Annotated in this window: 59 protein-coding genes (1 of these 59 only partly in view); 39 read left to right on the top strand and 20 right to left on the bottom strand. The window is 45.2% G+C overall.

Annotated elements, in window-relative coordinates:
- Positions 1-20: 20 nt before the first annotated feature.
- The 5 genes from BLQ32_RS19885 to BLQ32_RS15730 form a co-directional block, all read right to left on the bottom strand.
- The gene (locus BLQ32_RS19885; RefSeq protein ID WP_157833109.1) at positions 21-194 is read right to left on the bottom strand and encodes a hypothetical protein; all 174 of its coding nucleotides are present in this window, start codon (positions 192-194) and stop codon (positions 21-23) included.
- A gap of 146 nt (positions 195-340) precedes the next feature.
- Positions 341-1225, bottom strand: coding sequence for a hypothetical protein (locus BLQ32_RS15715; RefSeq protein WP_074511050.1), 885 nt, complete (start codon positions 1223-1225; stop codon positions 341-343).
- Between the two features lie 220 nt (positions 1226-1445).
- Positions 1446-2168: an amino acid ABC transporter ATP-binding protein gene (locus tag BLQ32_RS15720; protein ID WP_074511051.1), complete on the bottom strand. Its 723-nt coding sequence runs from the start codon at positions 2166-2168 to the stop codon at positions 1446-1448.
- A complete protein-coding gene (locus BLQ32_RS15725) occupies positions 2161-2820 on the bottom strand; it encodes an amino acid ABC transporter permease (protein ID WP_074511052.1) in 660 nt (219 codons plus the stop codon). The genes BLQ32_RS15720 and BLQ32_RS15725 overlap by 8 nt, the downstream gene beginning before the upstream one ends.
- A gap of 89 nt (positions 2821-2909) precedes the next feature.
- On the bottom strand, positions 2910-3692 hold the full coding sequence (locus BLQ32_RS15730; RefSeq protein ID WP_036810572.1) for an ABC transporter substrate-binding protein: 783 nt from the start codon (positions 3690-3692) through the stop codon (positions 2910-2912).
- A gap of 167 nt (positions 3693-3859) precedes the next feature.
- Here BLQ32_RS15730 and pcp point away from each other — a divergent pair, with 167 nt between their 5' ends.
- The gene (gene pcp, locus BLQ32_RS15735) at positions 3860-4468 is read left to right on the top strand and encodes a pyroglutamyl-peptidase I (RefSeq protein ID WP_074511053.1); all 609 of its coding nucleotides are present in this window, start codon (positions 3860-3862) and stop codon (positions 4466-4468) included.
- Positions 4469-4712: 244 nt separating this feature from the next.
- Here the strand turns inward: pcp and BLQ32_RS15740 are convergent, their stop codons facing one another.
- Positions 4713-5372, bottom strand: a complete 660-nt coding sequence (locus BLQ32_RS15740) for an HAD family hydrolase (RefSeq protein ID WP_074511054.1) — start codon at positions 5370-5372, stop codon at positions 4713-4715.
- A 160-nt stretch (positions 5373-5532) separates the two neighbouring features.
- Between BLQ32_RS15740 and BLQ32_RS15745 the strand changes: the two genes are divergently transcribed.
- A complete protein-coding gene (locus tag BLQ32_RS15745) occupies positions 5533-5823 on the top strand; it encodes a hypothetical protein (protein ID WP_074511055.1) in 291 nt (96 codons plus the stop codon).
- 67 nt (positions 5824-5890) lie between these two features.
- Here the strand turns inward: BLQ32_RS15745 and BLQ32_RS15750 are convergent, their stop codons facing one another.
- The 4 genes from BLQ32_RS15750 to aceA form a co-directional block, all read right to left on the bottom strand.
- Complete coding sequence (locus BLQ32_RS15750; RefSeq protein WP_074511056.1) at positions 5891-8572, bottom strand: phosphoenolpyruvate synthase; 2682 nt, start codon at positions 8570-8572, stop codon at positions 5891-5893.
- Between the two features lie 288 nt (positions 8573-8860).
- Positions 8861-8989, bottom strand: a complete 129-nt coding sequence (locus tag BLQ32_RS19960; RefSeq protein ID WP_217629840.1) for a protein YhfH — start codon at positions 8987-8989, stop codon at positions 8861-8863.
- Positions 8990-9008: 19 nt separating this feature from the next.
- Positions 9009-10553, bottom strand: a complete 1545-nt coding sequence (gene aceB / locus BLQ32_RS15755) for a malate synthase A (protein WP_244890379.1) — start codon at positions 10551-10553, stop codon at positions 9009-9011.
- A gap of 61 nt (positions 10554-10614) precedes the next feature.
- Positions 10615-11904, bottom strand: coding sequence for an isocitrate lyase (aceA, locus tag BLQ32_RS15760; protein ID WP_074511058.1), 1290 nt, complete (start codon positions 11902-11904; stop codon positions 10615-10617).
- 173 nt (positions 11905-12077) lie between these two features.
- Between aceA and BLQ32_RS15765 the strand changes: the two genes are divergently transcribed.
- Both BLQ32_RS15765 and BLQ32_RS15770 read left to right on the top strand, forming a co-directional pair.
- The gene (locus BLQ32_RS15765; RefSeq protein ID WP_074511059.1) at positions 12078-12728 is read left to right on the top strand and encodes a LytR/AlgR family response regulator transcription factor; all 651 of its coding nucleotides are present in this window, start codon (positions 12078-12080) and stop codon (positions 12726-12728) included.
- A gap of 79 nt (positions 12729-12807) precedes the next feature.
- Positions 12808-13302 (top strand): cupin domain-containing protein, encoded by a 495-nt coding sequence (locus tag BLQ32_RS15770; protein WP_074511060.1) that lies wholly within the window; start codon positions 12808-12810, stop codon positions 13300-13302.
- Positions 13303-13371: 69 nt separating this feature from the next.
- Here the strand turns inward: BLQ32_RS15770 and BLQ32_RS15775 are convergent, their stop codons facing one another.
- Positions 13372-14736, bottom strand: coding sequence for an aspartate kinase (locus BLQ32_RS15775; protein WP_074511061.1), 1365 nt, complete (start codon positions 14734-14736; stop codon positions 13372-13374).
- A gap of 121 nt (positions 14737-14857) precedes the next feature.
- Here BLQ32_RS15775 and BLQ32_RS15780 point away from each other — a divergent pair, with 121 nt between their 5' ends.
- From BLQ32_RS15780 to thrB, 3 genes are read left to right on the top strand one after another with little or no spacing between them, the layout of a single operon-like run.
- On the top strand, positions 14858-16150 hold the full coding sequence (locus BLQ32_RS15780; RefSeq protein WP_074511062.1) for a homoserine dehydrogenase: 1293 nt from the start codon (positions 14858-14860) through the stop codon (positions 16148-16150).
- Positions 16147-17208, top strand: a complete 1062-nt coding sequence (gene thrC, locus BLQ32_RS15785; RefSeq protein ID WP_074511063.1) for a threonine synthase — start codon at positions 16147-16149, stop codon at positions 17206-17208. Before BLQ32_RS15780 ends, thrC begins: the two co-directional genes overlap by 4 nt.
- Complete coding sequence (gene thrB / locus BLQ32_RS15790) at positions 17205-18110, top strand: homoserine kinase (protein ID WP_074511064.1); 906 nt, start codon at positions 17205-17207, stop codon at positions 18108-18110. Before thrC ends, thrB begins: the two co-directional genes overlap by 4 nt.
- A 45-nt stretch (positions 18111-18155) precedes the next feature.
- Here the strand turns inward: thrB and BLQ32_RS15795 are convergent, their stop codons facing one another.
- Positions 18156-19580, bottom strand: a complete 1425-nt coding sequence (locus BLQ32_RS15795) for an NAD-dependent succinate-semialdehyde dehydrogenase (protein ID WP_074511065.1) — start codon at positions 19578-19580, stop codon at positions 18156-18158.
- 324 nt (positions 19581-19904) lie between these two features.
- On the opposite strand from BLQ32_RS15795, the gene BLQ32_RS15800 reads away from it, so the two are divergent.
- The 11 genes from BLQ32_RS15800 to BLQ32_RS15850 all read left to right on the top strand — a co-directional run bounded on the left by BLQ32_RS15800 (position 19905) and on the right by BLQ32_RS15850 (position 30572).
- The gene (locus BLQ32_RS15800) at positions 19905-21101 is read left to right on the top strand and encodes a hypothetical protein (protein ID WP_074511066.1); all 1197 of its coding nucleotides are present in this window, start codon (positions 19905-19907) and stop codon (positions 21099-21101) included.
- A gap of 45 nt (positions 21102-21146) precedes the next feature.
- Complete coding sequence (locus BLQ32_RS15805) at positions 21147-22322, top strand: amidohydrolase (protein WP_074511067.1); 1176 nt, start codon at positions 21147-21149, stop codon at positions 22320-22322.
- Positions 22323-22429: 107 nt separating this feature from the next.
- A complete protein-coding gene (locus BLQ32_RS15810; protein ID WP_074511068.1) occupies positions 22430-23728 on the top strand; it encodes a Zn-dependent hydrolase in 1299 nt (432 codons plus the stop codon).
- Positions 23729-23893: 165 nt separating this feature from the next.
- Complete coding sequence (locus tag BLQ32_RS15815; RefSeq protein WP_036804442.1) at positions 23894-24190, top strand: MarR family transcriptional regulator; 297 nt, start codon at positions 23894-23896, stop codon at positions 24188-24190.
- A 274-nt stretch (positions 24191-24464) separates the two neighbouring features.
- On the top strand, positions 24465-25130 hold the full coding sequence (locus BLQ32_RS15820; RefSeq protein WP_053165647.1) for a YveK family protein: 666 nt from the start codon (positions 24465-24467) through the stop codon (positions 25128-25130).
- 30 nt (positions 25131-25160) lie between these two features.
- On the top strand, positions 25161-26156 hold the full coding sequence (locus BLQ32_RS15825; protein ID WP_074511069.1) for a GNAT family N-acetyltransferase: 996 nt from the start codon (positions 25161-25163) through the stop codon (positions 26154-26156).
- 54 nt (positions 26157-26210) lie between these two features.
- Positions 26211-26690, top strand: a complete 480-nt coding sequence (locus BLQ32_RS15830) for a hypothetical protein (protein WP_074511070.1) — start codon at positions 26211-26213, stop codon at positions 26688-26690.
- 27 nt (positions 26691-26717) lie between these two features.
- Positions 26718-27035 carry an MGMT family protein gene (locus BLQ32_RS15835; protein WP_074511099.1) on the top strand — a complete coding sequence of 106 codons (318 nt, stop codon included), beginning with the start codon at positions 26718-26720 and terminating at the stop codon, positions 27033-27035.
- 148 nt (positions 27036-27183) lie between these two features.
- Positions 27184-27975, top strand: coding sequence for a gamma-glutamyl-gamma-aminobutyrate hydrolase family protein (locus BLQ32_RS15840; RefSeq protein ID WP_244890376.1), 792 nt, complete (start codon positions 27184-27186; stop codon positions 27973-27975).
- 152 nt (positions 27976-28127) lie between these two features.
- On the top strand, positions 28128-29183 hold the full coding sequence (gene cax / locus BLQ32_RS15845) for a calcium/proton exchanger (RefSeq protein WP_053165643.1): 1056 nt from the start codon (positions 28128-28130) through the stop codon (positions 29181-29183).
- A gap of 84 nt (positions 29184-29267) precedes the next feature.
- The gene (locus BLQ32_RS15850; protein WP_074511100.1) at positions 29268-30572 is read left to right on the top strand and encodes a glucose-6-phosphate isomerase; all 1305 of its coding nucleotides are present in this window, start codon (positions 29268-29270) and stop codon (positions 30570-30572) included.
- A gap of 41 nt (positions 30573-30613) precedes the next feature.
- On the opposite strand, the gene BLQ32_RS15855 is transcribed toward BLQ32_RS15850, so the two are convergent.
- A complete protein-coding gene (locus tag BLQ32_RS15855) occupies positions 30614-30943 on the bottom strand; it encodes a hypothetical protein (RefSeq protein WP_036804404.1) in 330 nt (109 codons plus the stop codon).
- 13 nt (positions 30944-30956) lie between these two features.
- The gene (locus BLQ32_RS15860) at positions 30957-32402 is read right to left on the bottom strand and encodes a tetratricopeptide repeat protein (protein ID WP_244890377.1); all 1446 of its coding nucleotides are present in this window, start codon (positions 32400-32402) and stop codon (positions 30957-30959) included.
- A gap of 284 nt (positions 32403-32686) precedes the next feature.
- Between BLQ32_RS15860 and BLQ32_RS15865 the strand changes: the two genes are divergently transcribed.
- Complete coding sequence (locus BLQ32_RS15865) at positions 32687-33232, top strand: YflT domain-containing protein (RefSeq protein ID WP_074511072.1); 546 nt, start codon at positions 32687-32689, stop codon at positions 33230-33232.
- Between the two features lie 248 nt (positions 33233-33480).
- A complete protein-coding gene (locus tag BLQ32_RS15870; protein WP_074511073.1) occupies positions 33481-34419 on the top strand; it encodes a YflT domain-containing protein in 939 nt (312 codons plus the stop codon).
- 32 nt (positions 34420-34451) lie between these two features.
- On the opposite strand, the gene brnQ is transcribed toward BLQ32_RS15870, so the two are convergent.
- The 3 genes from brnQ to BLQ32_RS15885 all read right to left on the bottom strand — a co-directional run bounded on the left by brnQ (position 34452) and on the right by BLQ32_RS15885 (position 36482).
- On the bottom strand, positions 34452-35777 hold the full coding sequence (gene brnQ, locus BLQ32_RS15875; protein WP_074511074.1) for a branched-chain amino acid transport system II carrier protein: 1326 nt from the start codon (positions 35775-35777) through the stop codon (positions 34452-34454).
- 125 nt (positions 35778-35902) lie between these two features.
- Positions 35903-36085, bottom strand: a complete 183-nt coding sequence (locus BLQ32_RS15880) for a CsbD family protein (protein ID WP_036804396.1) — start codon at positions 36083-36085, stop codon at positions 35903-35905.
- Positions 36086-36200: 115 nt separating this feature from the next.
- Complete coding sequence (locus tag BLQ32_RS15885) at positions 36201-36482, bottom strand: hypothetical protein (protein ID WP_074511075.1); 282 nt, start codon at positions 36480-36482, stop codon at positions 36201-36203.
- A gap of 527 nt (positions 36483-37009) precedes the next feature.
- Between BLQ32_RS15885 and BLQ32_RS15890 the strand changes: the two genes are divergently transcribed.
- Positions 37010-38086 carry a glycosyltransferase family 4 protein gene (locus BLQ32_RS15890; RefSeq protein ID WP_036804390.1) on the top strand — a complete coding sequence of 359 codons (1077 nt, stop codon included), beginning with the start codon at positions 37010-37012 and terminating at the stop codon, positions 38084-38086.
- An 81-nt stretch (positions 38087-38167) separates the two neighbouring features.
- Here the strand turns inward: BLQ32_RS15890 and BLQ32_RS15895 are convergent, their stop codons facing one another.
- Together BLQ32_RS15895 and BLQ32_RS15900 are read right to left on the bottom strand one after the other, a co-directional pair.
- Positions 38168-39211 carry an LCP family protein gene (locus BLQ32_RS15895; protein WP_083335367.1) on the bottom strand — a complete coding sequence of 348 codons (1044 nt, stop codon included), beginning with the start codon at positions 39209-39211 and terminating at the stop codon, positions 38168-38170.
- Between the two features lie 157 nt (positions 39212-39368).
- Positions 39369-40004, bottom strand: a complete 636-nt coding sequence (locus tag BLQ32_RS15900; RefSeq protein WP_074511076.1) for a YigZ family protein — start codon at positions 40002-40004, stop codon at positions 39369-39371.
- A gap of 159 nt (positions 40005-40163) precedes the next feature.
- On the opposite strand from BLQ32_RS15900, the gene BLQ32_RS15905 reads away from it, so the two are divergent.
- The 8 genes from BLQ32_RS15905 (at position 40164) to BLQ32_RS15940 (ending at position 46416) form a co-directional block, all read left to right on the top strand.
- Entirely contained in the window at positions 40164-41309 is a 1146-nt protein-coding gene (locus tag BLQ32_RS15905) for a sensor histidine kinase (protein WP_036804385.1), read from the top strand.
- A 27-nt stretch (positions 41310-41336) separates the two neighbouring features.
- Positions 41337-42011 carry a response regulator gene (locus BLQ32_RS15910; RefSeq protein WP_036804383.1) on the top strand — a complete coding sequence of 225 codons (675 nt, stop codon included), beginning with the start codon at positions 41337-41339 and terminating at the stop codon, positions 42009-42011.
- A gap of 125 nt (positions 42012-42136) precedes the next feature.
- A complete protein-coding gene (locus BLQ32_RS15915) occupies positions 42137-42697 on the top strand; it encodes a YybH family protein (RefSeq protein WP_074511077.1) in 561 nt (186 codons plus the stop codon).
- A gap of 151 nt (positions 42698-42848) precedes the next feature.
- Complete coding sequence (locus tag BLQ32_RS15920) at positions 42849-43685, top strand: DegV family protein (protein ID WP_074511078.1); 837 nt, start codon at positions 42849-42851, stop codon at positions 43683-43685.
- A gap of 38 nt (positions 43686-43723) precedes the next feature.
- A complete protein-coding gene (locus BLQ32_RS15925) occupies positions 43724-45052 on the top strand; it encodes an ATP-dependent helicase ComFA (RefSeq protein ID WP_074511079.1) in 1329 nt (442 codons plus the stop codon).
- A gap of 254 nt (positions 45053-45306) precedes the next feature.
- A complete protein-coding gene (locus tag BLQ32_RS15930; RefSeq protein ID WP_244890378.1) occupies positions 45307-45708 on the top strand; it encodes a ComF family protein in 402 nt (133 codons plus the stop codon).
- Between the two features lie 34 nt (positions 45709-45742).
- On the top strand, positions 45743-46087 hold the full coding sequence (locus tag BLQ32_RS15935) for a PilZ domain-containing protein (protein WP_074511080.1): 345 nt from the start codon (positions 45743-45745) through the stop codon (positions 46085-46087).
- A 134-nt stretch (positions 46088-46221) separates the two neighbouring features.
- Positions 46222-46416: a hypothetical protein gene (locus BLQ32_RS15940; RefSeq protein WP_074511081.1), complete on the top strand. Its 195-nt coding sequence runs from the start codon at positions 46222-46224 to the stop codon at positions 46414-46416.
- 119 nt (positions 46417-46535) lie between these two features.
- Here the strand turns inward: BLQ32_RS15940 and BLQ32_RS15945 are convergent, their stop codons facing one another.
- Positions 46536-47240 carry an SDR family NAD(P)-dependent oxidoreductase gene (locus BLQ32_RS15945; protein ID WP_074511082.1) on the bottom strand — a complete coding sequence of 235 codons (705 nt, stop codon included), beginning with the start codon at positions 47238-47240 and terminating at the stop codon, positions 46536-46538.
- A gap of 127 nt (positions 47241-47367) precedes the next feature.
- On the opposite strand from BLQ32_RS15945, the gene hpf reads away from it, so the two are divergent.
- The 10 genes from hpf to BLQ32_RS15995 form a co-directional block, all read left to right on the top strand.
- Positions 47368-47955, top strand: coding sequence for a ribosome hibernation-promoting factor, HPF/YfiA family (gene hpf / locus BLQ32_RS15950; protein ID WP_036804369.1), 588 nt, complete (start codon positions 47368-47370; stop codon positions 47953-47955).
- Between the two features lie 350 nt (positions 47956-48305).
- Complete coding sequence (gene secA, locus BLQ32_RS15955; protein WP_074511083.1) at positions 48306-50828, top strand: preprotein translocase subunit SecA; 2523 nt, start codon at positions 48306-48308, stop codon at positions 50826-50828.
- Between the two features lie 88 nt (positions 50829-50916).
- Positions 50917-52018 (top strand): peptide chain release factor 2 gene (prfB, locus tag BLQ32_RS15960; RefSeq protein WP_139150568.1). Its coding sequence is split into 2 segments (ribosomal slippage): positions 50917-50988 and positions 50990-52018, totalling 1101 coding nucleotides; the frame shifts between segments, so codons are not numbered across the junction.
- A gap of 198 nt (positions 52019-52216) precedes the next feature.
- Positions 52217-53089, top strand: a complete 873-nt coding sequence (locus BLQ32_RS15965; protein WP_074511106.1) for a YitT family protein — start codon at positions 52217-52219, stop codon at positions 53087-53089.
- 49 nt (positions 53090-53138) lie between these two features.
- On the top strand, positions 53139-53483 hold the full coding sequence (gene cccB, locus BLQ32_RS15970; RefSeq protein ID WP_036804365.1) for a cytochrome c551: 345 nt from the start codon (positions 53139-53141) through the stop codon (positions 53481-53483).
- A 267-nt stretch (positions 53484-53750) separates the two neighbouring features.
- Positions 53751-54437 (top strand): cell division ATP-binding protein FtsE, encoded by a 687-nt coding sequence (gene ftsE, locus BLQ32_RS15975; protein ID WP_036804363.1) that lies wholly within the window; start codon positions 53751-53753, stop codon positions 54435-54437.
- Positions 54427-55311 carry a permease-like cell division protein FtsX gene (gene ftsX / locus BLQ32_RS15980; RefSeq protein WP_036804361.1) on the top strand — a complete coding sequence of 295 codons (885 nt, stop codon included), beginning with the start codon at positions 54427-54429 and terminating at the stop codon, positions 55309-55311. The genes ftsE and ftsX overlap by 11 nt, the downstream gene beginning before the upstream one ends.
- 109 nt (positions 55312-55420) lie before the next feature.
- Complete coding sequence (locus BLQ32_RS15985) at positions 55421-56836, top strand: murein hydrolase activator EnvC family protein (protein ID WP_074511107.1); 1416 nt, start codon at positions 55421-55423, stop codon at positions 56834-56836.
- A 207-nt stretch (positions 56837-57043) separates the two neighbouring features.
- Positions 57044-57622: a TlpA family protein disulfide reductase gene (locus BLQ32_RS15990; protein WP_074511085.1), complete on the top strand. Its 579-nt coding sequence runs from the start codon at positions 57044-57046 to the stop codon at positions 57620-57622.
- A 12-nt stretch (positions 57623-57634) separates the two neighbouring features.
- Positions 57635-57671: the 5' end (the start) of a trans-sulfuration enzyme family protein gene (locus BLQ32_RS15995; protein ID WP_074511086.1), read on the top strand. Its footprint extends 1070 nt past the window's final position; the window shows 37 of its 1107 coding nt (coding positions 1-37); its start codon is at positions 57635-57637; its stop codon lies off the right edge, out of view.

The raw sequence follows: 57671 nt of genomic DNA on the forward strand, positions 1-57671 counted from the left end.
GGGAGTGTCAGCCCTATGGTTTACTGGAGATTTTGCGCTTTTTTCTCTTCGTCTTTCACTTCTTCGGGGATATCATCGTCTTCCAAAAACGAAAATACGGGTGATCCTTCGCCAATCATGTCCAGTGATGCAAAAAAATCGTCGTCAAACTGCCGGCGTTCAACTTCCTGCGGGTCCACACGTCTGCGGTCCATGATTAAAACCTCCTTATTTGATTTGTTGGACATGTGCAATTGAAGAGAGGACACTGCTCTACACCTTCATTATACTGATTATTCTGTTTATATCAAAAGGAATGAATTATAAAAAATGCCCGCTAAAAAATAGCGGGCATTCGTTGTTATTTTGCAGTCGCTTTGGCATTCAATATCATTGATTCAAAGAAAAGGGAAGGGGCCGTTTGATTCCATTCAGCCGAGACGGCATCTTGTGTCCGTTCGTCGATGACATCGTAAGCCATTTCTGTGCGAAGGTCCTCTGTCAATGGGATTTTGACAAGCGGGCCTTTAGGCGTCAGCCAGTTCAGCTGCTCACGGCGGTTTTGCAGTGCATGGGAAATCCACTTGTCCTCATCTGCTTCAGAAGCAAAGAACGGTTCTGGAGACAGCATAAACCAGGTCTGCATCTCATGCTTAGGCGGCAGCCAGAAGCTCTTCGCCAGTTGTCCTTCTTCCAAAGTCAGGCTGGGAATCTCATGGCGCAGTTCATTGACCGCTTCTCCGTTGCCCAGTTTAATCGGCCTGGAGACGTATAAATTGCCCTGCAAAATTTCGTCTTCACCCGTGGTTATAGTTCCATACGGATTGGTCGTAGGATCAGCCCCGTAAGTATCGTCCTGGGCTTGCTGCACCGGCTCGAGGTTCCATGACTTCACTTTCGCCTCTTCCAGATTTTTCGTATTCAGAGAAACGGCAAACGGCATCCAGCCGGTATTCGTTACTTCTTCAAATACGATTTTCACTTCGTTTTCAAGTGTTCTTTCTACCAAAGTATAAGAACCGAGCGATAAACCGAAAAGCGTAATTTCATATGTGTGTGTTACATCCGGGCCTTCTTCAGTTTCTTTGGCATCCGATAACGTGAAGAAAGTGGGCTTTTCAATTGCCAAAGCGATGCCGCCTTGAGAATAAACTTCTGTTTCGTTTTTCAAAAACATCATGCCGGTAAATAAAATAAGCGCCATGAAAAATACTACGCCAATTAAAATAACGATCTTTCTAAACAAATAATTCACCTCATATAGTTTTAGCTCTTTTGATTATATCACGCGCTTTACCGTGGATGAGGGAAGAGATATGAGCATCGGATGAACAAAAGGGGGAGTTGCCCATAAATATGGGGGAGCCGCTCGTAAAAAGAAGAAAGCCGCTCGCAACTCAATCGAAGTTGCTCGAATCGCAAACCAAGCTGCCCGTAAATAAAAAAAGCGCCACAAGGGCGCTCGTTCACAATACTTTTTCTAGAAAATCGCGTGCCCGTTCGGTTTGCGGGCTATTGAAAAACGCTGCTGGCTGGCCTTCTTCGACCAGGACGCCGTGGTCAAGGAAAATCACCCGGTCTGCGACTTCACGCGCAAAGCCCATTTCGTGGGTGACGACGGCCATCGTCATGCCGGATTTCGCCAGGTCTTTCATGACATCGAGCACTTCTTTCACCATTTCAGGATCCAGGGCGGAAGTGGGTTCGTCAAACAGCATCAAGTCAGGTTCCATGGCAAGCGCCCGTGCAATCGCGACCCGCTGCTTCTGGCCGCCGGACAGACTGCTTGGATAAGCTTTTTCTTTTTCAGCGAGGCCGACGCGCTTCAGCAAAAGCCGTGCTTTTTCCTGAGCGGTTTCTTTTTTCTCGCCTTTTACTTTCATCGGGGCATAAGTCAGGTTCTCGAGAACCGTCAAATGCGGAAACAGGTGAAAATGCTGGAACACCATGCCGATATGCTGGCGGATTTTTTGGACGTCCTTTTTGGGGCCGGTCAAATCCTGCCCGTTCACTACGACGGTTCCGTACGTCGGAATTTCAAGCATATTCAAGCAGCGGAGAAACGTTGACTTCCCGGATCCCGAAGGGCCGATAATGGAAACCACTTCGCCTTTTTTTATTTCAGTGGTGATGTCTTTCAATACTTCGTTGGTGCCGAATTTTTTATAAAGATGTTCCACTTTAATCACTTTGTTTCAGCCTCCGTTCAAACATTCTGCCAATGACCGTGAGTCCCATGACAAGGCACCAGTAGATCAATCCGACAAATAGGAGCGGTTCGAAATTGCGGAACAAATCGGAACCGACCACTTGCGCTCGGCGCATCAAATCCAGGTAGCCGATGGTTGAAACGATGGCGGATTCCTTGGTCAGGGTAATAAATTCGTTCATCAAAGCAGGCAGGATGTTTTTCAGCGCCTGCGGCAGGATGATGTCGGTCATCATCGCGCGGTAAGGAACACCAAGTGCCTGAGCGGCTTCCATCTGCCCTTTGTCGACAGCCTGTATGCCGGCACGGATGATTTCAGAAATATATGCTGAGGAATTCAATCCAAACGCAAGAATGGCGGATAAAAATGGCGAGATGTCATATCCGGTCAGCTGTGGGATGGAATAATAGATGATCATCAATTGTAAAATCAGCGGCGTGCCCCGGAAGATTGACGTGTACGCATCCGCAAACCAGCGCAGCGGTTTGATGGAACCGATTTTAAACAATGCCAGGACGGTCCCGAGAATGGAACCTAAGATGATTGCGAAAAATACGAATTTTAAGGTGACCCAAATCCCTTCCAACATGAAAGGAATATAAGGCACGATTTGTGAAAAGTCCAAGTTCATTTTATCCAACTCTTTTCTGATTAAGAAGATGATCCCACTTTTACTGGAGACAGGAGGTCGCGGTCAAAGTGGGATGGATTAGTGTCTCTTTATTCTTCAATTTTCCATTTCTTTTTCAGTTCATCCATTTCTCCGCTTTCTTCCATTTCAGCGATGACGCCGTTTACGTCTTCCACAAGGTCACTGCCTTTCGGGAACGCGACTGCCATGCCGGGTGAAGCTGTTGTTGGATCGTCAAATGCGTCTAAGTCCTGGGCTTCGATATAGCCTTTGGCAACTTGTTTATCCATATAGGCAGCATCAATGCGGTTCGATAGGATTTCCTGGATCAATGCACCGGAATCATCCAAGGCTTTCAATTCGAATTTGATATCGCCTTCTTTCAGAATGGCATTGGCGCCTTCTTCCTGGATGGTGCCAAGCTGGACGCCGACCACTTTGCCTTCCAAATCTTCAAGCGTTTTGATGTCAGAACCTTTAGCTGTCAGGAACATTTCGCCTGAATGGTTATATTCAGTTGAGAAGTCGACGTTCTTTTTGCGTTCTTCCGTAGCGGACATGCCGGCAATGACCATATCCACGCGGTCATTCTGCAAAGCACCGATCAGCCCATCAAATTTCATGTCGGTAATATTCAGTTCATAGCCCAGTTCGTCTGCAATATGGTTGGCTAAATCGATATCAAAACCGACGATTTCGCCTTCGGTATTGCGTGATTCAAATGGAGGGAATTCTGCAGACGTTCCCATATCCAATACTTTTGCTTCTTCGGATGAGCCGGAATTTCCTGACTCGGATGTATCACTGCCACACGCACCAAGCAGCAAAGCTGCGGATGCAAAAACTGCAAACATGGTATGTTGCTTTTTCATTTATAGTTCCTCCTAGTAAATTCTCTATTGGATATTTATTCGACTAAATGAATTTTAACAAATAACGAAATAAAAAGAAAGTTTTTTTATAAAGTAAAATGAATAAATATGTATTTTAATTATTCTGTATTTTCCTGTATAATTGGGAAGATTGGAGGGATGCGGAAATGAAAACATTATTGCTAACCGGATTTGAGCCGTTTCTTGATTTTACGGTCAATCCGACAATGAAGATTGTCGAAGAGTTGAACGGAGCAGAAGTGGGCGGCTACAAAATTATTGGCAAAGTAATGCCAGTGGATTTTCATGCTTCGGGAAATCAATTGCTTGGATTTATAGAAGAAACGGCACCGGACGCGGTGATCTCTTTAGGCCTGGCGGCTGGGCGCTATAAAATGACGCCGGAACGCATTGCCATCAATTTCAAAGACGGACTGGTGGATAACGAGGGCCATCAGCCGGTGGATGAACCCATCAGGGAAGCAGGGGAGCCGGCTTATCTTTCGACACTTCCTGTCCGGAAAATGGTGGACCGGTTGATCGAAAGTGGGCTGCCGGCAGAAATCTCGAATACAGCCGGTGCTTATTTATGCAATAACGTTATGTATGAAGGCCTTCATTATGCGAGCAAGCACAAGCCAGATCTGCCTTCCGGTTTTATACATATCCCGGCCTCCCATGAACTTGCGATTCAGCATGGAAGGATTCCGAGCTGGTCTCACCAGAACTTGGCAGCGGGTATCCGGATTTGCATCGAAGTGTTGGGCGAACAATAAGAAAGGAGTTGTCCCAAAAGTAATTTGGGACAACTCCTTTGCGACGAAGCTAGCGCAGCGATGCAACGCTCTTTCATGTTTCGAAGCTAGCGCAGCGATGCAGAAACAGGAGCAATAGTACTCCCCAACGCTTTATTAGAAGCAGGGGGCTGTCCAATAAGTCTATTATTCGACTTATTCGACTTATTGGACAGCCCCTTTTTTGTCTACACATTTTAAACGCATATCCTTGCGCACACAATTTTTAAAGGATTTCCCAGTTCCGTTCTTTCGCCACATTCCGCAGGCTTGGTTCCGGCTGGACGGCTACAGGATGGCCGACCAGTTCTAGAACCGGCAAATCGGAAAGGCTGTCGCCGTAAGCATAGCTGTTCGGCCAGTCAATGTCCTGGCCGGATAAGGCTTCCTTGATTTTTTCCATTTTAAGCGGCCCTTGGATATGTGAAATTTTCGCTTTCAGGTCAAGGATGTTGCCGGCATAAGGAATTTCGGTGCCGATGATGGTCCCGATGGGCAGTTTTTCTGTCACTGCATGAAGCAGCGGAGTAAATGCACCGGACACGAGCATGACGTAATCGTTGTCGTGGACATGCTGTTTCAAGCGTTCAACAACCGTCGGATTGAAATCTCCATGCATTTTATCGGCAATTTCGCTGAAATACGTTTCCAATTCCGGTTTTGTGAAACTTTCAAGTGCGGCCAAGTAAGCTTGGACCGACTGTTCCCGCATTTTTTTCACGGAGACCAGCTTCAGCTTGGAACCGATATAAGGGGGCATGATGGCCCGGTAAAACTGGCGGTACCGTTTGCTGTGCACAGGATGGGTTTTTAAATGCTCCATCATCAATTGAAAAGTTTCTTTTGAATATAAAGTTCCGTCAAAGTCAAAAATGGCGACGCGCATAGAAATCACTCCGGTTTTAGGATTTTTCTGATAGTCCAATCATAACGGAAAGAGCAGGCAGCTTCTAGTGGCAGTCACTGTTCCTGAACAGAAACCTTATGTTTATGCGTCTTCGGGCGCAGGGTATAGAAAGAAAAACAGATACTGGGAGGTTTTTTGGATGGCAGTACAGCGAATTATGGTCGGCTATGTGGAACTAACAGAAGCAGAATCGGAAGAACTTTTTCAGGAAGTGAAAAAAGACAAGGAAGTGGAGAGCTATGATGCGCTTCAAGCCTTGATGGAAGATTTTGACTCGCGAATCATCGAACCGGAAACAAAGCCTTTAAAAGAACTGTTGGATGAAGAAGCGCCGACAGAAGAAGCAAATGCCGGAACCCGCTATATAGAAATCTTCAATAAGCTGGAGGAAGATTCGCGCTACCGGATCAAATCATCCAAACAAGATTGAAGATTCACCGATAGATAAAACCAGTTGCAGCCAAGCAACTGGTTTTTTGTGTGAGTGGGCTATTAATTTAAAATGGCCGATTTTCATTTTTTTCTAAGATCTGCACAAAGCCCCGTGTGCCGTCAACCCGGATCCGGTCCCCGTCCTGTATCAATTCTGTAGCGCCCGCCACACCGACAACTGCCGGAATTCCGTATTCACGGGCTACTACAGAACCATGCGTCATCATGCCGCCAACTTCTGTCACCAGTCCGGCTGCCGAAGTGAAGAGCGGCGTCCAACCGGGATCGGTATAGGGGGCAATCAAAATATCGCCGGCATTTAACCGCGCATTTTCCGAACGCAGAATCACCCGTGCAATGCCGGTCACCGTACCGGATGAAACCGGAGTTCCCATCAGGGCGTCTTTCGGGCCTGAACCGGTTCGGGGTGTTCCTTCGATGATTTCTCCGTCGCTTGTCATGACGCGCGGCGTTTTTAATTTGGCGTTTGCTTCATGCTGCTGTTTTCTTGATTCGATTGCTTCTCGCATGTCTCCAGAAAGCTGTCCATCCAGCAAGGCAATCAGCTCTTCTGCAGAAAGGAAAAACACATCTTGGACTGTGAGAAGCTTGCCTTTATCAACCAAGGTTTGGGCTTCTTCCAAAATGGCGAGTTTGTATAAATACATCCCTTTCACGAGCGCAAATTTATGGTGTTCGCGCATGCCCAGCAAATTCCGGTACAGCTGAATGAGCCGGCGGATGCAGCGTTTTTCAATTCCGTTGAAATGCCGGAGAATTTCTTGTTCTGCTGCTTCCGCTTCCTGCTTGCCTTGTTTAAATCTTTGGCGGTGCTCTCCGTGCCGCATTGTCCGGAGGTTGCTGGAAATGGAAGGGAGGAGCTGCGCCGGATCTTCGTGCCAGCGCGGCTTGGCAATGTCAATTTCCCCGATGCAACGCGCCCCGTACTGCAGAAGAAAACGGTTTAGTCGCTGTTGAAATTCAAAGCCGCCTGAAACATCCTGGAGTCCATTGTAAAACGTTTCATGGCGGGCCGTTTCTAAATAGGTCGCCAGTTCAGGCTTGTCCCGTGCAAAGTCTGCCAAGTCGCCAAGCTGCAAGCCCATTTCGGTGGTGACATTGCCGGGAAGCGATTTATACAGTTTGCTGAGCAGCACCGCGCTTTGTTTGCCGCCAAACTTCTGGTTCAGCTTCTTGGTGAGTGCGCCTGAAGCAAGCATGCCCGTAATTACATACGGAATGATTTTGGACAATACTTCCGGGAACATTCGCTCCATACCTTGCTGGATGAAACGGATACGCTCGGCACCTGAAATTTGCTGCAACTTCAGTTCAACAGAATGAACGTATTGATTGATAAATTCGGTCGCTTTGCCGTTTGCTTTGGATGGGTCCTTCCACCAGAAGTTGGCCGCCACTTTAAAAGCGACGGGAATTGCCATCGGCGCAATTCGCCGGATTCTTAAGGCCACCGTTTTTTTTGGTATATTGACTTGCTGAAATTCGGGCCGGTTGATGGCTTCTGCCAGAGCCGATGCCAACAGTTCATCCATGCCGCCCATCAATTTTAAAAAACGCTTTCGGAGAGGCGGCAGGGACAACACCCCGGTGAAGTCAGCGAACGCCCGTCCGCCGGCTTCACGCAGCACCCGCTTTTCCGGCGCTGCAGTGCCTTTATTAATAAAACCGGTAACATTGCTCAAAAGAGAGAGGGAGAGAGGCTGCATGGGATCGGTCATCATTTGGATGTAGCCGAAATTGAGAAAGACATGAAACTGTTCATCATCGGTAACGGGCAAGGGATAAAGAGAGGTGATGGGGCGGCTTTGCAAGATCATGAATTCACCGTTGACCAGTCCCCACTCGATGTCTTGTTCAGCTTCGTAATGATTCTCAATCTGCCGGCCGATTTCAGCCAGTTTGAGAATTTTGTGGTTAGGCAGCGCCTGAATTTCCTGAAATGCCTCAGGAATGGTTTTCGTTATGGTGCCGCCATCCGGAAGCGCATATATCGCCAATTCCTTTTTGGCAATTTGTTTGCGGATGATTTGATTGTCACGGACTTGGTATAAGTCGGCTGAAACAAGGCCCGATACTAACGCTTCGCCTAAGCCGAAACTGGCATCAATGGAAATCGTATGGCGATGCCCGGTGATCGGGTCGGCAGTAAACAGGATTCCGGAGACTTCCGGGAACACCATTTCCTGGACAACGACAGCCAAAAAGACCGTGCGGTGGCCAAAACCGTTTTTTAACCGATAGGAAATCGCACGGTCCGTAAAGAGGGAAGCCCAGCAGCGCTGAACGGCAGAAAGTAGCTCTTTTTCCCCGACGATATTTAAAAAGGTCTCCTGCTGGCCGGCAAAAGATGCGCCTGGCAAGTCTTCGGCTGTGGCACTTGAGCGGACCGCGTAGGGACGATTTTTCCCGGCCGTTTGCCAGGCGTCTAGGATAGCCATTTCGATATCTTTCGGCATCGGAAGAGCTGTCAGATGGTCCCGGATTTGGCCGGCTAACAAGCGGAGCTGCTCCAAGTCTTCCGGCGGGAGCTGTTCTAGACGTGTAAACAGCTCTTCCATCTCGGTGCTTGATCCAATCAGCATGCGATAAGCGGAAGTGGTAATGCAAAATCCCTGCGGAACAGGAAATCCTGCTCCTGCCAGTTCCCCGAGATTTGCCCCTTTTCCGCCCACCAGCGGCAAATGGGTCCGATTGGTTTCATTGAAGTGCAATACGTAAGGTTCCATTTTCTTCGCCTCCGAGATTGCTTTGTTGCCTCCATTATAGTCCCGTAGAGCAGGGGGTTAAAGGTGTATTTAAAATTAAAAATGAGATACAGGATGGTTTCCGGTTAGTTGGATAGGTGTTTTTAAGGGAGGCAACCGCGCTATGATCCGTGAATTTTTTCTTTTGGGGCAAATACTGTCTGCGCGAGCCCGAATACTGTCCGCACACAACCAAATACTGTCCTGCGCCGAAAAACGCCATAAAAAAGAAGCCAAGCAGCATGTGCTTGGCTTCTTCCGGTAAACTCCTTATTCCTCTTTTTGTCCGATGCAGCGTTCGCATTCGTAGATGATGGATTCGCGTTGTTCCTTGATTTCGCATCCGCATTCCCGGCATTCTTTCTTTGAGCGTGCCTCAAAAGTTTTCAACGTTTTCATAGTGATCTCCTCCAGTAAGTTAGTTTAGTTTTTCATAGCCTGGCAAGGTCAAGAATTCCGCAAAATCACTTTGCAACGTGAGGTCTGTAAACAGCTCGCGGGCTTCCGCGTAGTGTCCGGAAAGATAAATGGAGTCTCCAACAGTTTCTTTAATCTTCTCGGCTTCTTCTTCAAGAATTTCGTGGAATAAGGCAACGGTGATGTCGCGTCCGTCTTCAAGTTTTCCTTTCGGATGGCGGATCCACTGCCACACTTGCGAGCGGGAGATTTCGGCTGTTGCCGCGTCTTCCATCAAGTTGTTGATCGGTGCTGCTCCGTTTCCGGAGAGCCAGGAAGCGATGTACTGGATGCCGACGGAAATATTGGAGCGCAGCCCTTCCTCGGTGATGGAGCCTTTTGGCACTTCGACCAAATCTTCGGCTGTGACGCTGACGTCTTCGCGTTTCCGGTGGATCTGGTTCGGCGTCGGCATCAATTCGTCGAATTGTTCCATCGCCACTGCCACCATTCCAGGGTGGGCAACCCATGTGCCATCGTGCCCGTCTGTCGCTTCGCGGCGTTTGTCTTCGGCTACTTTCCGGAATGCAGCATCGTTTGCTTCCGGATTTCCTTTGATCGGAATTTGCGCGGCCATGCCGCCGAGCGCCGGAGCGTTCCGTTTGTGGCAAGTCTGGATGCATAACTGGGTGTATGCCCGCATAAACGGAACAGTCATTGTCACTTGCGAGCGGTCCGGGAACAAGTATTCCGGCCGGTTCCGCATCCGTTTGATGACGCTGAAGATGTAATCCCAGCGGCCGCAGTTGAGGCCGGCCGAGTGGTCGCGCAGTTCATAAAGAATTTCATCCATTTCAAATGCTGCAAGAATCGTCTCGATCAGTACGGTGGCGCGGATGGTGCCTTGCGGGATTCCGAGTTCGCTCTGAGCAAAAACGAAGACATCATTCCAGAGCCGCGCTTCCAAATGGCTCTCCATTTTCGGCAAATAGAAGTAAGGTCCGGTACCGCGGTCAATCAATTCCTGTGCATTGTGGAAAAAGTAAAGCCCAAAATCCACCAGGCTGCCGGAAGCCGGCTTGCCGTCAATTTCAATATTCTTCTCAAGCAGATGCCAGCCGCGGGGACGGACCATCAATACGGCGGTTTGCTCATTCAAGGTGTATTTCTTGCCGGTGCCGGGTGCTTCAAATGATATCTCGCGTCTGACAGCATCCCGCAAATTGATCTGTCCGTCAATGACGTTGAACCAGTTCGGAGCAGTTGCATCTTCCAGATCCGCCATAAACATTTTGGCGCCGGAATTCAAAGCGTTGATCAGCATTTTCCGGTTGGTCGGGCCGGTGATTTCCACCCGCCGGTCTTGCATATCCTCCGGCAGGGGGGCAATCGTCCAGTCGCTTTCCCGGATGTGCTCTGTTTCAGGCAGGAAATCCAAAGGATTTCCGCCGTCGATTTCTTTTTGGCGCACTTGGCGCTGTTCCAATAAAGCAATCCGCTGCTTATCAAAATTGACATGAAGCTTTTCGATAAACGCCATTGCCTCCGGCGTCAGAATCGTTTCCATGTGGGATGTGACTTCATTTTTAATTAAGACATTCGACTTTGTGATCAATCAAATCATCCTTTCATTTCACCGGTTGGAATTGGGCCGTTTCCGTCGAGCCTTTCATCGCAGTAGTTGAGCTTGTACCGCCGGAGATGATCTGCGATACTTCGTCGAAATATCCGGTACCGACTTCACGCTGGTGGCGCGTTGCCGTGTAGCCTTTTGACTCGCTTTCAAATTCAGCCTGCTGCAATTTCGAATAAGCCGCCATGCCATGGTCTTTGTAGTCGTGCGCCAGTTCAAACATGCTGTGGTTCAGTGCATGGAATCCGGCAAGCGTGACGAATTGGAATTTGTACCCCATCTTGCCAAGCTCGATTTGGTATTTTGCAATGGTTTCTTCGTCCAATTTTGCTTTCCAGTTGAAAGAAGGTGAACAGTTGTATGCCAAAAGCTTGCCTGGGAATTTCTCATGGATGGCATCCGCAAACTGCTGCGCTTCTTCCAGATTCGGATGGGACGTTTCACACCAGACCAAATCTGCATAAGGAGCGTATGCCAACCCGCGTGCAATCGCTTGGTCAATGCCGGCATTTGTACGGTAGAAACCTTCAGGCGTCCGTTCGCCGGTGATGAACGGATGGTCAACCGGATCGATGTCGCTTGTGATCAAATCGGCTGCGTCTGCATCGGTGCGGGCAATCAGCACTGTCGGAACGCCCAGTACGTCGGATGCAAGCCTTGCGGAAATTAAATTCCGGACTGCGTTTTGAGTAGGCTGCAATACTTTGCCGCCTAAATGGCCGCATTTTTTCTCGGAAGCCAATTGGTCTTCAAAGTGGACGCCGGCAGCACCGGCTTCAATCATGGATTTCATCAATTCAAATACGTTGAGCGGTCCACCGAATCCAGCTTCTGCATCCGCGACAATCGGTGCGAACCAGTCAAAGCCTTCGTTGCCTTCCACGTTATCGATCTGGTCTGCACGCTGCAATGCCTGGTTGATCTTTTTCACTACGTTCGGCACCGAGTCGACGGGGTATAAACTTTGGTCAGGATACATTTGGCCTGCCGAGTTGGCATCGGCTGCTACTTGCCAGCCGCTCAAGTAAATGGCCTGCAAGCCTGCTTTTACTTGTTGTACGGCCTGGTTGCCGGTCAGTGCGCCTAATGCGTTTACGAAATCTCTTTCATGGATGGAGCGGAATAAACGGTCAGCTCCGCGTTTAGCGAGCGTGTATTCAATTTGAACCGAACCACGGAGTTTGACGACATCTTCCGCTGTATACGGACGAACAATTCCGTTCCACCGGCTGTCTTCTGCCCAGCTCTTTCTCAATTCTTCAATTTGTTGTTGTTTGGTAACCATCAAATCCATCCCTTCGAATAAAAAAATTTTTTAAACTGTGTTAATACAGTTCGTCTTGATGTATATTAATATATAACAGAATATTGTGACTGTCCTGAAAGTTGGATGAAATCAGATATTTAGGGATGAAAGAAGAGATTTCACGACAAACACACTTGAAAGGGGAATCGGGTATGGAGAAAGGTGTATTAGAACAGGTAGGGTTCATTATGGGGGACTGGATTCCGAAAGAAGCATCGATCGCTGTGGCAGTTGGACGAAGCTATGTATATTGCAAGGCAGGGATCCAAGAGTCGCACATTCGAGTGGGGGATGAAGTGGCTGACGGAAGCGTGGCGGATTGTACATATAAAGAAGGCAAGCGCTTGGAGATGCTGGTGGAAGATGAAGTTTCCGGAATTGCTTATGTCGGTGTGGGCTATCCGGTGCGAATTTCCGGTCAAGCAGGCGTTTTAGTTGTGATGCTGCCTCCGGATTATCGGCAGCGCCCTAAACAGCCGCTCCGTTTTTTGACAGGGAAGTTTGAAGATACGTGGCGTCCAGTGCCGATTTCCGATGTGTCGCATATTGAAAGCAGCCAAAAGAAAACTTGGTTTTACGCTGATGAAGAAGCCTACTGTTCCATCCACACACTAAAAACTTTGAAAGACCAATTACCCGATACGTTCTTGCCCATTCATCGTTCGTATATTGTCAACATTCCTTTTATCCAGGAAATCTCACGGGATTTTTCATCCAACTTTGTTTTGACATTGAAAGACGGCGCGGTTTTGCCGGTCAGCCAAAACTACACGGCATTGGTGCGTGAACGGCTGGGATTCTAGTATAGAAGATTTCCTTGAAAAACGATTATTTCCACTAAGTGAGGGTAAAGTCCACTATCTGAAAAGGAGCTGATACTATATGTCAAATGAACAATTCTATCATTTCGAAGATGATCGATCGATTCCGAACAACCCGAGGCTGCCATTGATTGTTTATCCCGGTGCATTCAAAGAAAATCCGGAATCCATTGAAGGGGCATTCAACAAGAACGGCTGGACTAACAGCTGGGTTGATGGCGTTTTTGATTATCATCACTACCACAGCAATACACATGAAGTGCTGGGTGTGCGTTCCGGATCTGCGACGATCCAGTTTGGCGGAGAGCAAGGAAAGGCATTGCAAGTTTCTGCCGGGGACGTGGCGGTTCTGCCAGCCGGCACCGGACATAAATTATTGGAAAGCACGGATGATTTTAAAGTGGTGGGTGCGTATCCAAACGGTGCGGAGCCTGATAAGAAGCTGGGCAAGCCGGAGGAGCGGCCAGATGTCCTGGAAGCGATACTGGACGCCCCGCTGCCTGAGAAAGATCCGGTTTACGGAAACGATGGCCCGCTTTTGACAAATTGGACTTAACAATAAAGAAATCCCCCAGCCAATAAACGGCTGGGGGATTTTTTGTTCACTCAGTAATATAAGGACAGGTTAGACAACCAGAGAAGGAACAAAGAATTCATTATATAACTCCTTTAAAATTTTGGTTTCGTCTTCTTTCAAGACTCCAAAGACAAGGCTGACTTCGGAAGATCCTTGGTTGATCATTTCAATATTGGCGCCGGTTCTGGCGATGGCATCTGTTGCCCGGGCAGCAAGTCCAGTCGTATATTTCATCCCTTCACCGACCAGCACAACCATCGAGAAGTTGCTGATGAAATGCACGTCGTCTACTTCGAGTTCAGTTTGTACACGGTCGACGATGCGGCTTTCTTTCTCAGGCGTCAATTGATGGCTCCGAATAATGACGGAGAGGTTGTCGATGCCGGAAGGAATATGTTCGTAGGAAACGTGTTCATCTTCCAAAATCTGCAGCAGTTTCCGGCCAAAGCCGATTTCGCGGTTCATCAAATATTTGCTGACATACAGTGTAGAAAACCCGCTGTCGGCTGATATACCGGTCACTGGCAGACGCGAGTAGTCGCGTTCTGCGACGATCATCGTACCCGTAGACTGCGGATTATTGGTATTTTTGATGCATACCGGAACGGATTCTTTAAATGCGGGCATCAGGGCTTCATCGTGCAAGACGGCAAATCCCGCGTAGGACAGTTCCCGCATTTCCCGGTAGGTCATTTTCTCGATTTCAACCGGATTTTCCACAACTCTCGGATTGGCCGCGAACACACAATCGACGTCCGTAAAATTCTCGTATAGCTCAGCTTTCACGGCGGCAGATAAGATGGATCCGGTGATGTCTGAGCCGCCGCGGTCAAAAGTCCGCAATGTTCCGTCATTTGTGTAGCCAAAAAATCCGGGGAAGATGCTGATGGATTGCTGATTAGCCAAATTGGACAAATTGTTATATGATTCTGGCAATGCCTGCACCCGTTTCGGCGGGTCAGTGACAACCAGACCGGCTTGTTTCGGATTGATGTATTCCGCGGGCATTCCTATAGAAGAAAAATAAGCGGCAATCAGCTTGGCTGAATTGTCTTCGCCGCTGGCTTTGATTTGGTCAAAAAATAAAGATGGGTCATCCTTGCTGAAAGCGAGCCGGTAAGAAAGATCGGCTGCAATGATGGAAACAATTTCACTGTCGAGCCCGAGCTCTTCTGCAATCGAAGCGTAGCGGCCGACTACATGGCTTAACGCGCCGGCAGTATCTTCTCCCGATAAAGCGCTTGTCGCTAACCGGATCAGGAGATCCGTGACTTTGACATCGCCGTCAAACCGTTTACCAGGAGCTGATACAACAATGATTTTCCTTGCCGGATCCGCTTTGACAATATTAGCGACTTTTTGGATTTGTTCAGCACTTGCTACAGATGTTCCGCCGAATTTACACACTTTCATCTTTATCAAGTCCAATCTTTAGAGAATTGAGGGTTGTTTTCCATTTAATATAATACTATAATGTCCATATGGTAAAAACAACTGTATTTTTACAGTGTACACAGCGTAGGAGGAATCGTCAATGAAAAATGAAATTTCAATCGGATTATTAGGCCTCGGAACTGTTGGCAGCGGGGTCGCTAAAATTTTGCAGCAACATCAACAAGATCTGCACCATAAGCTGGGCGTTCAAGTGTCCATCAAAAAAGTTTTAGTCCGCAACAATAATAAAGAACGTTTGTCGATTCTGGATCCAAACGTTTTTACAACCGATATAGACGAAATATTGAACGATTCTTCTCTCGATATCATTGTAGAAGTGATGGGCGGCATGGGTGAAGCGAAGCGTGCGATTGAAGAAGCGCTGAAAGCCGGCAAGCAAGTTGTGACCGCGAACAAAGACGTCATGGCTCAATACGGTCATGACTTATTGAAACTGGCGGATGAACAAAAATGCGACTTGTTCTATGAAGCAAGCGTTGCAGGGGGCATCCCGATTATCCGTACATTAGAAGACGGCTTAGCATCAGACCGCATTTCCAGTTTGATGGGGATTGTCAACGGCACAACCAACTTCATCCTGACAAAAATGAAAAAAGAAAACATGAGCTATGAAAAAGCTCTTGCGGAAGCGACAAGACTCGGCTATGCAGAAGCTGACCCGTCAGCGGACGTGGATGGCCTGGATGCAGCACGCAAAATGGTCATTTTGTCATCGTTGGCATTTTCAACAGAAGTCCATATCGATGATGTGCTTGTTCGGGGAATGAGCGAAATCCAGGACGGCGATTTGGAAATGGCGAATAATTTCGGTTATACAATGAAGATGGTCGGTTCTTCCAAAAAAGACGAAGACGGCATTGAAGTGGCAGTAGAACCGATTTTCCTTGCGAATTCGCATCCACTCGCTTCGGTCAATAATGAATTCAATGCAGTATACATATACGGTGATGCAGTAGGGGAAACAATGCTGTACGGCCCGGGAGCCGGTTCGCTGCCGACTGCAACTTCAGTCGTTTCGGATATTATTGCGGCATGCCGGAACTTGCTGCTTGAAGTCAACGGCAAGCGGGTCCATTCAGCCCAACATGAACGGGTGATCAAACCGGAAAGCAGCCGGTTCGCAAAATATTTCCATCGCCTGCTTGTTAAAGACGAAGTCGGTGTCCTGTCAAAATTGACGGCGATCTACAGTAAACACGGCGCCAGCCTCCAATCAGTCATGCAGCACCCGGCTGCACAGGAGGGGCAGGCGGAACTGGTGTTTTTGACTCATCAAATTTCACGCCAGCAGCATTTGGATGTATTAAACGATTTAGCAGGAACGGCTAGCGTCATCAGCCATTACCGCATCGAAGGGGAGGAAACAGCATGAGATGGCCAGGATTGATCGAACAGTATAAAGAGTGGTTGCCGGTAACCGAGGCAACACCAGCTTTAACGCTTCAAGAAGGCAATACACCGCTTGTCCATTTGGAGAAATTATCCAAGCAATGGGGAATTGAACTCTACGTGAAACTGGAAGGGGCAAACCCGACCGGCTCTTTTAAAGACCGCGGCATGGTCATGGCGGTTGCCAAAGCGAAAGAAGAAGGAAAGTCGGTTCTGGTTTGTGCTTCTACAGGAAATACGTCGGCGTCCGCTGCCGCATACGGTGCAAGAGCAGGCATGCGCACCATCGTCGTCATTCCGGAAGGCCGCATCGCCCTTGGGAAATTGGCGCAGGCCAAAATGTACGGCGCAGAAATCCTGGAGATCAAAGGCAATTTCGACGAAGCGCTCCGCATGGTCCGTGAAGTCGGGCAGGAGGCAGGCATTGCTCTTGTCAACTCGGTAAATCCGTACCGTCTGGAAGGGCAGAAAACGATTGCGTTTGAAGTGATTGATCAGCTCGACCGTGTGCCGGATATTTTTGCATTGCCAGTTGGCAATGCCGGGAATATCTCTGCTTCTTGGAAAGGGTTTAGCGAATATGCCAATAAAACCGGCGCGAAACGCCCTGAACTACTTGGTGTCCAGGCAGCTGGCGCAGCGCCGATTGTCAACAACCAAGTCGTCGAAAATCCGGAAACGGTGGCAACTGCCATCCGCATCGGCAATCCGGCAAGCTGGGACTTGGCGTTGAATGCCTTGGCTGAATCAAACGGCACCATCCTGGCGGCGACAGATGAAGAAATTCTCGAAGCTTATCAATTGCTGGCGTCGACTGAAGGGATATTTGCAGAACCTGCCTCATGCGCTTCCATTGCCGGCATCAAAAAGCAAGTGGAAAGCGGCAGCCTTCAAAAAGGATCGACAGTTGTAGCCGTATTGACGGGCAACGGGTTAAAAGATCCGGAAACCGCAATTTCAGTGAACGAACATAAAGCGCAATTGGTGCCGGAAGATATGGAGCGCTTCTGGGAGGATTTGAAGAAAGGAGTCAAGGCATGAAATGGAAAGACTTTACGGTAACCGTGCCGGCGTCGACAGCCAACTTAGGCCCAGGATTTGATTCGATCGGACTGGCACTGGACCTGCACTTATCCATCCATGTTTCGCAGGCTTCCGAGTGGACAGTCCGCTACAATGAGGAAGGTTATCAGCATCTGTCCGGTTCTTCGGATAATCTAATCATCGCGGCGGCTAAGAAAACGGCAGCGGCATACGGGCACGAGCTGCCGCCGGCTAAACTTGAAATCGATACAGATATCCCGCTTAGCCGTGGGCTTGGAAGCAGTGCGTCCGCAATTGCCGGCGGCATTGAAATAGCAGACCGGCTGCTTGGCTTGAACATGCTCTTGAAAGAAAAAGTGGAGATCGGCACGGAGATGGAAGGCCATCCGGATAATATTTCCGCTTCGCTTTTAGGCGGCTTGACGATTTCCTATGCGGACGGGGAAGAATTGTCCATCGTCCATGTACCGGAAGTGGAAATCGGTGTCTTGATCCTGGTTCCCCCGACAGAATTTCTGACGACGGAATCCCGAGGGCTGCTTCCAGAAGATGTGCTGCATAAGACTGCTGTACGCGGCAGCATGGCAGCGAATGTCCTGTCCGCTGCGCTTGCGACAGGTGATTGGAATACAGCGGGGCGCATGATGGAACGGGACGAATTCCACGAGCCGTTCCGAAAAAGCAGATTCCCGGACTTTGATATCATCCGCCAAGCATGCCGGGACCATGGTGCCTATGGCTCTGCCATCAGCGGCGCCGGCCCCTCTCTTTTTATTGCTGCTGAAAAAGGCAAAGAAGAGGAGATCCGCAAAATGCTGAGTGAGCGTTTTCCGCATTACGACTGCCTCCTGACCAAACCATCTACGGCAGGAATAAAAGCCGTCCAAACCGTACAATAGCACGAAAAAAAGCGGTCCGAGAAACTCGGACCGCTTTTTTGCTGGTTACAATTTGATGGAAATGTATTTCGTTTCGAGGAAAGCATCGAGTCCTTCTTGTCCGCCTTCGCGTCCGATGCCGCTTTCTTTCATGCCGCCGAATGGCGCCTGGGCAGTCGAAGGAGCGCCGTCATTCCAGCCGACAATGCCGTATTCCAGATTTTCCGCGATATAAGTTCCGCGGGTCAGGCTGTCGGTAAAGAAGTAGGCAGCCAGTCCGAAACGGGTATCATTCGCCAGGCGCACCGCTTCTTCATCGGTATCAAAGGCCATGATCGGCGCAACCGGGCCGAATGTTTCCTCATTCATGACAAGCATATCCTGTGTGGCATTGATCAAGACTGTCGGGTTGTAGAAGTAGGCGCCGTTTTCAGCCCTTCCGTCGCCTCCAACCAGTACTTTTGCCCCTTTATCCACTGCATCCTGCACGTGGCGCGCTGATTTTTCATAGCCGTCCTGGTCGACAAGCGGGCCGATCTGAACGCCTTCATCCATTCCGTTGCCGACTTTCAGCTTCGCTGTAGCTTCCTGCAGGCGCTGCGAGAATTCTTCTACAATGGAGCGCTGGACGTAAATCCGGTTGCCGCATACACAAGTTTGTCCTGCATTGCGGAATTTCGAAGCCATAACGCCTTCAACCGCCAAGTCCATATTGGCATCTTCACAGACGATGATCGGTGCATGGCCGCCAAGTTCAAGCGATAAATTGAGCATGGAATCCGCGCTTTGCTTCATCAATTCCTTGCCGATTTCGGTGGATCCGGTAAAAGTCAGTTTCCGGACCGCCGGGTGGCTCGTAAAGACACGGCCGATTTTTCCGGCGCTGCCTGTCACCAGGTTGATGACGCCTTTCGGGAATCCGGCTTCTTCTGCCAATTCGTACATGCGTACGGCGGTGAGCGGCGTCAACTTGGCCGGTTTTGCAACAAACGTACAGCCAGCTGCAAGTGCAGGCGCCATTTTTCTGGCCATCATGGCTGCCGGGAAATTCCATGGCGTAATAGATACGACCACTCCGACCGGCTGTTTCAACACTTGGATGCGTTTGCCTTCTTTCGATGCCGGAATGAGGCGCCCGTTGGAGCGTTTCGCTTCTTCGGCGAACCAGGAAATAAAGGAAGCGGAATATTCGATTTCACCGACGGCTTCCGCCAAAGGTTTGCCCATTTCCTTTGTCATGATTTCCGCTACTTCCTGTTTGTTTTCCAACAACAGGTCGTGCCATTTCATCAATAGCGAAGCGCGTTCATAAACGGTGGTTTTTGACCAGGACTTGAAAGCTTCTGCGGCAGCATCTACAGCTGCAGTAGCTTCAGCTTCACCGCCGTTTGGAACCGTACCGAATTTCTCGCCCGTTGCCGGGTTCATGACATCGATGACGCCGTCTCCTGCTGTTGACCATTCACCGTTAATATAGTTTTTGCCTTCCATTTATCGTTCCTCCTTAAATTTTCTATCCTTATCCTAACCTGTTACCTCTATACGCTTAACAATAAACCTGCAAAAGTATATCGCAGTAAAAACGGAAAGAATAAGTTATTTTACTGAATTTATTATTTTGATGCAAAATGCAACGAAAAAGAGCGTGAGACTAAATGGAAAAGACCGAAATCCACTGATTTTATTATCATTTCAAAATAGTCGTTAAATTCTATTTAATAAGCTCGTATTTTGTGCTAATATTGCAACAACACTTTAACTTATTGAAGCATATGAAAGTTGAAGGAATTAGTTAGAGGAAAAGGAGGATGTAGGATGGCACAGATGTTGGCATTGACGATTTTGGTATTTATCTTATTTATCGGCGAAGTTGTATCGATTCGCACAAAAGCTTGGATTCCTTCGATTTTTATAAGTGGGGTATTATTCTTGCTTGGATATTGGACATTCTTCCCGCCGGATATTGTGGCGATCGCCGGAGTGCCGCCAGCTGTCGTAACGATGCTGATTTTCCTGTTGATTACGAATATGGGAACGCTGTTGTCCCTTCAGGAACTGAAAGCGCAGTGGAAGACGATTTTAATTGCTTTAGCGGGGATTTTAGGAATCACTGCCGCTCTTTTCAGTATCGGCATGCTGTTATTTGATTTTCAAACTGTGATTGTAGCGATTCCGCCATTAGTCGGTGGAGTGGTTTCCGCTTTGATCATGTCTGAAGGTGCCCAAGCCGCAGGGCTTCCGACGCTGGCTGTTTTTGCCATCGTAATCTACGTGATGCAAGGCTTTGCGGGCTATCCATTGACTTCGATCATGCTGAAGCGTGAAGGCCGTTCGCTTCTGCAGAAATACCGGAACAACGAGTTGACGGAACGGGTATTGGTAACAGAACAAAAAGGCACACCGACACAAGAAGTGAAAGAGCCAAAAATGTTCGCGAAAATGCCGGATAAGTACAATACGGATTTCTTTAAGTTTTTCCGTCTGGCGCTGGTCGGGTACTTGGCTTACCTTGTATCCGATGTGACGGCCCCTTATGTAGAAATCAGCCCGTATGTCTTATGTTTGTTCTTTGGTGTAGTGGCACGAAGCATCGGCTTCCTGGAACGCCATCCGCTGCAAAAAGCAAACGGTTTTGGTTTTGCCATCCTGGGCTTATTGCTATTCGTGTTTGATGGATTGAAAAATGCGACGCCAAGCATGATGCTTGAAATCATTTATCCGTTGGTCGCTTGTATCGCGCTTGGGGTTGCCGGAATGTACATTTTCTCTTTCATCGTCGGCAAGCTGCTGAAAGTCAGCAAAGAAATGGCGTTTGCCGTTTCACTGACTGCGCTTTACGGATTCCCTGCAGATTACATCATTACAGTCGAAGTAATCAATTCATTGACAAAAGATGAAAAAGAGCGGGATGTCCTGACGAGCCACATGCTGCCGCCAATGCTTGTGGCAGGATTTATCACCGTAACCATCGTTTCCGTCATTTTAGCGGGGATTTTCGTTGGGTTCCTGTAAGAAAAGCTGATAGCCAACCAGATTTACATGAGGAGGATCAAGTACATGATTAACGAAACCATCAAGAATGCCATCCAGGAAAACAGTGAAGAAATGGTTGCCATCCGGCGCAAACTGCACAGTGAGCCGGAACTGTCCTGGGAAGAGTATGAAACATCGCAATTTGTATTTAATTACCTGACAGAGCTTGGGATTGAATGCCGAAAAACGGAACCTACAGGTGTAATCGGAATGCTGAAAGGCGGTAAAGAAGGAAAAACCGTCGCGCTCCGGGCTGATATGGATGCTTTGTCGGTAGAAGAGCTGAACGTCGATTTGCCATATAAGTCGGTTACGTCTGGCAAAATGCATGCTTGTGGCCATGATGCCCATACATCGATGCTGCTGGCTGCCGCTAAAGCTTTAGTTGGCGTTAAAGACCAACTGCCCGGTTCGGTCCGCTTTATCTTTCAGCCGGCAGAAGAAGTGGCGACTGGCGCCAAAGCAATGGTGGAACAAGGAGCTGTAGAAGGTGTCGACGATGTATTCGGCATCCACATCTGGTCTCAAATTCCGTCGCATAGTGTGGCATGCAATCCAGGGCCTTCGTTTGCATCGGCTGACATTTTCAAAGTGCATTTTAAAGGCCGGGGAGGCCATGGTGCGATTCCGCAAAACTCGATTGATGCAGCAATCATTGCTTCGTCATTCGTCATGAACGTTCAGTCTGTAGTGTCCCGGACGATTGATCCGCAGCAGCCGGCAGTTGTAACGGTTGGCAAGATGGTCGTCGGTACCCGTTTTAACATCATTGCCGAAAATGCTGAAATTGAAGGCACTGTCCGTTGTTTCGATGCTGAAACCCGTGACCATATTGAAAAGCAGCTAAAAGTTTATGCGGACAATACGGCGGAAATTTTTGGCGGCACCGCAACCGTTGAATACATCAGAGGAACGCAAGCGGTTATCAATGGTGAAGAAAGTTCAGAACTGGTGCGGCAAGTGGCGGCTGAAGCATTTGGCGAAAACGTAGTCTACGATGAAAAACCGACCATGGGCGGAGAAGATTTTTCCTTCTATTTGGATGAAGTCCCTGGCAGTTTTGCACTCGTGGGCAGCGGCAACGCTGAAAAAGATACGCAATGGGCTCATCACCACGGAAAATTCAATGTGGATGAAGAAGCAATGGCTACCGGCGCCGAGCTGTACGCGCAATACGCCTGGGCATATTTAAATAAATAAGGTTTCTAACAAAATTTCCTGGATGTTTTCTATATGTGATTGCAATATGGCGATGTCCGGCAATGGACTTCGCCATATTGAATTTAACCGATTGGAGGGCTTTAACAATGGCAATACATAACCCGGTATTTGAAGAACTGATGAAAGACTATGACAGCGCCTTATCCCATTCTGGAGTTAGCGGAGAGCGTCTTGCCCGCCGGCTGTTCGAGTTGTCGCAGATTGGGTTTACACAAGTGGGAGGAGTTAAGCGCCCCGGGTTTTCACAGGAAGAAAAAACAGCAAAAGAACTGGTGAAAAAATGGATGCAAAAAGCAGGACTACAAGTTGCAGAAGACGGTGCAGGAAACGTCAGAGCCTGGTTGCCAGGAAAGAACCCGGGTGCAAAAGCAATCGCTTCGGGTTCCCATGTGGACAGTGTGCCGAATGGCGGGAATTTCGATGGTCCCTTAGGCGTCTTATCGGCTCTTGAAGTCGCAGAATCGTGGAAAGACACCGGGTATACACCTGAAAAACCATATGAAGTAATTATTTTTACCGATGAGGAAGGTTCCCGTTTTAATAGCGGTTTAAGCGGAAGCCGGGCCATGGCAGGAGAAATAAGCGAAGAAGAAATGCTGCAGCTGCGCGATTTTGATGGTAAGGGCCTTGAACAGGTGCTGCAGGATTACGGCAGCTCGCTTCAAGCTTTTAAAGAAGCAAAACGGGATCTTACGGAACTGGAACTTTTTGTGGAAGTGCACATTGAACAAGGGAAAAAGCTGGAACGGGACAATCAGCCTGTTGGAATTGTCAGCGGCATTGCCGGTCTGGCCTGGTTAAAGGCGGAATTTATTGGGGAAGCGGGGCATGCCGGCAATACGCCAATGGCCGGCAGACGCGATCCGCTCGTAGCGGCGGCTGAATTCATTCAGAAGGTTTCCGGATTTCCTGAACAAGTCAGTGAAACGGCAGTGGCGACTGTGGGAAAAATGGAAGTATTCCCAAACGGCGCTAACGTGATTCCAGAGCGCGTGGAACTGAATGTGGATATACGGGATATCCAGGAGCAGACTCGTGACCGCTTGGTGGACCTGATTGCAAGTGAGGCTAAGAGGATTGCTGACAGCAGAGGTATAAAGGTGAATCTTCATGAAAATACAAAAATCCAGCCCATTCCCATAGCTGAAAACCTAAAGGGCAAGCTAGCAGATTCCTTAACGAATTTTGGGATTTCCCCGACGTATATTCCAAGCGGTGCAGGGCATGATGCCATGGTTCTCGGGCGGCATATACCAGTGGCCATGCTATTTGTCAGAAGCAAGGAAGGCATCAGCCACAATCCGAAAGAATGGTCCTCACTGAATGATTGTGTGGCCGGTGTACATGTGTTGAAAGACTTTATTGAAAAAGCGATGAACGAATAAAATCCAAAGTTCAAGCCCATTCCTTGAAGGATGGGCTTTTCATGTCTTTACAACAAAAAAATGAAGTTTTTACGATAAATTTACATATGAGTGAATAATCAGTAAAATTAAGGGTATATATGTAAATAAGGAAAACAAAAAAGTAAAGATATAGGAGGCGATAGTATGGTATCTACAAGAAGCCAGTTATCTGAAACACAGCCATTTATGGATCACGAATTGATAAAAGAAAGCCGCGTGTGTTTTATGAATGAACCCGATCGAATTGCGGAAACAGGAGAAAGATTTATTAAATACTTTTTAAGAAACTCTACTCCGGAAGGGGTACTCTTTAAAACAATTAAAGAAATTACAATGGAAATGAACATACCGCACCAGACTTTATCACGGGTGCTGAAAAATCTGGAAAGCCATGAAATCATCTACCGAAGAAATGGAATCATCGGTTTATGGAAGAATTAGCAGAAAGCATCACTTCGAAAAGAAGTGATGTTTTTTTTTTTGGTTTTTTTCGCAAAACAGGGTTTGAGGGCATTTTATCCTACTTTAGCCTTGGAATCGATAAAACAAAGGGTTTTAAGAGTCTAATTGCTTAGTATTAACAAATAATTTTTTATTTATTTACATAAAAGTGTAGATAGGACTAAGAAAGTATGATATAAATGAACTACAATTATCTGAATTTTAAGAAACCTGTTATTTAATAAGGCAATGTGCTTAAAAGGAGGAATATTCTGTGGGCCAAAAAATGCTGATTTTCAGTATCATGAAAAATTTGAGAAAACGGCTGAAACTCATTTTGGGAATCACGTTTCTATCTGTAGGAATGGTATGGTTCTTATTTCAGTTTGTATTAATGCCGGAGTACAAAGCGACCAGCCAAATTTTAGTTGAACAATTGACAAGCATTACTCCGCAAGCGGATATGCCTTTGGCAGAACAAGATCCCCAAGTGGCCGATACGTACAGCATTGCTTTGCGAAGCCCGGAAGTTTTAGGGAAAGTTATAAAAAAAATGGACCTTAAAATGAACATTAACGAACTGCATGAAAAAATCACTGTTTCTGAAGCTATCGATTCACAAATATTGAATATTACGGTTACAAGCTTTGATAAAAAAGAAGCAGTGCAGATTGCCAATGCAGTAGCTTTAACGTTTAAAGAAGAAGTTCCCAATATGATGCAAACAAAAAATGTATCAGTTATTCCAACCGTCACCGACGAAGTCCCCGCTTCTCCTTTTGAAAACAGTCTGGTTTTCAGTTTGGGGCTGGCTGGAGCGTTCGGATTCATCATTGGAACTCTTATTGCATTCATATTGGAAATGATGGATACGCTCTTTAAATCCGGACGCAGGGAAAATAAAGACGCGGCGACTAAGCTGCAAACGGTTTTTAAATAATCTTGAACTGAAGAAACAGGGGTGAAGTACATGTATGAGGTTATTGCCATACACGATCATATGCGCTGGCAAAAAATTCTCGACTTTTTTCAAGTCACAGATATTTATTACACGAGCCAATACTTTCTAAGCGCTATGAAATTAGACCCCGGTGAATCTTTAATGTTTTATTATGCCGATGACGAGGGAGAAGTGGTCTATCCTTTCATCAAGCGAAAGATAGAAAATGGCGATCCGGGATATTTTGACCTTACCACGCCATTTGGCTATGGCGGCCCTTTGCTCAAAGCTAAGGCTAATGCAGCAAAACTTGCCGCTAATTTCATCATTGAATTTGCTTCCTTTTGCGAAAAAGAGAAGATAATTGCTGAATTTATCCGTTTCCATCCCCTTATGGACAATGCGCATTTTTTCGAGAATCATGTAAAGCTATTGCCTTTATATGAAACGTACACGATTCAATTGGAACAACCCGGCGGCGTAAAAGAAGAGCTGCTGGATTTCGAGAAAGACGGAATCATCATTAAAAAGTTGGGTACGGTCCGCCACATGTTTGAATTTCTTGTTTTATACTATTCGGCAGTGCGGAGAAGAGAAGAAGCGGATAGTTATTATTTTTTTACGAATGATTATTTCGAGTCACTTATCAGTTCACTTGGACCGAATCTGCATCTCTTTGGAGCGTATAGCGGCAACAAGCTGGTTTCAGCGTGTTATGTATTGACAATGGGAGATACAATTTATCACCATTTGGATGGATGCCTGGAAGAAGCTGAAGATTCTGATGCTATGAAAGCGTTGTTATTGAAAGTAGCGCAATGGGGACGTGATAATGGCTACGCTCTTTTCCATCTAGGAGCAGATTACAAAGGGGAAGAAAGAAAAAATTCGGAACTAAAAAAAGGCGTAGCCAATCTAGAGCCTTCCACCTTTTATATATGTGAAAAAATTCATAACACCTCAACTTATAAGAAGTTAATCTCTGTAGAAGAAATTGATGTCATCAAAAGATATCGAAACGTTTAACAGTGATCTATGCATGGCGGTGATGAAACAGCCACTTCAGGAGGAGGAATAGCTATGAGATATTTGCAATATAAGGGAGTCATTGAACGCGAATATAAGAAATCGCTGAAAAAAATTATGTATGAATTGTGTGTGGAACAAGGCTTGAGTGCATCTCAAGGGGCAAAAAAACTAGGAGTTGCCAAAGAATTGTTTGTTTACTGGAGACATCACTATCGTTATGAGCGAAAGCAATTGTTATTTGATCAAACTGTAAAAGAAGTGGACAAATTAGAAGAAGTTTATGCAGAAGATGCAAAGTCGATCCAATTGAACAAAACTTTCCTTCATAAAAACGACAAGTCACTTAGTGGTTTGGAAGAGCTGGTTGACCATATGATTGATTATTATAAAATGGTTCATTACAATAGTAAGGGCTTGGCGCTTGAAGCTGCAAAACTTCCGCTGTACGAATTCAGCCGAGGGGTTGTAGACCGTTATCGCCAAGGGGATTTACTGGCGGAAGCTAAGGGGCACAGCAAAATTACCGAATAAATAATGGATGAGTCAGGTGAATCGGCAATGCAGGCGTTTACGGAAAAGGCACTTCAAACAATTAAAAGCATCCCGAGCGGAAAAGTGATGACGTATGGACAAATCGCCGCCTGTTCCGGCAGTCCGAGAGGAGCAAGGCAAGTTGCAAGGCTGCTGCATAGTATGAGCGGCAAACACCAGCTGCCCTGGCACCGAGTCGTCAATTCACAGGGGCAAATTGTTATTCGGGATGAAGAAGCCCGTTATGTACAGCAGGCATTTCTTGAAGGAGAAGGGGTAGAAGTGGATCGGCGCGGGAAAATCGACTTGAAACGGTATCAGTTCAATCCGTCTGAAATTCTATAAAATGCCTTTCAAAATCTCTTTATTTTAGTTAAAGAATTGGCCGACGCCTTTCAAGGTAGTTTCTTTGGGAAGAAAGTATCTTGAAAGCCGTTATGCATTGTTGCGTTTAAGCTAGTAGCCTCTTTTTTTTGCAGCGTTTACTTTCTGAATGGATTGGGTATATAAAACTGGTATGTTTTTAAAACGAAAAGAGGAATTTAAATATATGAAGAATTCACTTAAACCAGTCATTGGGATTACCGCGCGTGTCGAGAAAGATCAAACGTATACACTTGACCCGGTCTATGGAAAAGCTATCTTGCAGTCAGGCGGATTACCGCTGATTGTTCCGAATGTGGATGAAGAAGACATTCCGGCCCTCTGTGAACGTTTAGATGGGCTTATTGTTACAGGCGGCGGCGATATTAACCCGACCCTTTACGGTGAAGAGCCGCATATTCGTTTAGGGGCAGTTTATCCTGGGGGAGACCAGTATGAAAAAGAGTTGATCTTGAATTTTCTAAAACTGGATAAACCATTTATTGGAATGTGCCGTGGTTTGCAAATGTTGAATATTTCATTGGGCGGTACAAATTACCAGGATCTTGAAGCTCAATTTGAGGGCACGCTATACCAGCACAAGCAATTAGCAATGCGGACTCACCGCACGCATTCAGTCGAACTTGAAGATGGCAGCCAATTGCTTGAAATTATGAAAGAAAAGAATTTCCATGTTAACTCTTTCCATCATCAAGGAGTTAAGGATGTTTCAAGTGAACTGCGAGTAGCTGCACGTGCGGCAGATGGCTTGGTTGAAGCGCTTGAAAGTGATAAGCATCAGTTTGTCATGGGCATCCAATGGCATCCGGAAGAATTTGCCGTTCAAGGTGATGAGGCTTCAAAAAGGTTATTTGACCGCTTTGTCAAAGAGTGTGCAAAAGACAATGGCCAAAATCAATAAATGTAAAAAAACGCCTCTCTGAGGTGTTTTTTTTCTGTCTTTTTTCAAAAAGTAAAGCACGAGCTAATTTGTTTCACCCTACTTCCAGAAACGCGTTAATTTTATAAAAAAGAAGGGTATGAAAGCATAAAACGAATTTAGGAGAGGATTGTATGAATCGTATATTTGGCATCATTGTACTGATTGGTGTGCCGTTAACCGTCATCGGTTCGTTCCTGCATTGGCCTAGCGTAGCCATGTTTATCATTTGTTCGATAAGTGTAGTCGCTTTATCAAGTTTTATGGGGCGGGCTACGGAAAGTTTGGCTATTGTCAGCGGTCCCCGCATCGGTGGCCTTCTGAACGCTACTTTCGGAAACGCAGTAGAACTCATTATCTCCATTTTTGCGCTGAAAGCGGGTCTGATTGGCGTAGTGCTTGCCTCCCTTACCGGATCAGTATTAGGCAATTTGCTGCTGGTCGGCGGCCTTTCCTTTTTCTTGGGAGGCATCAAGTTCAAAAGACAAAAATTCAGTATCCATGATGCTTCGCACAACTCCGGATTATTGATTTTTGCAGTAGTGGTCGCTTTTGTTATTCCTGAAATTTTTTCGGCGACCATGAACGAAACGGAAACGATCCAATTAAGTGTGGGCATTTCCATTATCATGATTTTGCTGTATTTAGCCGGGTTGTTTTTTAAATTGGTTACTCATCGCGGGGTCTATGCCCATGCCGATCCGGAAACGGGCTCTGAACATGAAGAGCCGGAATGGACAAAGCGCAAAGCCATTATCGTTTTGTTTGCAGCTACTTTGATCGTGGCCTATGTCTCGGAAAATTTAGTCCATACATTTGAAGAAGTGGGCCAGCAGTTTGGGTGGTCTGAATTGTTTATCGGGGTTATCATTGTTGCCATTGTAGGGAATGCGGCAGAGCATGCTTCAGCGCTGATTATGGCAATGAAAAACAAAATGGATGTTGCAGTGGAAATTGCCATTGGCTCCACTTTGCAAATTGCCATGTTTGTCGCCCCTGTTCTTGTATTGATTTCCCTATTTATGCCCACTCAGATGCCTCTGGTCTTTACAATATCGGAGCTAGTGGCGATGATTACTGCGGTATTTTTAGCCATTAATGTAATGAATGATGGAGAATCCAACTGGTTTGAAGGGTTAACGCTATTGGCGGCTTATCTGATTATGGGAATTGGATTTTATTTATTGTAAAAGCATAAGACTTTTTACATATCTATTATTGCTTAACCCAAATCATGATAAACTGAAGATATCAAAAAAAGGGTGGTGGTTTTCATCGGAACAGTATTTTTAAACAACAAGTATGCCGTACAGTTCATTGAACAAGACGAAGTTGCCGCAGTACAGGATTTTATCGCAGCGACGCATCGAAAGATTCACGAAAAGACGGGAGCCGGAGCTGAATATCTGGGCTGGCTCGAATGGGCCTCAAATTTCGATCAAAATGAACTGGCGCGAATAGAGGAAACTGCGCAAAAGCTTCGGGCGAAATCAGATGTATTGATCGTTATTGGCATCGGCGGCTCTTATTTGGGTGCAAAAGCGGTACAGGATCTTCTTCAACCGTCTTTCGGGTTGAATGAAATGGATGTTATTTATGCAGGCCAAAACTTAAGCGGCCGTTATCTGGAAGAACTTTTAGCTTATATCGAAGGAAAAGAAGTAACATTGAATGTTATTTCGAAATCGGGCACCACTACGGAACCGGCAATCGCATTCCGGGTGCTGCGTGCCTGGATGCAGGAGAAATACGGTGAACAAGCGGCCGATCGGATTATTGCGACTACCGACAAAACGGAAGGTGCACTTCGCAAATCGGTTGAAAAGAGCGGCTATACCTCGTTCGAGATTCCTTCTGATATCGGCGGCCGTTATTCGGTTCTGACAGCTGTGGGCTTATTGCCTTTGGCCGTAGCGGGAGTAGATATCCGGAAATTGGTTGAAGGTGCAGCACAAGCAGAAAAAGAACTGGCATCACCAAATGTTTTTGAAAACGATGCTTATCTTTATGCAGCTTATCGCCAAATTTTAAATGCGAGAGGCCATTCCATTGAAGTGATGGCGAGCTTTGAACCCGCAATGGCTGGTTTAAATGAATGGTGGAAACAATTATTCGGTGAAAGTGAAGGCAAACAAGGGAAAGGCATTTTCCCGGCATCTGTTATTTACTCAACGGATTTGCATAGTTTGGGGCAATACCTTCAAAATGGCCGCCGGACGTTATTTGAAACAATGATCAGTTTTACAGCAGATGAACACGAAAGCAAAATTCCATATGATGAAGAAGATGGAGACGGCTTAAATTACTTGGCTGATAAAACAATGCATGAAGTCAATCAGCAAGCGATGAACGCAACCGCATTAGCGCATGTTGAAGGAGGAGTTCCAGTCCTTACGCTCGAAGTGGAGCGAATGGATGCTTTCCATACAGGCTACTTGCTCTATTTCTTCATGAAGGCTTGTGCAATGAGCGCTTACTTATCCGGGGTGAATCCATTTGACCAGCCCGGTGTGGAACTGTACAAACAGAATATGTTCGAATTGCTTGGCAAACCAGGCTATGAAAAAAAGAATAACTAAAAAACAGCAGCTGCTCCGAGGAGCGGCTGCTGTTTTTCGAGTTAAGCTTTAGAGTTCTCTTTTACGGACCAAGGTTCAGGAACACGGAAACCATTGGCAACTTCAGTTCCAACAGACCAAGGCTCAGGGACACGCCAGTTGGCAACTTCGGTTCCAACAGACCAAGGCTCAGGGACGCGCCAGTTGGCAACTTCGGTTCCAACAGACCAAGGCTCAGGGACGCGCCAGTTGGCGACTTCGGTTCCAACGGACCAAGGTTCAGGGACTCGGAATCCATTTGCTAGATCCTCATTTTCAGTAGTTGCATTTCCTAAAGAAAGACTAGTTAAAGCAAGTATCGCGGTAAAAAGTAAACCAGTACTCTTTTTCATCTACCTTCACTCCTCAGCTTTTTCTTATTAAATTTTTGTAAGCTCTTTGAGAGTTTCTGTAATATTCTGCAGATTTTTCATAAAGGGCTTGTTTGTAGTATACATTACCCAGCTGACTATAAAAATATCCCAGTTCATAAAAGTTTTTGTGAGTCTCTAAACTTGGAATTAAATAAAACAGTGTTAAGTCTTCGAACTCTTTAAAGTTATTGTTTAATAAGTGAATTAAACACATAAATTGTATATAAGATTCTTTAAAGGCCTGGTTAGTAGGGGAATCTAAATTTAAGTTTTTAGATTTTATGAGTGTAACACCTTTTTCTCCCCATTTTTTTGCTGACTCCATATTATCTAGTTCTAAATCTGACATAATAATTACGCAATAACTTAATAGACTATCAGCGATATATTCAGGAGGAATGAAAGTTAAAGCAGTTTCCATATGTTCTTTTGCTAATTCATACTGCTGATTAAGGAAATAGTTATAGCCGAGGTTATATTCCGTAGTAAACTTTAAAATCTCAATCTCAAGTTTTCGTCCAATTGTCGAAGCATTTTGGTAGTGTTCTATAGATATCTTATAATTGCCTAATCTATTATGAGTAATTCCCATATTGATATGGCATTCAACGATTCTCTTAGGAATGAATTCTTGTTGATAAATTTTGAGAGCCATTTCTGTATATTGAAAAGCTAATTCTGTTTCCCAACATTGTGTAGCTGTAATTCCGATAGAATAGAACAAGTCTCCTTTTTCTGAAGAACTAGAGCCGTTAGGAGCTATTTTTTCGGCCATTTGATATGTTTTTAGTGCTGTTTCAAAATCATTTAAAATGTAATGATAATTCCCTTTATACTTATGAAACAGATAAAACTGCTCCTGGTTCATAAATTCCTTAAAGCGATCCATTTCCTTCAACTTTTCTTCTGCACTGTCCAAATCTCCTGTAATAATAAAATAGCGGATTTGCTGGATGTTGTACTCTAACTCAATATCCTCGTTTACAAACAACAAGGGATGGTCATGGATATCGGCATACTGTTCCATGATTTTTCCTTTGTTTTGTGGATGGAGCAATGAAGTTTTGAAGTTTTTGACCAATACTTGGCCAATCGGATTTTCTTTAGGTGCCAAAGAAATTTCAAGCTTTTTGCATAATGCTTCTAGATCACGCAAAGCCGGTTCTTTAAGGCCCGACTCTATTTTTTTTAATTCTCTCGATGAGAGAATCCCTGAAGCGGTTTCTTCTAGGCTGATTCTTTTTTTCAGCCGGTGGTATTTGAGGCGCAAACCTGTATTCATTGATTCTCTCCTTTCCATTTGAATGGGCATTATATCGGTCATCCATGTAGGAGAGTTCTTTTCCAACTTCGCAGCGGTTTCTGAGAAATAGAAAGTTGAAAGATTGTTAAGTACTATAATATCCGCCTCCACAACTTGTGATTTAACGTAACTCATCTGTAATCCTCATGATAGCACCAATATTCGAAATATACTGCCTTTTTAAGTCCTATTTTATAAATAAAAATATAAGGTAAATTATACCTAGAAGGGAAATAATTATAATGTAAAAGCATTTAGTGAAAAATTTGATTGCTTCTTTTCCACAACTGATCAGTTACTATAGAAGCTGTTTTATTTAAAAGGCCGGCATTAGCAACTACTGAAAGCTAATGTAAGTTTAAAGCTTCTTTGATATAGGGTAAAGATAGAAAAATACTTTAATCCTTGGAGGTTAGCACATGGGCTATGAAAAAAAAGTACTTGCAGTCGTCTACGCAGAAAATGATTTATTAAATAAAATCAGCGATTTAAAGCAGCAAGGGTATGATGAAAGTGAAATTCATGTCATGGCAAAAGATATGGATCAGTTTGATCGAATTGAACATCAGACAGATGTCGAAACCGAAGACGCCGGTTCGTTCAAAGAAAAATTTAAAGGCATTTTCTCCGGCAGCGATAATGGAGGCGGAGTGAAGTCATTGGATCTTTCAGATGAAGAAACGAAGCGGTATTCCGATGAAATCGACAAAGGCGGCATTCTTCTCTATGTCCATGGCGGCCGTAAAGGCATTGATGAAGTAATCGAAGAAAGCCATTTCCGGGATCGGGATGGCAACCCGGTTCAAGCTTCAACAAACGAATATGTAAATTCGGTAGATAATACATTTGATGATCCTCAAGACCGATTTGATCGGGGAGAATCCTTTCAGCATGATCCGCTGTTAATGAAAGAGGAAAACCACATTTCCTTTACCACTCAGCCGGAGCATGACAAAAAGAAATAAATATAATGCTTTAAAGAAAACAGTAATGTATTTTTAATAAAAAAACAAGAAACCTTTGCCAATTTATCCAGGCAAAGGTTTCTTTATGGACATTCAGCTTGCAAATAAACATCTGACGTCTTGGGAAGAATCCGATTGAATGGTAATACATAGTTGAAAGGAACTTCTTTGGATCTGAAATGAGAGGTTTCAGCTTTCCGAGGCTAAGGGTAGACATATATTAAATCGATTAACAGGAGGCTGAAAAGATGAATTCAAGAAATCGAGATTTTATATTAGTATACAGTCAAGAAGAAATGCTGAGCAAAGTGGAAGAATTGAAAATGCGAGGCTACCGGGAAAGCGATATTCATGTATTGGTAGATGACGATTCGGTACTTGGTGCAGTTGATGACCGCCATGAACTGCAGACTCATGAAACCGGATCTATTGGAAACAAATTCAAAACTTTCTTTACGGGCAAAGACTCCGTTCGGGAAGAGCTAAAACAAATGGATCTGGAACAGCGCGATATTGACCTGTACCAGGAAAGTCTTGAAAATGGGGCAATCTTGCTTTATACAGAAAGCGGTTCATCGAGAGAACAGGACAATTATTCTTCGTTTGGCGACGATACCCGCACAGTCGACAGCGATGAAGCAAAACGCAATACTGCAATGGCGCCTTTTGGACGCGATATCGAGCGGGATGACCGGAGACATCGGGATGAAAAAATCCACGATAAAGACGTAGTTGGCACTGATCTTGGAACGACAGGCATCCGTTCCGATGAAATCTATACAACAGAAACTTCTCGTGAAGAGCAATATGGCCATCCTAGCAATGGTGGTAAAGCTCAGGATTCCCGATTAAAAGGAGACAGCATCCACCCGACGACCGGCAATAGAACTGCTGACGAAAGCAATCCAGAAGAAAAACTGATGGAACACGAGCCGGGTCTAGGAGCCGATACGGGGCAGGACATCATCAATTCTGACGATGGGGTCCACAGAAGACAGGATGATCAATCTCCAGGAGTAGATCCCAACTTGGGACCGGCGCCATTTGGGCGTGACTCCGAAGAAGAGCATTTACTGGCGGATCGCGACGACAATTTTGAGGAACCGCGAAACCCGAGAGATGGAAGATCGCTTCATGATGAAGCAGATAAAAAACCGGGCACTCCACCGACGCCTAAGTTATTTTAAACGAAAAACAGCCTCCATTGCGGAGGCTGTTTTTAATTGTTGCGCTTGTCCAGTCGTGCAATTACGATGCCGATCAATGTTCCGGCGATGGCCGGTACAATCCAGCCAATTCCTTGTGCGTGCAAAGGAAGGAATTGAAATGCCCGATCAATGCCGTTAAAGGAAATCCCCGCAGAACGGAGGCCGTCAAATATACTGATGATTGCAGTTAAGGAAAGAGCAAGTGCATAAACGTAAGGCTTCCGGTCAAAACTGTGGTCAAAGAACGACAAGACAACAAGAACGATGGCTATTGGATAAATTGCCAATAGGACCGGGAGGGAAATAGCAATTAGCTGAGTCAACCCGGCATTGGCTATAATCGTACTGAAGCCGGCGTAAATGAACACATAAGTTAAGTAAGAAAGCCGCGGGAAAATTTTATGTGAAAACTGAGCGGTAGCAGCCACTAAGCCGATGGAAGTGCTTAGGCATGCAAAAAGAATGGCGGCGGCAATAATAAGGCCGCCCATTTCACCGTACAAAACACGTGATGCCATGGCGATGATGTCTCCGCCGTTGTCTTGCAAGCCGACGGCATCGACGCTGGTTACACCTATGTAACTCAAAGACAAGTACACTAGCCCTAATCCTGCAGCAGCAATAAAGCCGGCAAAAGCAGTCGTTTTAAGGATGCTGTTTTTGTCTTCGACTCCTTTTGAGCGAATGGCTTCGATAATGACAATGCCGAAAACAAGGGCAGCAATCGCGTCCATCGTTAAGTAACCTTGCAGAAAGCTTTCAAAAAAAGCATCTGTTTTATAATTTCCGATAGGTTTATTAATTTCGCCCATGGGAGTAAGCAAGCTTTTCACTGCCAATAATCCGATCACCAGAATTAATATAGGCGTCAATATTTTACCAATGCGGTCAACGAGCTTGGATGGGTTTATAGAAAATAAAACGGTAATGGTAAAAAATATAATAGTAAAAATAAATAACGACCAAAATGACGAGTTGGCAGTTGAAGAAAGGAAAGGCGCTATTCCGATTTCAAATGATACGGTTGCTGTACGAGGTATCCCGAAAAACGGACCAATTGCTAAATAAACGATAGAAGTAAAAATAATGCCAAATACGGGATGGACCCGGCCTGCAATCGTTTGTAGATCTCCGCCGGCTTTTGCAATCGCCAAAATGCCCAGAAGCGGAAGTCCGACCCCCGTCAATAAAAAACCGATAATAGCAGGCACAATATTGTCGCCTGCCAATTGGCCAAGGTAGGGAGGGAAAATGATATTGCCGGCTCCTAGGAAAAGTGCAAAAAGCATCAACCCTACCGTGATGGATTCACTCAAAGAAAGCGTTCTCTTTTGCATCGTAATACTCCTTTTTAAATCAATATGCGCAAGAACATATTATACCTGATATCCTGAATTTTAGAAAACTTTAATTAAAACAAAAAAATCCGGCTGCTAGTGCAGCTGGATTCTTCCTTCATAAATTACTTATTATCCTTTTTTAAATCGCCGATCTTGTCTTGAAGATCGCCTTTCGCTTTATCCATTTTGCCTTCTGCCTGTTTTTTATGGTCTCCAGTAGCATTGCCGACTTGATCTTTCATTTCGCCTTTGCCTTTGTTTACTGCGCCTTTTAACTTATCAGACATACTTTCGCTGTTGCTCATCCAAAAACCTCCTGTTTTAATGTCTTACTATCTGTATAGCCGTTAGGAAGAAAGTTAAACATCCGGAAAGATCGCAAAACCTTCCGGAATAGTGCCGGAAGGTTTCGGAAGTAAATTATATAAGTGCGGCTAGAGTGTCTTTTGCAGCATCCTGTACGCTGCTGCAAAAATCCTGTTCTGCTAATCGCTTTAAAGTAGTCAGTGGGGTATGCGGATTTTCCGCTACGCCTTTTCGCACTTCAAAATGCTGGTCCATAGACAAGTCAACAAGTAATCCTACACAAGTGATAGATTTAGCCAAAGTTGCGCGTTTTTCGTACTGCATTTTTAAAACAGCAGCTTCATCCCATGGCGTCCATTCAGTCAATCTTGCATAAAATTCCAGATTGCCATTCATTTTGGTTTACACCCCTAAACTAGAATTGTTTTAATATTCAATCTATAGTTATATTATAACACTTTTTTAAGATTTTCATAGGAATATGTATGTTATTAAGTCAGACAGTCCAAATATTTTTTATTTATATTCATTCCATTAAATTACCGGCAAGAACAAGAAAGCCTCATGCCATTTTTTAATGTTGCGGCTTTTATGCTTAAATTCATTTTGAAATGATTTTAACCTTATCTAAGCTGTCAGAAAAAAGGCAAGGAAGGTTAAAATAATATTTGCACTAGGATAAGGCGGGTTTTGATTGAAGGGCAGTACACGGAGATTAGAAAGCTGTGAAGTGGGAATACTTAGAAAAAGAGCATGAAATCATTTGGCGGGCAATCGTTTTAAAACGGTTGCAACCTTTCAAGTCCGAACTGCGTCTTATGCTGTAACGGGAAATTTTCATACAAATGTATGCTTTTTTTGGCGAGCATGCTATTATTATCATGGATATATTTATAGACTTAAAAGTCATAAGGAGGAAAGACATGCTTTACCTAACTTTGGTTATAGCATTTATTGCTTCAATAGTTCTGACTCCGATTGTTAAACGGTTGGCGTTTCGGATAGGAGCGGTTGACCGTCCCAATTATCGAAAAGTTCATGCGAGAATTATGCCGCGTTTAGGCGGTTTAGCCATATTCGGTTCTTTTATAATCGGCTACTTTATCTTCTTGCCCGAAGAATCAATTTCCAATGCTGTAGAACCGGCGTTTATCCCGATCTCAACAGCGATTTTGATTGGGGCATTGCTTATTACGGCTACCGGATTTTTAGATGACATGTATGAAATAACAGCTAAATCTAAATTGCTTGGGCAATTTATTGCTGCTGCGATTGTTGTAATCGGCGGAGGGCTGGAAATTTCCTACATCAATTTGCCATTTGGCGGCGAATTGGATTTTGGTTACTTCAGTATTCCGTTGACCATTATCTGGATTATCGGAATTACCAATGCCATTAATTTGATTGATGGACTTGATGGTTTGGCAGCAGGCGTATCGACAATCGCTTTAGTCACTTTGGCTATTATGGCCTTTATTATGGGAGACCCTTTTGTACTGGCTTCAGCGGCAATACTTGCTGCAAGTTCTTTAGGATTCTTATTTTATAATTTCCATCCGGCCAAAATATTCATGGGCGACACTGGAGCTTTGTTCTTAGGATTTATGATTTCGGTGCTCGCTCTCATGGGTTTCAAAAACGTAACCGTGGTAGCGTTGATCATTCCGATCATTATGCTGGGCGTTCCAATCTCGGATACGTTTTTTGCTATCGTCCGGAGAGTGCGTGAGAAACAGTCGATATCAGCAGCTGACAAATCACACTTGCATCATTGCCTGTTGAACATTGGGTTTTCACATCGCCAGACCGTCCTGATTATTTACGGAATAGCGGCTTTGTTCGGGCTTGCAGCACTGTTGTTCTCCCAAGCAACACTATGGGGTGGAATTTTGCTTATCAGTGTAATGCTCGTTGCAATTGAATTGTTTGTGGAAGTGGTGGGCTTAGCAGGGAAGAATTACCGTCCGCTCATCAATTTTGTGAAGTTTTTTGGAAAATAAAAGGATCGAACGAAAAGCGTACTGCTTAACGTTCGATCCTTTTATTTTTGCGCACAATAAAAACCGCAGCAGCACTGCGGTTTATTCAGTTTCATTTTCATCTGGTGTTAAATCGGCAATGTCTGTTTCACTGCTGTCTGACAATGTAGAAGTATCAGGCTGCAGCCCTAAATGGCTTTTCAGAATGTCCTGCACTTCTGTTAATGATTCATCATCAAGCTGCCAATAATAAACGCCGGTGCTCATATCATCGTAGCCATCCAACGTCAATGTATCTACATCCGGTTTGCCGCCTTTAGCATAATTGAAAAATGACTGCATGTCTTTAAAAGTCAAATCGGTTTTCATATTATCGCCGATTGCTTCGATTACATTATCGTATTTAGAAAAAGAAGAAGCAGACAATATTTTGTTCATGATGCTTTCAATGATCATCTGCTGCCGTTTTCCGCGCTCGATATCGTTATCATAATGGCGGGTTCTGGCAAGTGCTAGTGCTTCGCTGCCATTCAAAGTCTGATAGCCCTGCTCCAAAACAATTGCATCTTTTTTATCGAATTCATCCTGTTCCTTTAAATCATACGGAACATTCACTTCAATGCCATCAAGTGCGTCCACTACATCGATAAATGCATCGAAATTCATCCGGACATAATAATCGACGGGAACATTTAAGAGTTCTTCAACACTTTCAATTGCTGAACTCGGGCCATTAAAGGCATAAGCGTGTGTAATTTTATCTTCATGTCCTGCATCGGGAATGTAGGTATACGTATCACGAGGAATACTCACTAATTTAATCGATTTATCCGCATTGTTTAAAGTAGCAAGAACCAATGCGTCCGATCTGATATTGTCCGTGTCTTGATCTCGTTTTTCACTATCATCTACACCGATGAATAAAATAGACACATTATCGTGCAGCGGTTCTACTTGTTCATCCCGCAAATCAGACATTTCACGGTCGCCCGCTGTTTCAAACGACCGGTCGGCCGCCAACTCTGCTTTTTTCAATAAATAGATTCCAAAAGCCGAGCCGCAAATAAGTACCGAAACAATCATTATAGCAGCAATTTTAATGGCCAACCTTCTCGACTTGGTTTTCCGGTGTTTTTTACGATTCATGGTTATAGCTCCTCTATTTCGGAATGGGCTAACCGAATAGTCAATTGGCTTCATCCAAACTTTCAAATGTATAAGTGAATTTTGTAGGACTTTCGTACATAGTTACTTTGGTTCTGTCTATTATACAGTGAGACAGGAAATCCGTAAATGAAAATGATTAACCGATTTTAAATTCCAGAAATTCGCTTTCCAAGCTCTCAATCCTAGCTTGCCCATTCGTCATTTCGTTGATCCAGCCGGTAAAATCATCTTTTTTATCTCTTGGTACATAGATCAGTAGCGCGACTCCGTCCATATACTGAATGTCTTTTAAGGGGTAGTCAGAATTCCGGACTTCGTTTTCCATTTTCCCGAGCCAGTTGTAATCGATTATTACCTTCATTAAAAAATGAAGCCTGCGTTCAACCACGCCCGATGCTGCAATTGCTTCTGTCGTCGCTTTGCCGTATGCCCGGATTAAGCCGCCGCCTCCCAGTTTAATGCCGCCAAAATAGCGGGTAACAACAACAACTGTATCTTTTAATCCTTGTTTTTTTAAAACTTCCAACATAGGAAAACCGGCAGTGCCGCTTGGTTCACCGTCATCATTCGCTTTTTGGATCGAATCGTGTTTTCCTATTAAATAGGCAGAGCAATTATGATTGGCGGAGCGGTGTTTTGCTTTAATCGATTCGATAAATTCCAAAGCCTCTTTTTCAGTTTCAGCCCGCTTCGCATAGCCGATAAAACGTGATTTTTGTATAATAATTTCACATTCTGTTAATTCGCCGATAGTTTTGTAATTTTCTCGCATTTTGACTCCCCCTAGTGTAGAATGTAATCAGACAATTTGTAATGTGTTTTTAATACGCCGTTGCTTACAAAGTGGTATACTTGTGTAAGCTGTAACAGGCATAAAGGTGCAAGGAAATTTCCTAAATACACAGTTAAGTATAGCTAAGGCGGGTTTAAAATGGCTAAAAAATTCGATGTTAAAGCCTTAAATTCCATTTTTGATGATGTGCTTGAAAAAATGGAAAGTTCTAAGCAGGATATTTTTGTCATCAGTGAAAAAAGTCGCCAAAGTTATGAAGATATGAAAGATGAACTTGAAGATGTGCGAACGAATATTACCCGGGTAATCAAAACCGGGGATTCTTTGGAAGAAAAGACCCGGGCGGCCCGCAGGCGCCTTGCTGAAGTATCTAAGTCTTTTAATTCATTCTCCGAAAGCCAGGTGAGGCAGGCCTACGAACAGGCTAATGAACTTCAAGTTCAATTGTCGGTTAACCGGTCGGAAGAAAAACAGTACCGCCAAAAAAGGGATCGGCTGCAGCGCAGGCTGCAGGCATTGCTTCAGACGATTGAACGGGCCGAGCATCTGGTCAACCGATTGAATATCACCATCAATTATTTGGGTTCTGACCACCATGAGATTGGCGAAGCGATTGACAGCGTGAAGCTAAAGCAAGATTATAGCCTTCGGATTATTGAAGCGCAAGAAGAAGAGCGTAAACGGCTGTCCCGCGAAATTCATGACGGGCCCGCCCAAATGATGGCAAATGTACTGCTGCGCTCAGACTTGATCGAAAGAACTTACCGGGAAAAAGGACCGGAACCGGCTTTTAAGGAAATATCTTCGTTGAAAGAAATGGTCCGGGATGCACTTACTGAAGTCAGAAGAATTATTTACGACTTGCGTCCGATGGCGCTTGATGATCTGGGCCTTGTGCCGACGCTGAAAAAATACCTGGAAACAATCGAAGATTACAACCAGGGAACTCGGCTGCTGTTTCATACAAGCGGAAAAGAAGTCAGGCTGCCTGGAAATTACGAAACGTCGATTTTCAGATTGGTGCAGGAAGCCGTTTCCAATGCCATCCGGCATGGAAAAGCTTCATCCATAGAAGTGAAAGTGGAATGGCTAAAAGACCATGTTACCCTGGTAGTGAAAGACAACGGCTCAGGGTTCGACCAAAGCATTGTAAAGAACCAATCATTCGGCTTGATCGGAATGAAAGAACGCATTGATTTAGTAGACGGCGATTTTTACATAAACTCATCTCTGGGGAACGGAACAGTGTTGATGTTTCAAATCCCGTTGAAAACAGATGGATAAGATAAGGTATTTGAGGAGGACGACATAATGACGAAAATTATTATTATCGATGATCACCAGCTATTCCGCGAAGGGGTAAAACGAATTCTTGACTTTGAAGATTCGTTCGAAGTTGTCGCAGAAGGCGGAGACGGCACAGAAGTGACGAAATTATATGAAGAGCACCGCCCCGATGTGGTATTAATGGATATTAACATGCCGCAGAAAAATGGCGTAGAAGCAACGGGTGAATTAATGGAGAAGTACCCGGATGCAAAAGTCATTATGCTGTCAATCCATGATGATGAATCGTATGTTACCCATGCTTTGAAAACTGGAGCGCTTGGCTACATGTTAAAAGAAATGGACGCAGAAGCGATCATCCAAGCCATCAAAGTCGTGGCAAAAGGCGGCTCGTACCTGCATCCGAAAGTGACCCGCAATCTGGTAATGGAGTTCCGCAGATTAAGCGAACGCGAAAACAAGGGATCGTTCCACCAAACGGAAATCCGCCGCCCTTACCATTTGCTGACAAAACGTGAAAGCGAAGTCCTTCAATTATTGACGGATGGCCAAAGCAACCGGGTAATCGGAGAAACATTGTTCATCTCTGAAAAAACGGTTAAAAACCATGTTTCCAGCATTTTACAAAAAATGCAAGTGAATGACCGCACCCAAGCGGTTGTCACAGCGATTAAAAACGGCTGGGTGGAAGTAAGATGAGTAAATCACTCTAAAAAAGGCTTGCAGCTTGCTGCAAGCCTTTTTTGATGAAAAGAATTCGACACAGTTTCTTCATTGTATTTAATGAAGCCCTATGTCAAAATGAACCGCAGGAGGTATGCGTAATGAAAAAAATAATGATTGTTCTAGCCCTATTGCTTATGCTGGCTGCATGTTCGAATTCAGACGATGCAACTGGAAACCAGAATACAGCGGATGATGGGAATTCAGCGAATGAAAATAATGCGGTTGACCATGGCATCGAAGATAAGGAAGTCGGCTTCACCTTGGGAGACGATGGGAAAGTTATAGAAGCGGAAGTACCTGCAGAAGAGGGGGCTGCCATTCTAGCGGCTTACCAGGAATATATTGATGCTTTTAATGCGGAAGACTTGGAGCGGTACATGAACGTCATTTCGGAAAATCCTGAAGGCTTTGACCGGGAAGAAGACCGAAAAGCATTGGAAGAAACTTTTGCAGCTTATGATACAACTTACAAAACGAGCGATGAAACCATCGTGAAGTATGAAGAAAATAGAGCTGAAGTATATGCGACAAACATTGTGACTGTGAAAGATCCGAATTCCGAGAAAGCCACTGAGCAATCGGGACGCCAAGTGGTCGTCTTTCAAAAAGAGGGAAATGAATGGCGTGTCAGCAGCTTGCACTTTATCGGCAACCAATGAAAACCCTCCTAGTCCTGGAGCTGGCCTAAGCTTAAAAGGTTAGGTTGAAAAAATGCATGGAGAGAAACTTTCTGGGAATTTTTCCAGGAAGTTTTTTTATATGTCTATTGAGTTTTCTTTTTGGTAAACTGGCAATGGAGGCTGATTTAATATGAAAACAGCAATTGTAACGGATAGCACAGCGTATTTGCCGGAAGAACTCCGGAAAGAAAAAAACATCCACATGATTCCGCTTCAAGTGACTTTTAAGAACGAATCTTTTGCAGAAGAGGAAAATTTGCATGTAGATGAATTTTATAAAAAAGCAAAAGAAGAATTTCCGAAAACCTCACAGCCGCCACTTGGAGAATTCGTAAATTTATACACGGAATTGGCGCAGGAGCATGACGAAATAGTTTCAATCCATTTATCAAGCGGCATTAGTGGGACTTTCCAAGGTTCGCAGCAGGCCAATGAACTGGTGGAAGAAGCAAGTGTGCACAGCTTTGATTCGGAAGTTTCGTGTTACATGCAAGGATTCTATGCTCTGAGAGCTGCAGATATGGCAAAAGCGGGAGCGGATGCTGCCACCATCATGGATGAGCTCCAGAAGATGAAAAAAAACATGCGCTCTTATTTCATGGTTGAAGATTTAAAGCATTTAAGCAGAGGCGGAAGGCTATCCAATGCCCAAGCTATCGTCGGCGGAATGCTTCAAATTAAACCGCTTTTGCATTTTGAAAACAAAATGATTGTTCCGTTTGAAAAAATCCGGACTAGAAAAAAAGCGATGAACCGCATTGCGGGCATGCTTCAAGAAGATGCAGCGTCCGGAGCCGCCATCGAAGCCGCTATTATCCATGCAAATCGGCCGGAAGAAGCAAAAAAATGGCGGGAAGAACTTGAAGTTTTATGTCCCAACGTCGATTTCACAATTTCGTATTTTGGACCAGTTATCGGTACACATTTAGGAGAAGGGTCGATGGGTTTGGGTTGGGTAAAGAAATAACCAATCCAGGCCTCCGGCTTCTCGGAAGGAAGATGCAGATGAAAGAATTGGAGGAATTTTTGACCGGCCGAATTTGGCTGCTGAATTTCACCCCTTTTTCAAAAGACTTGATTGATGAATACATTTCCGGCGGCTTGATTGCTGTCAGCAAAGGCATTGGAAAAGACCGTGTTTGTGCCCGTTGCCTGGAAAACTCCCCACAAAAAATCATTTCATTTTACTGCTCCAAATGTGAAGAAGCGTGTTATTACTGCCGGCATTGCATCAACATGGGCCGCATCAGTTCCTGCACAGAGCTCATAACTTGGAAGCACCCAACCCAACCTCCTCAGAAAAATCATTCATTCGCCTGGACAGGCACCCTTACCAACCTTCAAGAACGTGCATCCATCAAAGTTTCAAAGAGCCTGGAACAAAATCATTCCCATCTCGTATACGCCGTATGTGGAGCCGGAAAAACAGAATTATTGTTTGTGCCTATTTTTAAAGCGCTGCAAAAAGGGCTTCGTGTGTGCATTGCCGCTCCGCGGACGGATGTCGTACTGGAATTGTCGCCCCGCATTAAAAATGCCTTTCCCGATACAAGGATCCATACTTTATATGGCGGAGCTCCATACGAAGAGGGATTCGCAGACATTGTCATTGCCACCACCCATCAGCTTTATCGTTTTCAGGATGCGTTCGATGTGATGATTATCGACGAAGCGGATGCATTTCCATATTCATATGATGCATCCCTCGAAAGGGCGGTTATAAAAGCGAAAAAAGAAACGGCACCAGTCGTTTATGTTTCGGCCACTCCTTCGGAACGGCTGCTGAAAAAGGTTCCCGAACGCTCCGAAATCTTCAGGCGTTTTCACGGGCAAGATTTGCCTGTACCAAGCTTTAAGCCGCTCTGGAACTATAAAAAAAGCTTGTTGAAAAACAAAATCCCTAAAAAATTAGCCGACTGGGTAACAGACAAGATAAGAAAAAAAGAACCTTTTTTGTTGTTTTTGCCAACCATTGAACTGATTGACCATAGCATTGCGCTTTTTCAGAAATTAGATCCAAGCATTGAAGCAGTGCACTCCCAAGATCCACAGCGAAAAGAAAAAGTGATGAAGCTGCGCAATGGCGAAGTTGCAGGTTTGTTGACTTCAACCATTCTGGAGCGTGGAATCACCATTCCGAACGTCCAAGTGGCTGTAGTCGGAGCAGACGACCGGATATTTGATGCTTCGGCCCTGATTCAAATTGCTGGGCGAGCAGGAAGGTCGAGTGAGCAGCCAGGAGGGGATGTAGTGTTTTTTCACAATGGCATTGCAAGAGAAATGGATAAAGCCAGAAATCGGATTATTTCCTACAATGCGAGGAGCCGATCATGAAATGCTTGCTCTGTGATTCAACTATTGTCTACAGCCCGACATGGCAAGGACTCTTATTACGGAACCGGGAAGAACCAGTGTGCAAAAAGTGCAAAGCGGAATTCGCTGAAATCAAAGAGCCGAGGTGCGGAATTTGTGGACTGCCTGGAAGCACATTATGTACAGACTGCAGCTATTGGGAAACTACAGAATACCGGGGATGTATCGATGCAGGCATAGGCTTATATCAGTACAATGAAGCTATGAAGACTTTCTTGCATCGCTACAAATTTTTGCAGGACGTCGAGCTCTCAAGAGTATTTGCTGAAGAGGTGAAGCGGTCACTACGAAAACCAAGAGGCGTAGTTGTACCTATCCCGATGCATGCAAGCAAATTAATGGAACGGACCTTTCCGCAAGTAGACCGGCTGCTGGATGCTGCGGAAATAAATTATCGGCATTTCCTTATTAAAAGCAACTCCACACAAGGCACCAAGACCAAAAAAGAACGAATGGCTGTTGAAAATTTATTTGCTTGGAACGGTGAAGCCGTGCCGAAGAAAATTCTCTTAATCGATGATCTTTATACGACCGGAACAACATTGCGCCAGGCTGCAAAAACCTTGAAAGATGCTGGAGCAGAGGAAATACGCATATGGACATTGATTCGGGGCTAGCCCAAAAGTTTACTATGATAAGGAGAGCGGTCCCATGTTTCCCAATCGAATGGAAAGTTATCGCCACAGTTTTGGAAAACCGCCTGAAATCCGTATGGAAATTCAGCGGGAAAATGAAGTTCAACGCCGAATCTTTGGTTTGCTTCTGGATGTTTCCCCAGGAGGAGCCAAAATTTTTTCTGAATATGAATTGCCCTTAGGGACAGTGGCTGTTAAGTTCTTTTTCAAAATCAATCACGAGAATATTGCTGCTAGTGGAGAATTGGTGTGGAAGGCTGCAATTCCAAATGGTTGGATTTACGGAGTGAAGTGGTTTGCAGATCCGGTGAAGGAAATGCTGATTGCAGAAGAAATTAAAGCTGGAATATCCATTAGTTAAAGCCTGCCGGACTTGGCAGGCTTTTCTCTTATTCAAACGGTCCTCCGGCATTTGCCTAGAACTGACCAAGAGCTTCCGCTTTTCTGGTGTCCAGCTGCAATGGCCAGATTCTCGGGTCATAAGTCAACCCGGCTGTGCGGTTGAAAACACACCGCTTCGCCGGTTCGCCTTATGCCTTTCGAATCAAAACGGCCATTTCCGCATTTCTTGTCCAGCTGCAGCGCCTAGCCCCTCGAGTCGCTTCGGCTTTGAAGCCATGGCTGAAAAGCGCCATGGCTTTCAAAGCCGAAGCGCTTGTCGGGGCTGGACAGGCGCTTTCGCTTTTCTAGTGTCCAGCTGCAATGGCCAGATTCTCGGGTCATAAGTCAAACCGGCTGTGCGGTTGAAAACACACCGCTTCGCCGGTTCGCCTTATGCCTTTCGAATCTATACGGCCATTTCCGCATTTCTAGTGCTCATAAATCATTTTTTTGGTCATGCCGCCGTCGATGTTTATGCATTCGCCTGTGATAAATGAATTCCTCGGGTCGCATAGAAACAGGCAAGCCCGTGCGATGTCATCGCCTTTGCCGACTCGGCCGCTCCAATGCTGGGAGTGGTCAATGTCGCGCAATTCCTCAGAACCGGTATGGATCCAACCAGGTGCAATGGCATTGACCCGTATGCCTTTTTCGCTTAATGTGGCAGCGAGTGAATGGGTCAAAGCATAAATGCCGCCTTTTGAAGCCGAGTACGTTTCGGTATTCGGCTCTGACATAAATGCACGGGTAGAAGCCATATTGACAATTGCCCGGATGTCTTCAGACATATATCTGGCTGCCTCCCGGCTGCAGATAAAGACGCTTTTTAAATTGGTGTTAAGAATGCGGTCCCATTCTTGTTCGTCGACTTCCCAAATCGATTTGAATTCTGATAATCCGGCATTGTTAATGAGAATATGAATAGCGCCGTAGTCTTTATGGATGCCGGAAAAAACTTGGATGACTTCTTCGAAATTCCCGACGTCGCATTTCCGGTACTCCACGCCTTCAATGTCCACTTTCTCAATATCCAGTCCAATGACGCGTGCTCCTTCGTTTTTAAAGTGTTGGGCGATGCTGCGTCCGATGCCTTGTGCCGCACCGGTGACAATAACTGTTTTATGGGTTAACATTTTCTTCATCTCCTTGTCACTTTCTTTACCTGAATTTCATAAACTCAAAACTTTTAGCGTTTTAAGCAGGAGAGATAAGGGAAGATATAGAAATGTAATAGCAGGTACAAAAGAAGGAGGAGTTAGTATGCTACAATTTAATATCAAAGGCGATAACATTGAAGTAACTCCCGCAATCCGTGAGTTTATCGAAAAGAAAGTCGATAAAATCGAACGGTACTTTCCAGAAGGAACGAACGCAACCGCAATGGTCAATTTAAAGGCGATTAACCATAGCCAAACAAAAGTGGAAGTAACGATTCCTATGAAAAATCTTGTTTTGCGTGCGGAAGAACGACATGATGAATTATATGCAGCAGTCGATTTGATCGTTGGGAAACTGGAACGGCAAATCCGTAAATATAAAACGAAGATCAACCGGAAATTCCGTGATCGTGAAGGCATTGGAATGGCGTTTGCCGCAGTAGACCAAGTGCCAAATCCTGCTTACGATACTGGGGATGCCGATGATGAATATAGTGAAGATGATGACATCAAAATCGTGCGCACCAAGCAATTCGATTTGAAGCCGATGGATGAAGAAGAAGCGGTACTGCAAATGAATATGCTTGGGCATAATTTCTTTGTTTTTACCGATGCAGAATCGAACGGCACCAACATCGTTTACAAACGAAAAGACGGTTCATACGGCCTGATTGAAACCAGCGTAGAATAATCCAAAGCCTCTCTTAATCGAGAGGCTTTTCTTTTGCCTGAAAATCATACATAATTAAGGAAACGATTCATCTGCCTAAACGAATGCCTTGGCTAAGCGGGCTCTTGAATTTCCAAAGGGGCTGCAAAGCTTTCCAAAGGCGGCAAAAAGAGAGGGAAATGCAGGCGTGCAAAGCTTCTCTTTATTTGCACCGTGTTACCAGCAATGTTAAAATGAATAATGAGAATTTTTGCCATGGATTGAAAAGCAGTTGTTGCAGGATTCAAAAAGACTTAGAGCTAAAATAAATAGCAAAAGCGATTCAAAAGCTGTTAAAAGGCTTTTGGACACTACGCAGGGAGCGGTTATACATGCTTGGAGTATTAAATAAGGTATTTGACCCGAATAAACGGGATTTAAAAAGATTAGAAAAAACAGCTGATGGAGTGGAAGCGCTGGCTGCTGAATACGCTGCGCTTTCAGATGATGCGTTAAAAGCAAGAACGCAGCAATTTGTAGAGCGGCACGCTAACGGTGAATCATTGGATGATTTGCTGCCGGAAGCTTTTGCTACAATCCGGGAAGCTTCGAAACGTGTTCTTGGGATGTATCCTTTCCGCGTACAGATCATGGGGGCTGCCGCTTTGCACGAAGGCAATATCTCTGAGATGAAGACTGGTGAAGGGAAAACCTTAACTTCTACAATGGCCGTATACTTAAACGCCATTTCGAAAAAAGGCGTCCATGTCGTGACGGTCAACGAATACTTGGCAAGCCGCGACGCAACTGAAATGGGCCAACTGTTTGAATGGCTTGGCCTCACAGTCGGATTGAACTTAAACAGCTTGTCTAAAGAAGAAAAACGCGAAGCGTATGTTGCCGATATTACGTACAGCACAAACAATGAACTCGGATTCGATTATTTGCGCGACAATATGGTGCTGTACAAAGAAGAAATGGTTCAGCGTCCGCTGAATTTTGCCGTTATCGATGAAGTCGACTCGATTTTAATCGATGAAGCCCGAACACCTCTTATCATTTCAGGGCAAGCAGCAAAAGCAGCCCAGCTTTATGTGCAGGCTAATGCCTTTGCGCGTCTGTTGATGAAAGATGTGGATTATGCGTACGATGAAACAACTAAAGGCGTCGTGCTGACGGAAGATGGCATTGAAAAAGTCGAAAAAGCGTTCGGCATCGACAATCTGTTCGATATCAAACACGTTCGCCTAAATCATGCAATCAACCAATCGTTAAAAGCGCATGTAACGATGCACAAAGACGTGGATTATGTGGTGCAGGATGAAGAAGTTATCATCGTTGACCAGTTTACTGGCCGCTTGATGAAAGGCCGCCGCTATTCGGACGGGCTTCACCAGGCAATCGAAGCGAAAGAAGGCCTAGAGGTCCAAAACGAGTCGATGACAATGGCGACGATTACGTTCCAGAATTTCTTCCGGATGTACGAAAAGCTTTCCGGCATGACCGGTACAGCAAAAACGGAAGAAGAAGAGTTCCGGAATATTTACAATATGAATGTTATTGCCATTCCGACAAACAAACCGATCATCCGTGATGACCGGGTAGATTTGATTTATGCTTCCATTGCCGGAAAGTACAAAGCGGTGGCCGATGATATTGCCGAGCGCCATAGCAAAGGGCAGCCGGTTTTAGTCGGTACGGTTGCAATTGAGACATCTGAAATCATTTCCGATTACTTGTCTAAAAAAGGTATCAAGCATTCCGTATTGAACGCAAAAAATCATGCCCATGAAGCTGAAATCATTTTGAATGCCGGCCAAAAAGGCGCAGTTACAATCGCGACAAACATGGCAGGGCGCGGAACTGACATCAAGCTTGGCGAAGGTGTCGTGGAAGCCGGCGGTTTGGCAGTATTGGGTACAGAACGCCATGAATCCCGCCGGATTGACAATCAGCTCCGCGGACGTTCAGGGCGCCAGGGAGACCCCGGCGTTACACAATTCTATCTATCTCTTGAAGATGATTTAATGCGCCGTTTCGGATCGGATTCGATGCGTGCGATGATGGGGAAACTCGGCATGGACGATTCGCAGCCATTGCAGTCTAAAATGGTGACGCGTTCGGTCGAATCCGCACAAAAACGCGTGGAAGGCAATAACTTTGATGCCCGGAAACGCTTATTGCAATATGATGACGTACTGCGCCAGCAGCGTGAAATCATTTACAAAGAGCGTATGGAAGTTCTGGAGACAGACAATATGCGTGCGTTAGTGGAAAATATGATTAACGGTTCAATCGAACGCATGGTTTATTCCCATACTTCTGAGGAAAAACCCGAAGATTGGCATTTGAAAACACTTGTGGATGTCATCGGAGCGAACCTGCTTCCTGAAGATGCAATTTCCCTGGCAGATCTTGAAGGGAAAACGCAGGAAGAATTAATCGATTTCATCAAAGCAGAAGCGGTTAAACGCTATGATGAAAAAGAACAGGAAATGACGCCGGACCGCATGCGCGAGTTTGAGAAAGTTGTTTTGCTGCGTTCAATCGATACAAAATGGATTGACCATATCGATGCCATGGATCAGCTTCGCCAAGGTGTTCACTTGCGTGCATATGCACAAAATGATCCGCTTCGCGAATACCAGAATGAAGGATTTGCGATGTTTGAAGACATGGTCCAGGCTATTGAAGACGATGTTGCCAAATATGCCATGAAAGCGGAAATCCGCAATAACTTGGAACGCGAAGAAGTGGCGAAAGGCCAGGCTGTCAATCCGAAAGAGGATGGTCCGGCTCCGAAAAAGAAAAAAGAGCCTGTCCGCAAAGAAATGACAGTGGGCCGCAACGACCCTTGCCCTTGCGGCAGCGGCAAAAAATTCAAAAACTGCCACGGCGTAACTGCAAAGGTTTAAGGGCCGGCAGCAGCTGAACAGATAGGAAACACAAAGACCGAAGAGCATACTGCTCTTCGGTGTTATTTTGAGGAGGAAACATATCATGATGGAATTAGCAGACATCCGCAACGAGCTCGACAAATCAGCCAGTAAGCTGGCGGACTTTAGGGGGTCTCTTTGACTTAGAAAACAAAGAGGCACGGATTCAGGAACTGGACGAAATGATGCTTGACCCAACATTCTGGAACGACCAGGATTCGGCGCAAACGGTTATCAGTGAATTGAACGGCTTAAAAGAAATCGTCAATACGTATCACCGTTTTATGGAGACGCAGGAAAACTTGGAAATGACCCTGGAATTGCTCCGTGAAGAAAACGACGAAGAATTGCACGAAGAAATCGATTCTGAGATGAAAACTTTTATGTCGGAGCTTAGCGACTACGAACTTACCATGCTGCTTAGCGAGCCATATGATAAAAACAATGCGATTTTGGAACTGCATCCTGGAGCCGGCGGAACCGAGTCGCAGGATTGGTGTTCCATGCTTTTGCGCATGTACACACGCTGGGCTGAAAAGCGCGGATTCAAAGTGGAAACATTGGATTACCTTGCCGGAGACGAAGCGGGCGTGAAATCAGTGACACTTGGCATCAAAGGCCATAATGCATATGGATATTTAAAGGCGGAAAAAGGGGTTCATCGCCTCGTGCGCATTTCACCGTTCGATTCTTCAGGGCGCCGCCATACCTCATTCGTTTCGTGTGAAGTTATGCCGGAATTTACCGGAGAAATTGAAATTGACATCCGCACGGAAGATTTGAAAATTGATACCTACCGGGCAAGCGGCGCCGGCGGGCAGCACATCAATACAACAGACTCCGCTGTCCGCATTACCCACCTTCCGACGGGAGCTGTGGTAACATGCCAGCAGGAACGTTCGCAAATCAAAAACCGTGAAAAAGCGATGCAAATGCTGAAAGCGAAATTGTATGCGCTGAAAATTCAAGAGCAGGAAGCCCAGCTTCTTGAAATCCGTGGTGAGCAAAAAGAGATTGGCTGGGGAAGCCAGATCCGTTCATATGTTTTCCATCCTTATTCAATGGTTAAAGACCACCGCACCAATTATGAAACAGGCAACTTGCAGGCTGTGATGGACGGCGATATTGATGGCTTTATCAACTCGCTGCTCCGTTCAAAAATGCAATAAAGACTTCTTTTAAGCAAAAACCTGAGCCAGGCCCTACTTGGTTTCACTTTACAGAAGTGCAAAAGCTGTGCCATTTGTCGAAACATCGGCAAGTGGCACAGCTTTTCGCTTTATTCAGATGAAGTTCACAACTCTTTGGCCGTCTGTTATACTCTGACAGGATTCAAGTGAACATTCGAAGGAAAGAGGAATTAGATGATGAACAAAAGAAAACAGCGCAACCGGCAAGAGCCGCATCCCTATCTCAACTTAGTAGCGGATTACATCAGCATTCTCATTGGATCGGCCATTGTGGCAATCGCATTTAACGTGTTTTTATTGCCGAACGAAGTAGCTTCCGGCGGCGTCAGCGGAATCAGTACGATTTTAAAAGGCTTGTTTGGGTGGACGCCGGCTTTCGTCCAATGGGCTTTTAATATCCCTTTGTTTATCGCAGGCATCATATTGCTCGGCAAGAACTTCGGGATTAAGACAGCTGTCGGCACCATCTTTTTGCCGTTTGTGGTTTACCTGACCGCCAACTGGGAACCCTGGACGCTCAACCCGCTTCTCGGCGCCATATTCGGCGGCATTGGAGTCGGGACCGGCATCGGCATTGTATTCAGAGGGCAAGCTTCGACCGGTGGGACAGATCTCGCTGCCCAGATCATTACGAAATACACCGGCTTTACTTTAGGGACGAGTGTAGCATTGATTGACGGCATGATTGTTCTTGCCGCCGCCATTGTCTTTGATATTGAAAAAGGTTTGTATGCATTGATCGGCTTGTATTTGACGACCAAAACGATTGATCTGGTACAAGTTGGCTTTGGCCGTTCAAAATTGATTTACATCATCACCAATAAACAGGTCGAAATGCGTGATGCGATTTATGAGGAAATCGACCGCGGCGTCACAAAATTGACCGCGACCGGCGGATATACTGAAACCGAAAAGCCGATTATTATGGTGGTGGTCCACCAAACTGAGTTCACCCGTCTAAAGCAATTGGTCAAAACCGTAGACTCTTCGGCGTTTGTAATTGTTTCGGATGCAGCGGAAGTATTAGGGGAAGGTTTTAAAAGGGCGTAACTTTGGTATACTTTACTATGTATCAAAAATAGGTGAGGAGGGACCATACGTGAAAAAGCAATTAATGGCGTTATTGTTCGGTTCTGCATTAGTACTGGGCGCATGTGGAGGCGGCGGAGACGAAGCAGCAGAACCGCCTGCAGATTCACCTGATAGCAGCGGATCAGAAACTTCAATCGATCCTGAGCAGGTTGTTCAGCAAAACTGTATTTCCTGCCATGGTGAAAATCTGGAAGGTGCGGGCAACTTCCCAGCTTTGAATGATGTTGGTTCTCGTTTGTCTGAAGAGGAAATCAGAGGCGTTATTGACAACGGCCAGGGAGCTATGCCGCCCGATATAATTGAAGGTGAAGAGGCAGATGCTGTAGCAAAATGGTTGTCAGAGAAAAAGTAAACCGGCTAATTTAGCCGGTTTTTTTATTGCTTTTTTGCTTTTTAAGCATCCATTTACAATATGAATTAGTCTAAAATACCTTATTTTTAACAAATAGAAGAAACGGCAAAAACTTTATGCCTGTATAACATTATATTTCATCAACACCACTCAATTGATACATAAATGTAATAAAAAAATAGGTTTAGGATGTTATAATGAGCATGCCGGAATTTTTGAAGATGAATATCAGCTTAGGGAAACTCAATTAATATAGGTGGTTATTAAATGATTCAAATGAAGAATGTCTACAAAAAATATCCGAATGGCATCGTTGCTCTCAACGGAATGAACGTTGAAATCGAGCAAGGCGAATTCGTATATGTAGTAGGTCCGAGTGGAGCAGGGAAGTCGACTTTCATCAAAATGATGTATCGCGAAGAACGTCCGACCTCAGGCCAAATGCTAGTGGACGGCATTGATATTGCTACATTAAAAAACAAAAAAGTACCGTTGCTTCGCCGGCAAATCGGTGTAGTATTCCAAGATTTCAAATTGCTGCCGAGACTAAATGTCTATGAAAACGTAGCATTTGCTCTTGAAGTTATTGAAGAATCTCCTTCCAAAATCCGTGAGCGCGTTATGAAGGTGCTCGATATGGTGGGATTGAAGCATAAAGCAAGAATGTTCCCGACGGAGTTGTCGGGTGGAGAACAGCAACGGGTATCAATTGCCCGCTCAATCGTCAACCGTCCGAAAGTGGTCATTGCCGATGAGCCAACGGGGAACTTGGATCCTGAAACGTCGCTGGATATTATGAATCTGTTTGAACAAATCAACGCAAGCGGAACAACCATTTTAATGGCAACACATAACCGGGAGATTGTTAATACGTTGAGACATCGGGTTATTGCCATTGAAGGCGGATTAATTGTACGTGATGTGGCCGGAGGTGACTACGGCTATGAAGCCTAGAACATTAGCGCGCCATTTTCGTGAAAGTTTAAAGAGTTTAGGGCGCAACGGCTGGATGACATTTGCATCCGTCAGTGCTGTAACGGTGACATTGCTGCTTGTCGGCGTGTTCGTAATGATCATGATGAACTTGAACAAAGTGGCCGAGGATTTAGAAAATGATGTTGAAATCAAAGTTTTTGTTTCTCTCGAAGCGGATGAAACAGGAACTAAGCATATAGAAAGAATTATTACGGATATGCCAGGGGTTGAATCAGTCGATTTTTCCACTAAAGAAGAAGAGTTAACAGACTTGGTCCTTGATTTTGGGGACGAGCTGAGCTTATTCGAACAAAGCAATCCCTTGTTCGATGTTTTTTATGTGAAAGCGAGTGACCCACAGCAAACAGAGAACGTTGCTGCGGAAATAGCGAAAATCGGAAATATTCAAGATGTGGAATATGGAGAAGGCAAAATTCAAAAGCTGTTCGAGTTTTTGAATACAGGCCGGAATGTAGGATTGGTTTTAATCCTTGCATTGCTGTTTACGGCGATGTTCCTTATTTCAAACACAATCCGTATCACGATTGTAGCGAGACGGCGTGAAATCGAAATCATGAAATTAGTGGGCGCGACAAACTGGTTTGTCCGCATTCCATTTATATTGGAAGGCATGTGGCTCGGCTTATTGGGTTCCATCATTCCAATCGGTTTAGTTGCTGCATTGTATTATAATATTACTGAATTTACTCAGCCGAAATTAAGCGGCGAACTTGTCCAGATACTGGATTTCACTCCACTTGTTTACCAAGTGAGTGCATTGATCTTAGTAATGGGTGTCTTCATCGGTATTTGGGGCAGCTTTATGTCCATCCGGAAATTCTTGCGCGTTTAAGATCGCTGAGAACAGACAACAAGAATCCAAAACACAGAACTAGAGATAGATAAGAACGTAAATCCGAAAGGGGAACACGAACTTGACGTCGAAGCCAAAGTCGAAATGGATGTTGACTGGTTTATCTTCTGTATTAGCATTGTCGGTTTTAGTACCGACTGCTAGTGCAGATAAGCTAAGTGAACTTGAACAAAAAAAGCAGGAAGCACAACAGCAACAAAGTGAATTGAATTCCGGCATTAGCCAGAAAAACAACGAAATGGCTGAAAATCAATCCACTCTAGAAAAAATCATGGCGCAAATCAACGAACTGAATGCAAAAATCGATGAAACAAAAGCGAAAATTGCAAGTGTTGAAGGCGATATTGAACAAACAAAAGGTGAAATAGAAGAATTGCGGGCTTCGATTGAAGAACTGCAGCGCAAAATTGATGAAAGAACCGCTTTGCTCCAGGAACGCGCACGTGCGATTCAATTGAGCGGCGGATCTGTTGATTACATAGATGTATTGCTAGGAGCAAACAGCTTTGTTGATTTTATCGACCGTTTTTCAGCAGTTAATACATTGATCGATGCAGACCGTGAAATCATGCGCGAACAAGCCGCAGACAAAGAGCTTCTTGCAAAGCAAAAAGCCGAAGTGGAAACCAAATTGGCAGAGCAGGAAAATCGCCGCGCCGAGCTTGGAAAGCTGAAAGCTTCCCTTGATAGCCAGAAAGCGCAGCAAGCTGGCCTTGTTAAAGACCTTCAGGCGGAACAAAACCGTTTAGCCTCTGAAAAGGCGAATATGGTCCAACAGCGCGAAGAAGCAATTGACGTAACTGCTCAATTGGAACAGCAAATTATGGCTGAACAAGAACGTTTGGCTGAACTCGCACGCAAAGCGGAAGAAGAACGCCAGCGCAAACTGGCAGCTGAAAGAGCGGCACAGGAAAAAGCCGCTGCAGAAGCAGCGGCACGCCAAGCGGTTGAAGAAAGAGCAGCAGCAGAAGCTGCAGCAGCAAGTGCAAAAGCAAAAGCTTCAGCATCGTCCAGCTCTTCAGCAGCTTCAGTACCGGCACCAGCGCCTAAACAGGCTTCCACTTACTCAGCTCCTGCTGTTAAGCAAGTAGTGAGTTCAAACTTTATCCGTCCGACTTCCGGACGGTATACATCGAAATTTGGCTGGCGTGATATAGGCGCCGGACAGGAATTCCACCAAGGCGTGGACATCGCCAATAGCGTCGGAACAAACGTTATGGCAGCCGCAGGCGGATTTGTGTCTTATGCCGGTTCAATGGGCGGATATGGGAATGTTGTCATTCTTACCCACTCCATCAACGGACAGACACATGCAACGGTTTACGCTCACTTGAGCTCAATCGGTGTAGGAGTCGGGCAATCGGTAACTCAAGGGCAAAGCGTCGGCAAGATGGGGAACACAGGCCGTTCATTCGGATCCCACCTTCATTTTGAAATTCATGTAGGCCCATGGAATGGCGGGCGTACAAACGCAGTCAACCCTGCCAACTATATTTCTCTATAAAACAAATCTCAATCAGCGGAGGATTCATCTTCCGCTGACCGCTAAAGCGGGATTATCTTTTCAGCCGGCATCGCTTATGATGCCGGCTGTTTTTTGTTCGGATCAACAAGAACCACTTTCACATAAAAGCCATGATTAAATCTCTGCAGCAGTGGCATAATGATTGTGTTTTATCGTATGATGAAGGATGAACGAGGTGAATGAGGGATGTCGAAAAAGTGGATTGGCTTGCTGGTGATTGCTGCAATGATCAGCATTGTCGTAGCCGGCATTGTGAAAAATAACATTGAAAATACAACTGAATTTGATAATATTGCTTTAGGCAGCGATGTTGATTTTTTGGCCACGAAGGAAGGATTGGCCAAAGGGGAAGTAGCTCCCGATTTTGAACTGACCACTTTGGATGGCAAAGCGGTAAAACTTTCCGACTACCAAGGGAAGAAAGTGATTTTAAATTTCTGGGCCACTTGGTGCCCGCCTTGCCGGGCGGAAATGCCGCATATGCAAAAGTACTTTGAAGAGCAGGCAGGCCAGGAGAATGTAGAAATCCTGGCTGTCAATTTGACGACTGAAGACCGGGGCCTTGATAAAGTCGAAGCGTTTGTAAGCGAGTACGGGCTGACATTTCCGATTCCAATGGACAAAGAAGGCGAAATCGGATCTGTCTATCAGACAGTGACGATTCCGACCAGTTATATCCTTGACACGGATGGCCGGGTACAAAACAAAATTGTCGGGCCGATGAATGAAACAATGATCGAAGAACTGATTGCAAATATCGATTAAGGGGCTGGAGCAATGGATATGATGGAAACGAAAACGGTGCACACTGCTA

The organism is Planococcus glaciei, from assembly GCF_900099655.1.
Classification (GTDB): Bacteria; Bacillota; Bacilli; order Bacillales_A; family Planococcaceae; genus Planococcus; species Planococcus glaciei.

Bases quoted from the DNA above. Each gene is read 5' to 3' on its own strand.
- BLQ32_RS19885 (WP_157833109.1), bottom strand. From the start codon at position 194: ATGGACCGCAGACGTGTGGACCCGCAGGAAGTTGAACGCCGGCAGTTT.
- BLQ32_RS15725 (WP_074511052.1), bottom strand. From the start codon at position 2,820: ATGAACTTGGACTTTTCACAAATCGTGCCTTATATTCCTTTCATGTTG.
- BLQ32_RS15730 (WP_036810572.1), bottom strand. From the start codon at position 3,692: ATGAAAAAGCAACATACCATGTTTGCAGTTTTTGCATCCGCAGCTTTG.
- pcp (WP_074511053.1), top strand. From the start codon at position 3,860: ATGAAAACATTATTGCTAACCGGATTTGAGCCGTTTCTTGATTTTACG.
- BLQ32_RS15740 (WP_074511054.1), bottom strand. From the start codon at position 5,372: ATGCGCGTCGCCATTTTTGACTTTGACGGAACTTTATATTCAAAAGAA.
- BLQ32_RS15745 (WP_074511055.1), top strand. From the start codon at position 5,533: ATGGCAGTACAGCGAATTATGGTCGGCTATGTGGAACTAACAGAAGCA.
- BLQ32_RS15750 (WP_074511056.1), bottom strand. From the start codon at position 8,572: ATGGAACCTTACGTATTGCACTTCAATGAAACCAATCGGACCCATTTG.
- BLQ32_RS19960 (WP_217629840.1), bottom strand. From the start codon at position 8,989: ATGAAAACGTTGAAAACTTTTGAGGCACGCTCAAAGAAAGAATGCCGG.
- aceB (WP_244890379.1), bottom strand. From the start codon at position 10,553: ATGGAAACGATTCTGACGCCGGAGGCAATGGCGTTTATCGAAAAGCTT.
- aceA (WP_074511058.1), bottom strand. From the start codon at position 11,904: ATGGTTACCAAACAACAACAAATTGAAGAATTGAGAAAGAGCTGGGCA.
- BLQ32_RS15765 (WP_074511059.1), top strand. From the start codon at position 12,078: ATGGAGAAAGGTGTATTAGAACAGGTAGGGTTCATTATGGGGGACTGG.
- BLQ32_RS15770 (WP_074511060.1), top strand. From the start codon at position 12,808: ATGTCAAATGAACAATTCTATCATTTCGAAGATGATCGATCGATTCCG.
- BLQ32_RS15775 (WP_074511061.1), bottom strand. From the start codon at position 14,736: ATGAAAGTGTGTAAATTCGGCGGAACATCTGTAGCAAGTGCTGAACAA.
- BLQ32_RS15780 (WP_074511062.1), top strand. From the start codon at position 14,858: ATGAAAAATGAAATTTCAATCGGATTATTAGGCCTCGGAACTGTTGGC.
- thrC (WP_074511063.1), top strand. From the start codon at position 16,147: ATGAGATGGCCAGGATTGATCGAACAGTATAAAGAGTGGTTGCCGGTA.
- thrB (WP_074511064.1), top strand. From the start codon at position 17,205: ATGAAATGGAAAGACTTTACGGTAACCGTGCCGGCGTCGACAGCCAAC.
- BLQ32_RS15795 (WP_074511065.1), bottom strand. From the start codon at position 19,580: ATGGAAGGCAAAAACTATATTAACGGTGAATGGTCAACAGCAGGAGAC.
- BLQ32_RS15800 (WP_074511066.1), top strand. From the start codon at position 19,905: ATGGCACAGATGTTGGCATTGACGATTTTGGTATTTATCTTATTTATC.
- BLQ32_RS15805 (WP_074511067.1), top strand. From the start codon at position 21,147: ATGATTAACGAAACCATCAAGAATGCCATCCAGGAAAACAGTGAAGAA.
- BLQ32_RS15810 (WP_074511068.1), top strand. From the start codon at position 22,430: ATGGCAATACATAACCCGGTATTTGAAGAACTGATGAAAGACTATGAC.
- BLQ32_RS15815 (WP_036804442.1), top strand. From the start codon at position 23,894: ATGGTATCTACAAGAAGCCAGTTATCTGAAACACAGCCATTTATGGAT.
- BLQ32_RS15825 (WP_074511069.1), top strand. From the start codon at position 25,161: ATGTATGAGGTTATTGCCATACACGATCATATGCGCTGGCAAAAAATT.
- BLQ32_RS15830 (WP_074511070.1), top strand. From the start codon at position 26,211: ATGAGATATTTGCAATATAAGGGAGTCATTGAACGCGAATATAAGAAA.
- BLQ32_RS15835 (WP_074511099.1), top strand. From the start codon at position 26,718: ATGCAGGCGTTTACGGAAAAGGCACTTCAAACAATTAAAAGCATCCCG.
- BLQ32_RS15840 (WP_244890376.1), top strand. From the start codon at position 27,184: ATGGATTGGGTATATAAAACTGGTATGTTTTTAAAACGAAAAGAGGAA.
- cax (WP_053165643.1), top strand. From the start codon at position 28,128: ATGAATCGTATATTTGGCATCATTGTACTGATTGGTGTGCCGTTAACC.
- BLQ32_RS15855 (WP_036804404.1), bottom strand. From the start codon at position 30,943: ATGAAAAAGAGTACTGGTTTACTTTTTACCGCGATACTTGCTTTAACT.
- BLQ32_RS15860 (WP_244890377.1), bottom strand. From the start codon at position 32,402: ATGAGTTACGTTAAATCACAAGTTGTGGAGGCGGATATTATAGTACTT.
- BLQ32_RS15865 (WP_074511072.1), top strand. From the start codon at position 32,687: ATGGGCTATGAAAAAAAAGTACTTGCAGTCGTCTACGCAGAAAATGAT.
- BLQ32_RS15870 (WP_074511073.1), top strand. From the start codon at position 33,481: ATGAATTCAAGAAATCGAGATTTTATATTAGTATACAGTCAAGAAGAA.
- brnQ (WP_074511074.1), bottom strand. From the start codon at position 35,777: ATGCAAAAGAGAACGCTTTCTTTGAGTGAATCCATCACGGTAGGGTTG.
- BLQ32_RS15880 (WP_036804396.1), bottom strand. From the start codon at position 36,085: ATGAGCAACAGCGAAAGTATGTCTGATAAGTTAAAAGGCGCAGTAAAC.
- BLQ32_RS15885 (WP_074511075.1), bottom strand. From the start codon at position 36,482: ATGAATGGCAATCTGGAATTTTATGCAAGATTGACTGAATGGACGCCA.
- BLQ32_RS15890 (WP_036804390.1), top strand. From the start codon at position 37,010: ATGCTTTACCTAACTTTGGTTATAGCATTTATTGCTTCAATAGTTCTG.
- BLQ32_RS15895 (WP_083335367.1), bottom strand. From the start codon at position 39,211: ATGAATCGTAAAAAACACCGGAAAACCAAGTCGAGAAGGTTGGCCATT.
- BLQ32_RS15900 (WP_074511076.1), bottom strand. From the start codon at position 40,004: ATGCGAGAAAATTACAAAACTATCGGCGAATTAACAGAATGTGAAATT.
- BLQ32_RS15905 (WP_036804385.1), top strand. From the start codon at position 40,164: ATGGCTAAAAAATTCGATGTTAAAGCCTTAAATTCCATTTTTGATGAT.
- BLQ32_RS15910 (WP_036804383.1), top strand. From the start codon at position 41,337: ATGACGAAAATTATTATTATCGATGATCACCAGCTATTCCGCGAAGGG.
- BLQ32_RS15915 (WP_074511077.1), top strand. From the start codon at position 42,137: ATGAAAAAAATAATGATTGTTCTAGCCCTATTGCTTATGCTGGCTGCA.
- BLQ32_RS15920 (WP_074511078.1), top strand. From the start codon at position 42,849: ATGAAAACAGCAATTGTAACGGATAGCACAGCGTATTTGCCGGAAGAA.
- BLQ32_RS15925 (WP_074511079.1), top strand. From the start codon at position 43,724: ATGAAAGAATTGGAGGAATTTTTGACCGGCCGAATTTGGCTGCTGAAT.
- BLQ32_RS15935 (WP_074511080.1), top strand. From the start codon at position 45,743: ATGTTTCCCAATCGAATGGAAAGTTATCGCCACAGTTTTGGAAAACCG.
- BLQ32_RS15945 (WP_074511082.1), bottom strand. From the start codon at position 47,240: ATGTTAACCCATAAAACAGTTATTGTCACCGGTGCGGCACAAGGCATC.
- hpf (WP_036804369.1), top strand. From the start codon at position 47,368: ATGCTACAATTTAATATCAAAGGCGATAACATTGAAGTAACTCCCGCA.
- secA (WP_074511083.1), top strand. From the start codon at position 48,306: ATGCTTGGAGTATTAAATAAGGTATTTGACCCGAATAAACGGGATTTA.
- BLQ32_RS15965 (WP_074511106.1), top strand. From the start codon at position 52,217: ATGAACAAAAGAAAACAGCGCAACCGGCAAGAGCCGCATCCCTATCTC.
- ftsE (WP_036804363.1), top strand. From the start codon at position 53,751: ATGATTCAAATGAAGAATGTCTACAAAAAATATCCGAATGGCATCGTT.
- ftsX (WP_036804361.1), top strand. From the start codon at position 54,427: ATGAAGCCTAGAACATTAGCGCGCCATTTTCGTGAAAGTTTAAAGAGT.
- BLQ32_RS15985 (WP_074511107.1), top strand. From the start codon at position 55,421: ATGTTGACTGGTTTATCTTCTGTATTAGCATTGTCGGTTTTAGTACCG.
- BLQ32_RS15990 (WP_074511085.1), top strand. From the start codon at position 57,044: ATGTCGAAAAAGTGGATTGGCTTGCTGGTGATTGCTGCAATGATCAGC.